Annotated in this window: 48 protein-coding genes, 7 pseudogenes and 1 riboswitch (1 of these 56 running past the window's edge); of the genes and pseudogenes, 33 read left to right on the forward strand and 22 right to left on the reverse strand. The window is 51.3% G+C overall.

What is annotated here, in order from left to right:
* Nucleotides 1–686, reverse strand: partial view of a tyrosine-type recombinase/integrase gene (locus IBT54_RS20725; RefSeq protein WP_201252875.1) — the 5' portion only. The gene continues 346 nt to the left of window position 1, outside the view; 686 of the gene's 1,032 nt are visible here — the first part of the coding sequence; its start codon is at nucleotides 684–686; the stop codon falls past the left edge of the window.
* A gap of 470 nt (nucleotides 687–1,156) precedes the next feature.
* On the opposite strand from IBT54_RS20725, the gene IBT54_RS20730 reads away from it, so the two are divergent.
* On the forward strand, nucleotides 1,157–1,942 hold the full coding sequence (locus IBT54_RS20730; RefSeq protein WP_201252876.1) for a hypothetical protein: 786 nt from the start codon (nucleotides 1,157–1,159) through the stop codon (nucleotides 1,940–1,942).
* Nucleotides 1,943–2,102: 160 nt separating this feature from the next.
* On the opposite strand, the gene IBT54_RS20735 is transcribed toward IBT54_RS20730, so the two are convergent.
* The 3 genes from IBT54_RS20735 to IBT54_RS20745 form a co-directional block, all read right to left on the reverse strand.
* Entirely contained in the window at nucleotides 2,103–2,267 is a 165-nt protein-coding gene (locus IBT54_RS20735) for an ammonium transporter (RefSeq protein WP_201252877.1), read from the reverse strand.
* A 571-nt stretch (nucleotides 2,268–2,838) separates the two neighbouring features.
* Nucleotides 2,839–3,126, reverse strand: coding sequence for a DUF1330 domain-containing protein (locus IBT54_RS20740; RefSeq protein WP_201252878.1), 288 nt, complete (start codon nucleotides 3,124–3,126; stop codon nucleotides 2,839–2,841).
* A gap of 2 nt (nucleotides 3,127–3,128) precedes the next feature.
* Nucleotides 3,129–3,806 (reverse strand): GntR family transcriptional regulator, encoded by a 678-nt coding sequence (locus IBT54_RS20745; protein WP_201252879.1) that lies wholly within the window; start codon nucleotides 3,804–3,806, stop codon nucleotides 3,129–3,131.
* 515 nt (nucleotides 3,807–4,321) lie between these two features.
* Here IBT54_RS20745 and IBT54_RS20750 point away from each other — a divergent pair.
* The 7 genes and pseudogenes from IBT54_RS20750 to IBT54_RS25515 all read left to right on the forward strand — a co-directional run.
* Nucleotides 4,322–4,924, forward strand: coding sequence for an amino acid synthesis family protein (locus tag IBT54_RS20750; protein ID WP_201252880.1), 603 nt, complete (start codon nucleotides 4,322–4,324; stop codon nucleotides 4,922–4,924).
* The gene (locus IBT54_RS20755) at nucleotides 4,896–5,723 is read left to right on the forward strand and encodes an alpha/beta fold hydrolase (protein WP_201252881.1); all 828 of its coding nucleotides are present in this window, start codon (nucleotides 4,896–4,898) and stop codon (nucleotides 5,721–5,723) included. Before IBT54_RS20750 ends, IBT54_RS20755 begins: the two co-directional genes overlap by 29 nt.
* Before the next feature lie 3 nt (nucleotides 5,724–5,726).
* Nucleotides 5,727–6,668: a flavin reductase family protein gene (locus IBT54_RS20760; RefSeq protein WP_201252882.1), complete on the forward strand. Its 942-nt coding sequence runs from the start codon at nucleotides 5,727–5,729 to the stop codon at nucleotides 6,666–6,668.
* Entirely contained in the window at nucleotides 6,665–7,702 is a 1,038-nt protein-coding gene (locus IBT54_RS20765; RefSeq protein WP_201252883.1) for an LLM class flavin-dependent oxidoreductase, read from the forward strand. Before IBT54_RS20760 ends, IBT54_RS20765 begins: the two co-directional genes overlap by 4 nt.
* 11 nt (nucleotides 7,703–7,713) lie before the next feature.
* On the forward strand, nucleotides 7,714–9,180 hold the full coding sequence (locus tag IBT54_RS20770) for an aldehyde dehydrogenase (RefSeq protein ID WP_201252884.1): 1,467 nt from the start codon (nucleotides 7,714–7,716) through the stop codon (nucleotides 9,178–9,180).
* A 267-nt stretch (nucleotides 9,181–9,447) separates the two neighbouring features.
* On the forward strand, nucleotides 9,448–10,800 hold the full coding sequence (locus IBT54_RS20775) for a cytosine permease (protein ID WP_370585177.1): 1,353 nt from the start codon (nucleotides 9,448–9,450) through the stop codon (nucleotides 10,798–10,800).
* Nucleotides 10,801–11,269: 469 nt separating this feature from the next.
* Nucleotides 11,270–11,544, forward strand: a pseudogene (locus IBT54_RS25515) (ISNCY family transposase); the annotation flags it as partial.
* A gap of 337 nt (nucleotides 11,545–11,881) precedes the next feature.
* Here IBT54_RS25515 and IBT54_RS20780 read toward each other — a convergent pair.
* On the reverse strand, nucleotides 11,882–12,445 hold the full coding sequence (locus tag IBT54_RS20780) for a hypothetical protein (protein ID WP_201252886.1): 564 nt from the start codon (nucleotides 12,443–12,445) through the stop codon (nucleotides 11,882–11,884).
* Nucleotides 12,446–12,563: 118 nt separating this feature from the next.
* Nucleotides 12,564–15,230, reverse strand: a complete 2,667-nt coding sequence (locus IBT54_RS20785) for a TrlF family AAA-like ATPase (protein WP_201252887.1) — start codon at nucleotides 15,228–15,230, stop codon at nucleotides 12,564–12,566.
* Between the two features lie 648 nt (nucleotides 15,231–15,878).
* Here IBT54_RS20785 and IBT54_RS20790 point away from each other — a divergent pair.
* Nucleotides 15,879–16,763, forward strand: a complete 885-nt coding sequence (locus tag IBT54_RS20790) for a RepB family plasmid replication initiator protein (RefSeq protein ID WP_201252888.1) — start codon at nucleotides 15,879–15,881, stop codon at nucleotides 16,761–16,763.
* 1,087 nt (nucleotides 16,764–17,850) lie between these two features.
* Here IBT54_RS20790 and IBT54_RS20795 read toward each other — a convergent pair.
* Nucleotides 17,851–18,171 (reverse strand): hypothetical protein, encoded by a 321-nt coding sequence (locus IBT54_RS20795; RefSeq protein WP_201252889.1) that lies wholly within the window; start codon nucleotides 18,169–18,171, stop codon nucleotides 17,851–17,853.
* A gap of 28 nt (nucleotides 18,172–18,199) precedes the next feature.
* On the reverse strand, nucleotides 18,200–18,937 hold the full coding sequence (locus IBT54_RS20800; RefSeq protein WP_201252890.1) for a tyrosine-type recombinase/integrase: 738 nt from the start codon (nucleotides 18,935–18,937) through the stop codon (nucleotides 18,200–18,202).
* Between the two features lie 556 nt (nucleotides 18,938–19,493).
* On the opposite strand from IBT54_RS20800, the gene IBT54_RS20805 reads away from it, so the two are divergent.
* From IBT54_RS20805 to IBT54_RS20820, 4 genes are all read left to right on the forward strand, one after another.
* The gene (locus IBT54_RS20805) at nucleotides 19,494–20,465 is read left to right on the forward strand and encodes a reverse transcriptase domain-containing protein (RefSeq protein WP_201252891.1); all 972 of its coding nucleotides are present in this window, start codon (nucleotides 19,494–19,496) and stop codon (nucleotides 20,463–20,465) included.
* The gene (locus tag IBT54_RS20810) at nucleotides 20,462–21,790 is read left to right on the forward strand and encodes an AAA family ATPase (protein ID WP_201252892.1); all 1,329 of its coding nucleotides are present in this window, start codon (nucleotides 20,462–20,464) and stop codon (nucleotides 21,788–21,790) included. Before IBT54_RS20805 ends, IBT54_RS20810 begins: the two co-directional genes overlap by 4 nt.
* A 446-nt stretch (nucleotides 21,791–22,236) precedes the next feature.
* The gene (gene parA, locus IBT54_RS20815; RefSeq protein WP_201252893.1) at nucleotides 22,237–22,857 is read left to right on the forward strand and encodes a ParA family partition ATPase; all 621 of its coding nucleotides are present in this window, start codon (nucleotides 22,237–22,239) and stop codon (nucleotides 22,855–22,857) included.
* 32 nt (nucleotides 22,858–22,889) lie between these two features.
* Nucleotides 22,890–23,126 carry a plasmid partition protein ParG gene (locus IBT54_RS20820; RefSeq protein ID WP_201252894.1) on the forward strand — a complete coding sequence of 79 codons (237 nt, stop codon included), beginning with the start codon at nucleotides 22,890–22,892 and terminating at the stop codon, nucleotides 23,124–23,126.
* Nucleotides 23,127–23,859: 733 nt separating this feature from the next.
* On the opposite strand, the pseudogene umuC reads toward IBT54_RS20820, so the two are convergent.
* Nucleotides 23,860–24,903 (reverse strand): annotated as a pseudogene (gene umuC / locus IBT54_RS20825) (translesion error-prone DNA polymerase V subunit UmuC); the annotation flags it as partial.
* Between the two features lie 147 nt (nucleotides 24,904–25,050).
* Between umuC and IBT54_RS20830 the strand changes: the two are divergent.
* The 8 genes from IBT54_RS20830 to crcB all read left to right on the forward strand — a co-directional run bounded on the left by IBT54_RS20830 (nucleotide 25,051) and on the right by crcB (nucleotide 31,884).
* Complete coding sequence (locus IBT54_RS20830) at nucleotides 25,051–26,049, forward strand: YncE family protein (protein ID WP_201252895.1); 999 nt, start codon at nucleotides 25,051–25,053, stop codon at nucleotides 26,047–26,049.
* Nucleotides 26,050–26,213: 164 nt separating this feature from the next.
* The gene (locus IBT54_RS20835; protein WP_201252896.1) at nucleotides 26,214–27,374 is read left to right on the forward strand and encodes a TDT family transporter; all 1,161 of its coding nucleotides are present in this window, start codon (nucleotides 26,214–26,216) and stop codon (nucleotides 27,372–27,374) included.
* Nucleotides 27,371–27,979, forward strand: a complete 609-nt coding sequence (locus IBT54_RS20840; RefSeq protein WP_201252897.1) for a uracil-DNA glycosylase family protein — start codon at nucleotides 27,371–27,373, stop codon at nucleotides 27,977–27,979. The genes IBT54_RS20835 and IBT54_RS20840 overlap by 4 nt, the downstream gene beginning before the upstream one ends.
* 26 nt (nucleotides 27,980–28,005) lie before the next feature.
* Nucleotides 28,006–28,074: riboswitch (Fluoride riboswitch) on the forward strand.
* 79 nt (nucleotides 28,075–28,153) lie between these two features.
* Complete coding sequence (locus IBT54_RS20845) at nucleotides 28,154–29,050, forward strand: DHHA2 domain-containing protein (protein WP_201252898.1); 897 nt, start codon at nucleotides 28,154–28,156, stop codon at nucleotides 29,048–29,050.
* Complete coding sequence (locus tag IBT54_RS20850; RefSeq protein WP_201252899.1) at nucleotides 29,047–29,472, forward strand: universal stress protein; 426 nt, start codon at nucleotides 29,047–29,049, stop codon at nucleotides 29,470–29,472. The genes IBT54_RS20845 and IBT54_RS20850 overlap by 4 nt, the downstream gene beginning before the upstream one ends.
* A 17-nt stretch (nucleotides 29,473–29,489) precedes the next feature.
* Nucleotides 29,490–30,779 (forward strand): phosphopyruvate hydratase, encoded by a 1,290-nt coding sequence (eno, locus tag IBT54_RS20855; protein ID WP_201252900.1) that lies wholly within the window; start codon nucleotides 29,490–29,492, stop codon nucleotides 30,777–30,779.
* Nucleotides 30,780–30,801: 22 nt separating this feature from the next.
* Nucleotides 30,802–31,500, forward strand: coding sequence for a 2,3-diphosphoglycerate-dependent phosphoglycerate mutase (gpmA, locus tag IBT54_RS20860; protein WP_201252901.1), 699 nt, complete (start codon nucleotides 30,802–30,804; stop codon nucleotides 31,498–31,500).
* 12 nt (nucleotides 31,501–31,512) lie between these two features.
* Nucleotides 31,513–31,884 (forward strand): fluoride efflux transporter CrcB, encoded by a 372-nt coding sequence (crcB, locus tag IBT54_RS20865; protein WP_201252902.1) that lies wholly within the window; start codon nucleotides 31,513–31,515, stop codon nucleotides 31,882–31,884.
* A gap of 252 nt (nucleotides 31,885–32,136) precedes the next feature.
* Here crcB and IBT54_RS20870 read toward each other — a convergent pair whose 3' ends face one another.
* From IBT54_RS20870 to IBT54_RS20880, 3 genes are all read right to left on the reverse strand, one after another.
* Complete coding sequence (locus IBT54_RS20870) at nucleotides 32,137–33,681, reverse strand: methyl-accepting chemotaxis protein (RefSeq protein ID WP_201252903.1); 1,545 nt, start codon at nucleotides 33,679–33,681, stop codon at nucleotides 32,137–32,139.
* A gap of 430 nt (nucleotides 33,682–34,111) precedes the next feature.
* Nucleotides 34,112–34,750, reverse strand: a complete 639-nt coding sequence (leuE, locus tag IBT54_RS20875) for a leucine efflux protein LeuE (protein ID WP_201252904.1) — start codon at nucleotides 34,748–34,750, stop codon at nucleotides 34,112–34,114.
* A 1,028-nt stretch (nucleotides 34,751–35,778) separates the two neighbouring features.
* Nucleotides 35,779–36,039: a hypothetical protein gene (locus IBT54_RS20880; RefSeq protein ID WP_201252905.1), complete on the reverse strand. Its 261-nt coding sequence runs from the start codon at nucleotides 36,037–36,039 to the stop codon at nucleotides 35,779–35,781.
* A 331-nt stretch (nucleotides 36,040–36,370) separates the two neighbouring features.
* On the opposite strand from IBT54_RS20880, the gene IBT54_RS20885 reads away from it, so the two are divergent.
* On the forward strand, nucleotides 36,371–36,607 hold the full coding sequence (locus tag IBT54_RS20885) for a hypothetical protein (protein ID WP_236263559.1): 237 nt from the start codon (nucleotides 36,371–36,373) through the stop codon (nucleotides 36,605–36,607).
* Between the two features lie 16 nt (nucleotides 36,608–36,623).
* On the opposite strand, the gene IBT54_RS20890 is transcribed toward IBT54_RS20885, so the two are convergent.
* The 8 genes and pseudogenes from IBT54_RS20890 to IBT54_RS20925 all read right to left on the reverse strand — a co-directional run bounded on the left by IBT54_RS20890 (nucleotide 36,624) and on the right by IBT54_RS20925 (nucleotide 41,999).
* Entirely contained in the window at nucleotides 36,624–36,884 is a 261-nt protein-coding gene (locus tag IBT54_RS20890; protein ID WP_201252906.1) for a biofilm development regulator YmgB/AriR family protein, read from the reverse strand.
* Between the two features lie 79 nt (nucleotides 36,885–36,963).
* A complete protein-coding gene (locus IBT54_RS20895; RefSeq protein WP_201252907.1) occupies nucleotides 36,964–37,242 on the reverse strand; it encodes a hypothetical protein in 279 nt (92 codons plus the stop codon).
* Nucleotides 37,243–37,401: 159 nt separating this feature from the next.
* A complete protein-coding gene (locus IBT54_RS25520; RefSeq protein ID WP_370585180.1) occupies nucleotides 37,402–37,551 on the reverse strand; it encodes a hypothetical protein in 150 nt (49 codons plus the stop codon).
* Nucleotides 37,552–37,694: 143 nt separating this feature from the next.
* Complete coding sequence (locus IBT54_RS20905; protein WP_201252908.1) at nucleotides 37,695–39,818, reverse strand: tyrosine-type recombinase/integrase; 2,124 nt, start codon at nucleotides 39,816–39,818, stop codon at nucleotides 37,695–37,697.
* A gap of 1 nt (nucleotide 39,819) precedes the next feature.
* Complete coding sequence (locus IBT54_RS20910) at nucleotides 39,820–40,803, reverse strand: tyrosine-type recombinase/integrase (RefSeq protein WP_201252909.1); 984 nt, start codon at nucleotides 40,801–40,803, stop codon at nucleotides 39,820–39,822.
* A gap of 73 nt (nucleotides 40,804–40,876) precedes the next feature.
* Nucleotides 40,877–41,104, reverse strand: a pseudogene (locus IBT54_RS20915) (DNA polymerase V subunit UmuC); the annotation flags it as partial.
* A 9-nt stretch (nucleotides 41,105–41,113) separates the two neighbouring features.
* Nucleotides 41,114–41,563 carry a translesion error-prone DNA polymerase V autoproteolytic subunit gene (umuD, locus tag IBT54_RS20920; protein ID WP_201252926.1) on the reverse strand — a complete coding sequence of 150 codons (450 nt, stop codon included), beginning with the start codon at nucleotides 41,561–41,563 and terminating at the stop codon, nucleotides 41,114–41,116.
* A 181-nt stretch (nucleotides 41,564–41,744) separates the two neighbouring features.
* Nucleotides 41,745–41,999: an XRE family transcriptional regulator gene (locus IBT54_RS20925; RefSeq protein WP_201252910.1), complete on the reverse strand. Its 255-nt coding sequence runs from the start codon at nucleotides 41,997–41,999 to the stop codon at nucleotides 41,745–41,747.
* Nucleotides 42,000–42,350: 351 nt separating this feature from the next.
* On the opposite strand from IBT54_RS20925, the pseudogene IBT54_RS20930 reads away from it, so the two are divergent.
* Nucleotides 42,351–42,590, forward strand: a pseudogene (locus IBT54_RS20930) (transposase); the annotation flags it as partial.
* A 35-nt stretch (nucleotides 42,591–42,625) separates the two neighbouring features.
* Here the strand turns inward: IBT54_RS20930 and IBT54_RS20935 are convergent.
* Nucleotides 42,626–43,744, reverse strand: coding sequence for a hypothetical protein (locus IBT54_RS20935; protein WP_201252911.1), 1,119 nt, complete (start codon nucleotides 43,742–43,744; stop codon nucleotides 42,626–42,628).
* Nucleotides 43,745–44,248: 504 nt separating this feature from the next.
* Between IBT54_RS20935 and IBT54_RS20940 the strand changes: the two genes are divergently transcribed.
* The 6 genes and pseudogenes from IBT54_RS20940 to IBT54_RS20960 all read left to right on the forward strand — a co-directional run bounded on the left by IBT54_RS20940 (nucleotide 44,249) and on the right by IBT54_RS20960 (nucleotide 49,038).
* The gene (locus IBT54_RS20940) at nucleotides 44,249–44,893 is read left to right on the forward strand and encodes a DNA methyltransferase (protein WP_201252912.1); all 645 of its coding nucleotides are present in this window, start codon (nucleotides 44,249–44,251) and stop codon (nucleotides 44,891–44,893) included.
* Between the two features lie 35 nt (nucleotides 44,894–44,928).
* Nucleotides 44,929–45,159, forward strand: coding sequence for a hypothetical protein (locus IBT54_RS20945; protein ID WP_201252913.1), 231 nt, complete (start codon nucleotides 44,929–44,931; stop codon nucleotides 45,157–45,159).
* 448 nt (nucleotides 45,160–45,607) lie between these two features.
* The gene (locus tag IBT54_RS20950) at nucleotides 45,608–46,543 is read left to right on the forward strand and encodes a transposase (RefSeq protein WP_201252914.1); all 936 of its coding nucleotides are present in this window, start codon (nucleotides 45,608–45,610) and stop codon (nucleotides 46,541–46,543) included.
* A gap of 91 nt (nucleotides 46,544–46,634) precedes the next feature.
* Nucleotides 46,635–47,053 (forward strand): annotated as a pseudogene (locus tag IBT54_RS25260) (transposase); the annotation flags it as partial.
* Between the two features lie 129 nt (nucleotides 47,054–47,182).
* The gene (dalD, locus tag IBT54_RS20955) at nucleotides 47,183–48,586 is read left to right on the forward strand and encodes a D-arabinitol 4-dehydrogenase (RefSeq protein ID WP_236263560.1); all 1,404 of its coding nucleotides are present in this window, start codon (nucleotides 47,183–47,185) and stop codon (nucleotides 48,584–48,586) included.
* On the forward strand, nucleotides 48,583–49,038 hold the full coding sequence (locus IBT54_RS20960; RefSeq protein ID WP_201252915.1) for a SemiSWEET family sugar transporter: 456 nt from the start codon (nucleotides 48,583–48,585) through the stop codon (nucleotides 49,036–49,038). The genes dalD and IBT54_RS20960 overlap by 4 nt, the downstream gene beginning before the upstream one ends.
* A 107-nt stretch (nucleotides 49,039–49,145) precedes the next feature.
* On the opposite strand, the pseudogene IBT54_RS25265 reads toward IBT54_RS20960, so the two are convergent.
* Nucleotides 49,146–49,529 (reverse strand): annotated as a pseudogene (locus tag IBT54_RS25265) (IS4 family transposase); the annotation flags it as partial.
* 429 nt (nucleotides 49,530–49,958) lie between these two features.
* Between IBT54_RS25265 and proV the strand changes: the two are divergent.
* The 4 genes and pseudogenes from proV to IBT54_RS25270 form a co-directional block, all read left to right on the forward strand.
* Complete coding sequence (gene proV / locus IBT54_RS20965; protein ID WP_201252916.1) at nucleotides 49,959–51,155, forward strand: glycine betaine/L-proline ABC transporter ATP-binding protein ProV; 1,197 nt, start codon at nucleotides 49,959–49,961, stop codon at nucleotides 51,153–51,155.
* Complete coding sequence (gene proW / locus IBT54_RS20970) at nucleotides 51,152–52,354, forward strand: glycine betaine/L-proline ABC transporter permease ProW (RefSeq protein ID WP_201252917.1); 1,203 nt, start codon at nucleotides 51,152–51,154, stop codon at nucleotides 52,352–52,354. Before proV ends, proW begins: the two co-directional genes overlap by 4 nt.
* Before the next feature lie 62 nt (nucleotides 52,355–52,416).
* Nucleotides 52,417–53,412, forward strand: coding sequence for a glycine betaine/L-proline ABC transporter substrate-binding protein ProX (gene proX, locus IBT54_RS20975; RefSeq protein WP_201252918.1), 996 nt, complete (start codon nucleotides 52,417–52,419; stop codon nucleotides 53,410–53,412).
* 103 nt (nucleotides 53,413–53,515) lie between these two features.
* Nucleotides 53,516–53,885, forward strand: a pseudogene (locus IBT54_RS25270) (transposase domain-containing protein); the annotation flags it as partial.
* Nucleotides 53,886–54,274: the final 389 nt, after the last annotated feature.

A 54,274-nucleotide genomic window follows, 5' to 3' on the forward strand; every position in this document is an offset into this window, starting at 1 on the left:
CCGGCGAGACCCGCCGCGGTGATCCATTCTCTCAGCCTGCCGGATGACTTCGCACTGAGGGCCTTAATGATGCCTCCTGACTGCAGGATGGTTTTGGTCCAGCCAACGTCCAGAATGATACGCCCGTCTGCTGCATGGGAGATATCCCTGATCCGCAGACGGGAAAGCTCGCTCATGCGCAGAAGTGTGCTGTAAGCAACGTGCATAAAAGCGAGATCGCGCAGCTGCTGCAGGCGGGGAGAATGACTCCATGCTGCATCAAGGCGGTTCAGGTCCGGCCGGCAGAACGGAGCTGCCTGCCCTGTGCGCTCACCTGACATGACTGCGGTACGGTTTATCTTCTTCCTGGCGCGCACCACATCAGTCGCAACCGTTGGCGGCACCAGTCCGGCGTTACGGTGTAACATCGAAATAAGTGCCGCGTGCACCGAAATGGTGGAGGTCGAACGCCCGATGGCCTGCAGGTGAAACAGGTAATCCTGCATGTCATCCGGTGTCATCGGCAGGAAGGACCGACGATTCTCCTGCGACCAGCGCCAGCAGATCCGCATCACGCTCAGCAGCTGACGCCACGTGTTGGCCGAAAAGGCCTCCCGGTGGCGGACGAACACGGCCAGTTTCGCGGTGAGATCATCACCGGCGCTGCCGCTGAGAGTCACACCGGTAAAACCGGAGATATCGTTCATATTTGCTCCATTTTCAACGGTTGACTTGAAGGCAGCGCTACGTGAATTCTGGAAAAGTAGCAGGGGAAATGCCCGTCAGATTTTACGTAGCGACGCCTGATTTTTAACCACCTTCGCGAAGGTGTCGTTCAGCCGCATGCCATCCAGAACGCCGCCGTTTCATATAAATGGCTGTAAAGTTCAGGATCCAGCCCGGATCTGCATGATACAGGGTTTGAGAGCGCCTGTCTGGACTTATATAAGTATAATTATATAAGGCCAGAAAAAATGACTTTATCAATGGCTGTGATGGGAGCGGGCATGACCCACTTATATATTATATAAAAATAATCCCGACGAGCCGATAGTGACTTTGTCGCCTAAGGATTTTTACTATAAAATGGCAATTTAGCTTTATTTTTTTCATCAATTAACTAGCGAATTATTGCGCCAGTCAATTGTTTTAACCTGAAAAATAGAAAGGATTTAGAATGTTTGATCAAATTCTCGCTGCAATAAAAATTCGTCAGGAGCTTCCAGATGCAATTGGTTATACATTCATTGAAAAAAAAGATATATTCAAAATTCCGCATGAAATATCCATGGATTTAAGCGAAGAAGCTTTAGAAAAAATTGAACAGTTAAGCTGTCTTTATTTTCGCATAGACAATTTCACTACCAGCGTTCAGAAAAACATACGAGTTTTAATGTCAGGTTCATATGAATACCTTCCTCGCTTAATTTATCACCGCCGTGATGTTGATGTCGGTTTTGAGGTAACTCCCGATTTAAAAGAGATTTTAATTAATGAACTTTTCCCAAATGACTCTGTCATTATACAATTCTACAATCCAGATAGAAAATTCAATATTGATCAGGTGCTTATTAAAGAAAAAACCATAACACCGACCATGCAAAAGCTGGCATATGCAAAGCGCCATCCAGATCTTGCCAAAATGAGATTTACAGCCTCATTATTAATTATTGTTTTATTATTTTTAACTATTTCTTCAATATTTCTTGGCGCACATGCTTATTTTACACGCTCAGAATATGAGGAAAAAATGAGCGAATTTACTGAGAACTCGAATATGTGCAAATATGAATTATTCGAGAACTCGGCGGACAAAGAGAAAGAACTTGAGCGTAGATTCCTTCAATTGGGAGAAGCCGGGAGTACTACACTGCTCATCAATAAAGTTCCTACACTTGCAGAACTCAAGCTTAAGGATACTGTTGTTCTGTGTGTGCCAACAAAACCCCGTGACAAATTCTAAGCCTCTGAATTTCAAAACATGCATGATTATAGTAATAAGCTGCAAGCAATTGCATCATTGATGTGCAGGTGACTGCATCGCGCAACATAGGGTGCGCGTTCGTGCACTTAATTTAACATAATAAGTATATGCTGAACTTTTTTAACCTCGCATCAGCCCGCTAACGGAGCAGGGCTGCGGTCAGGATGCCGACACAAAGGGCGCCCACCGGGCCGATATAGCCGCAGGCAGGTGTAACACCGACCATAACGTCTATCGCGTCGCTGACAATATTCAACAGGCCAGGGCGTTTTTGTAGCCGCCACTCGATAATTGTCCACGCCATTACCACACCGAAGGCACCAAAGCACCGCCTGCATGGCGTAACTGTTAATCGCCAGCGCGTAGCCACCACAGAAATCTAGCCATCCCAGCATCAGCATTGCATCGCTTGTCATTGTCATTGTCATTGTCATTGTCATTGTCATGTAGTACAGGGTGAGCGCCACGCTTTAAAGTTCTGGCGACGATCAATTATCAGCGCGGCCAATGAATACGCAATCCCGGAATAGATGTTTACCAAGTTACCATCGGCAAAGTCCTGTAAGGACAATACGGTTTACCAACCACTCCCAGGCCATATGTGCTAAGGGGGTGTAATTGATAATTTCCCAAATCGCCATAAACACCTAAGCCACACTGAGTTTTACTTTTTATGCGAACGAGTCGGTGATCAGTGCCGGTGTACTTAAAGGCGAATTAATTTATCAACATGCCAAGCGCCTTTACACCATATCATCGGGCGATAGCGTGTCATTTCACAGTAATGTGACGCCCAGATTCAGCCGCCAACTACTTAAGAACACCGATCAACTACGTTTTTTTAGAAAATAAGTAATATCCTCAATAAAAAATATTTACGCTAACCCATCCACAATCGTTATCATCGCTTTAGCAATATTTTCACGCTGTTTTTTAGCTAATTGATACTCTTCAGAGTGGTAGCAATCTAAAGCTGTTTGATAATCAGGGAATTCAATGACGACATGTTTAGTAAATTTCTCTCCTTCCAGTGAGGTGGCATTTTCACCTCGGGCGATAAATTTCGCCTGGTATTTATTAAACGCCAGGGGTGCTAAGTCAATATAATTCTGATACTGCTGTGCATCATTAATATTAACGTGTGCAATCCAGTAAGCAGACATCATTACTCCTCGTTGGTCAGAATAGATTTAGCGAGCATTGCGGCTTCAGTCAGATGCTGTTTCACTGCTTCTTTCGCTTGTTCCGTGTTGTTTTCTTCAATGGCTTCATAAATACGCGACATGCGTTCAAAACCAGCCACCTGGCGCTCAGGGCTACGCAGCGTAAGCGCACGCAGTCGGCTGATTCTGCTGTTAAGACGCTGCACGATCTCCCACGCAATATGATGTTTTGCAATGGAAAAAAGGGCTTCATAAAAAGCCTGAGAGGCTTCCACACGTTCAATGTCATCGTGATCGTATGAGGCTTTCGCGATGCGCAGCAGTCTGTTATGCAAATCTTTTTTATCTTTACTGGTGGCCGTCTTAGCGCAATCCTTCGCCGCCTCGGATTCCAGTAACATTCGGATATCATAAATCTGCTCGGCTACTTCCCAGGTTAATATCGCGACAATCGGTCCCTTTTTCGGCAGGTTTTCAATTAAGCCTTCCGCTTCCAGATAACGAATCACCTCGCGTACCACAGTACGGCTGACGCCTAATTCATCACACAAACTACGTTCAACTAAACGATCGCCTGCTTTAAAATAGCCAGAGATAATGGCCTGACGTACTTTTGCCAACGCCAGTTCGCGAAGTGTCACTGGTGTGTTTTCAATTTTTAAGGAGTGACTCGCAACCATAATTGTCTCTGCGTTGAAATAAAAATCAGCTGATCATTAATTTGAAATTCAGCAACCATTTTACTATTAGCACTTTTTACAGCCTGAAAGCAACGCTGCCTGGTTTAGCTGTGGAAGTTATGCCCACTTACATGATGAGAGCCATAACACTGAAATCAGCGTTGGCTCACAGATTCATCATCCACCACACCTAATATCTACCACCCCATTCTGAAGAAAGATTAACCCATTTAAAATCATATTGTTAACAAGACCCCCTCCTCTCAGTGTCAGTGAATTTTATGATCTCAGTCACAGCATGAGAGTGCGCTTACTTCTATTCAGAATTATGTCAGGTAATGGGCTAATTCCCCTGATACAGCGGGGCTTCCCACCTAAAAAGCATAGCAAAAAAGCCAGCGCACGAGAATATCGTATGATGGTATACCAGATTTTGACATACCAAAAATTCCCCTGTTATATCGCTTACCGACACACCTGATTAACAAAACGTTAACTTGAATGAGGCTCTAACCATGCATCCAGATATACGCAAGACGTTCGTTACCACCGAAACCATCTACTCCGACGGCGGCAAAGCGGCCACCATGCCGCTGGTGATGATTGCGGCGGCTGCCGTGGTTAAAAATCCGTGGGCAGGTGAAGGCTTTGTTGAAGACCTCGCCCCCAAGATTCGCGAACTGGCGCCGGTGCTAGGCGAATTGCTGACTGGCTTGATTGTGAAAGAAGCGGGCGGCGGTGACAAGGTAGTGGCTTACGGTAAAAGCGCAGTGGTGGGCTTGAACGGCGAACTGGAACACGCCTCAGCACTGATTCATACCCTGCATTTCGGCAACCATTATCGCTCTGCTGTGCAGGGTAAAACCTACCTGGCCTTCAACAACACCCGTGGTCCAGCCAATACCCCAATCCTGGTTCCGATGATGGGCACGGATGATGAAGGTACCCGTGAGCACTACCTCACCATGCAGTTCAACATTAACGATGCGCCCTTCAGCGATGAGATCGTGATCGCGCTAGGTGCGGCACTGGGCGGCCGTCCACATCATCGTATCGGCAACCGTTATCTTGACCTGAAAGAGTTAGGCCATGACCAGAAAAACCCAGCAGCTATCTGAGTTAGGCCTCCAGGTTAGTTACCTGGAAGCAGGACAGGGCGCGCCGCTGGTATTGATCCATGGCGTTGGAATGAATGCCAACGCCTGGTTCCCGCAAATGGACGTGCTAAGCCGCCACTTCCGCGTTATCGCGCTGGATATGCCTGGCCATGGTAAAAGCAGCGGTTTTCGCCATTCCGCCACTTTAAAGGATTACGTGCAGTGGCTGGCCCTGTTCTTGCAGACACAGCCCGAAAGCAGTTTTGCCGTGGCGGGACACTCGATGGGGGCACTGATCACCGCTGGTATCGCTATCGATTATCCTCAGCTGGTGAATCACGCGATTGTGATGAGCGGCGTGTTCAGACGTAACGACAGCGCGCGTAATGCGGTACTGAAACGCGCCAGAGAGTTGGCCAGCGGTCATGTGCGCCTCGATGCGCCACTGGATCGTTGGTTCAGTGACGACCACCACGAACAACCCCTGCGTCAAAAAGTGGGAACGTGGTTGCAGCAGGTGAATCTTGACGGCTATGCCCGCGCCTACCAGGCATTTGCGGAAGGAGATCGCTTCTATTCAGAACGCTGGAATGAAATGCAATGTCCGGTGTTAGTGATGACCGGTGAACTGGATGCTAATTCGAATCCAGACATGACACGCCAGATGGCCCAGGCTGCACGCCAGGGGCAGGCGGTGGTGGTCGCTAACGCTAAACACATGTTGAACCTGACGGATGCAGACCAGGTGAACGAGGAAATCTTATCTTTCCTCAAGCCGGTTGCTGCCGCCGTCACGCAAAAAGAGCCTGTAAAGGAGTAACTTATGGACGCAGATAAACGCAGACAGTTACGCGACGCCTTTGGCGCCTTCATGACCGGCGTCACCGTGGTCACCACTAACGATGCACAAGGGCAGCCGATTGGCTTCACCGCGAACTCGTTCTCGTCGGTGTCACTTGACCCCGCACTACTGCTGGTGAGCATTGATAAGCGCTCCGCTAATTTCGAGAACTTCACCCAATGCCCGCACTTCGCCATCAACATTCTGGCGGAGCAGCAGAAAGAGACATCGAATATATTCGCGCAGAAAATGGCTGATCGCTTCTCACTGGTGAAGTGGCGTAAAGGGGAATTCAACACGCCGCTGCTGGATGACAGCTCCGCCTGGTTTGAATGCGCGTTGCATCAGGTCATTGATGCGGGTGACCACGCGATTCTGATCGGTAAAGTCGAGCAGTTCGATTCCTGCGGTTCGCCGGGCCTTGGCTACTATCGTGGCGCCTACTTCACATCTTATCAGAATGCCGAATCCCTGATTGCCGGGCCTAACGTGGTGGTCAGCGCGTTAATCGAATCAGCCGGCCAGGCGTTGGTGGTGAAGAAAGAAAACGGTTATGGCTTGCCGTCGCAATCAGTAAATAACCGCAGCGTCAGTGAAACACTCAGTGTGTTGTTTAACGGACTGAATATTGAGGCCAGTCCAAGCTTTGTCTACTCCATCTGGGAAGACCGCCAAAAGAAACAGCAGCATATCGTGTTCCTGTGCGCACAGCCGACGGGCAACACTTTGCCAGCATTACAGCAGGGTGAATGGGTGGATGTACATACGTTAGCGCAACTGCCGGTGCCGGATAGCGCACTGAAATCGCTGGTTGATCGTTTTATTCACGAAAATGCGGTGGGCAATTACGGCCTCTATTACGGCGATGAAGCGGAAGGATCGGTTCGTAACTTCTTCGCCCCGTCTCATCAGGAGGTGGTATGAAACTTTCCCTGTTCCTGCATATGGAGCGCGTATCAGCGAATGACGCGCAGGACAAGTTGTACGATGAGATGATGGAACTGTGTGAAATCGCGGATAAAGGAGGCTTGCACGCTATCTGGACTGGCGAACACCACGGCATGAATTTCACCATCGCGCCGAACCCGTTTATCAACCTGGTGGATATCGCCAGCCGTACCAAAAACGTTCGTCTGGGCACCGGCACCATTATTGCGCCGTTTACCCATCCGATTCGTCTGGCGGGCGAAGCTGCAATGACTGACCTGATTACCAAAGGGCGTCTCGATTTGGGAATTGCCCGTGGCGCGTACTCTTATGAATATGAACGTCTGATGCCCGGTATGGATGCCTGGGAAGCTGGTCAGCGGATGCGTGAACTGGTTCCCGCGGTGAAAGAGTTGTGGAAAGGCGATTACGAACATAATGGCGAGTTCTGGAATTTCCCGTCCACCACTTCCTCGCCACAGCCAAAACAGCAGCCGCACCCGCCAATATGGGTGGCCGCACGCGACCCGAACAGTCATGAGTTTGCGGTGAAGAACGGTTGCAACGTGCAGTGCACGCCATTGCATCAGGGTGAAGAGGAGATCATACGCTTGATCACCACCTTCAAAGCAGCCTGTCAGGAATATTCACCTGAACAGCCACTAAAAATCATGCTGTTACAGCATGGTTTTGTGGCTGAAGACGAGGCCGATGCGCAGCAAGCGGCGGTAGAACTCAATCGCTTCTACAACTACTTCGGTGCCTGGTTCAAGAATGAACGCCCGGTACAGCAGGGTTTGATCAAGCCGCTGACAGAAGAAGAAATGACGGCAAATACCTATTACAGCGTTGAAGGGATGCGGAAAAATCTGGCGATTGGTAATCCTGATCAAGTTATCGCCCGCCTGAAAAATTATGAGGCGATGGGCTACGACGAGTATGCATTCTGGCTGGATAGCGGCATGACCTTCGAACGCAAGAAAGCCTCGCTGGAACGCTTTATTAAACACGTTGCACCTGCATTTCACTAAGCGGAGACGTTATGGAATCTTTCAAACTCTACATCGACGGCCAATTTGACGCCGGAGCCGCGACGTTCACCTCGTTAAATCCGGCCACCGCCGAGCCGTGGGCCACTATTGCCGAAGCGCGCAGCGAGCAAACCGATCGCGCAGTACAGGCGGCGGCACGGGCTTTTGAATCCGACGCGTGGCGTGGCTTGACTGCCGGTGCGCGCGGCAAATTGCTGCTGAAGCTGGCGGATTTGATTGAACGCGATGCAGCAAAACTTGCGCGTCTTGAGACGCTCGACACCGGCAAAATCATCCGTGAAACCCAGGCGCAGATCGCCTACGTAGCGGAATACTATCGCTTTTATGCCGGACTGGCCGACAAGATGGACGGTACCACGCTCAGTATCGATAAGGCCGACATGGAAACCTGGATTAAGCGTGAACCGGTGGGTGTGGTTGCCGCGATTATTCCCTGGAACAGCCAGCTTTTTCTCTCCGCGGTAAAAATTGGTCCGGCCATCGCAGCTGGCTGTACGGTGGTAGTGAAGGCGGCTGAAGTAGCACCGACGCCTCTTCTGGGGTTTGCTGAATTGGTACATGAAGCCGGTTTCCCTGCGGGCGTGATTAACGTCATTACCGGCTTCGCGGAAAGCTGTGGCACGGTCCTGACCCAGCATACGCAGGTCGATCACATTGCTTTTACCGGCGGGGCGGATACGGCACGTCACATTATTCGCAATAGTGCTGAAAACTTGGCCAGCACTTCACTGGAATTAGGCGGCAAGTCGCCGTTTATCGTATTCGCCGATGCTGATTTAGAAAGTGCAGCCAATGCGCAGGTGGCGGCAATATTCTCTGCATCAGGACAAAGTTGTGTCGCGGGTTCGCGCCTGCTGGTGGATGAGCAGATCAAAGATGCTTTTATTGAAAAGCTCACCAGTAAAGTGCGCGGTATTGTGATTGGTTGCCCGCAGCAGCAGGAGACGCAGTTTGGTCCACTTTGCACCGGGCGGCAGAAAAGTAACATTGAGCAGGTAGTGAGTCGCAGTATTGAGCAGGGTGCGCGTTTAGTAATCGGCAATCATCCCATTGATCGACCGGGATTCTACTATCCGCCAACTATTCTGGATTGCAGTGCGGTGCCAGATGCAGAAAGCGTAGTGCAGGAGCTGTTTGGTCCGGTTTTGTCGGTACTGACTTTTAAAGATGAAGCCGAAGCGATTCGCTTAGCGAATGGTACCGAGTATGGTCTGGCAGCTGGTGTATTCACCCAGAACCTGACGCGTGCCCATCGTGTCACGAGTAAGTTGCGCAGCGGCGTGGTGTGGCTGAACACTTACCGCGTGGTCTCTCCTTTGGCGCCGTTTGGCGGCTACGGTAAGTCTGGTTTCGGTCGTGAAGGCGGCATTGACGCCGCGTTGGAATACACCACTACCAAAACGGTGTGGCTGCGCACAAGCGATGAGCCGATTAGCGATCCCTTTATTATGCGTTGAATAAAATTCATTATTGTAGCGGCGCGATTCATCGCGCAATAAATGGCGCCATTACAGACTGGGTTTCTGATATTACCCATTCAGTTTTACACCGGGAGTCTTACCGCCAATTCTTTAATAAGAAGACGAAAATACATTCGTCGGGATGGCTGTGGATTTTTTTCGCGAGGAAGGTTTTACCCACATTATAAAATAATCCCACTTTGAGAATTGGAGGGCACAGTGAATACACAACCACGTCAGAGTCAAATTATAGAAAATAAGTCGGTGGATTATGTTCCAGAATCGGAACGCCACGGTAAGTCGCACAGTTTATTTACCTTGTGGTTCTGTACCAATATTGCGCCACTGGCTGTCGTCAGCGGTGCCATCGCCACCGAAACGTTTCATCTGAATGTTATTTCTGCTTTAACTGCGATTATTACCGGTCATCTGTTTGGTGGGATATTCCTTGCATTGACCTCTGCACAAGGGCCGAAAGTTGGCATTCCTCAAATGGTACAGAGCCGCGCGCAGTTTGGTCGTTACGGCTCATTGCTGGTGATTAGCTTTACAACGGTGATTTATCTTGGATTCTTTATATCGAATATTTCGCTTTCCGGTAAAGTCATCAACAACGTTTTTCCGTCAATGCCGGTAAGCAGTGCTACGGTGATTGGTGCCATTCTCGCTACCGCGATTGGTATCGTGGGCTACCATTTTATTCATCGCATCAATAAAGTCGGGGCATGGATTATGGGTGCGGCACTGATTTTAGGACTGACGTTAATGGTGTCACAGCCGTTACCGGCAGACTTTTGGTCTCGCGGCAGCATGAGTGGCGCAGGCTGGTTCGGCACCTTCTGTATCGGTGCTGTATGGCAAATCAGCTTCTCGCCCTATACCTCTGACTATTCGCGTTATCTGCCCGCGAATGTGGGCATTGCACGTCCGTTTATTGCCACCTACTTAGGTGCCTGTGGCGGTACCATCCTGGCTTTCATCTTTGGCATGATGGCAGTCAATATCGCGCCTGATAACGATGCGATGATGTCAGTGCGCCACGCCACCGGTTGGCTCGGCCCCATATTAATGCTGCTGTTCCTGATTAATATCATCTGCCATAACTCGATGAATCTGTATGGTGCAGTATTATCCCTGATAACCGCTGTGCAAACGTTCCGTCCGCACTGGACGCCGGGCGCAGCGGTGCGGTTAGCGGTTTCAGCGCTGGTTCTCGTGGGCAGCGTACTGGTGGCTCTGGCGGCATCGCAGAATTTCGTCTCCTTCTTTATTAATTTAATTCTGGCATTGATTGCGGTATTGATTCCGTGGATTGTGATTAACCTGTTAGATTTTTATTATGTTAATAAGCAGAAATATGACGTAGACGCCATTTTTCGTGCAGATGGCGGCTGTTATGGTTTGCTGAACACCCAGGCTCTGCTGGTATATTCTGCTGGCATAATGGTGCAGATTCCATTCGTAGAAAATGCCTTCTTCGCCGGACCGTACGCCAGGATGATTCCTGGCGTAGATATTTCCTGGATTATCAGCCTTGTGGTAACCAGCATTGCCTTCCCGCTGTTTCATCGCAAAAATAAAACCGTTTTCACGCCGGTCAGTGATAGCAAAGCTTAAATACGGAGTATTCCAGTAAATTGAAAGCAAAAGGATTTGACCGCGGTCATAAAGCTGCAAACTATTCACTATCTAACCAGGCGCGGAAGTGTCTGGTTCATTAACAAAAAACAGTACGTCCGGCTTTCAAGGAAATAACCGGGATGGCAACTCTGCATCACTGCAGCCGGATTGTTCCATTTTGCCGAAGCGAAGAAGCAGATAGGTAACAGCGAAATTTATTAAGCGAAACCCGCACGATTCACAGCGTCTTTGTAGAATGTGCTGGCTATTAATCATTATCAGTCATGAGGAAGGGAGGATATGAATACATCGCCGGACAGTTAATTTAACATAAATTACATTACCCGAACTTTATCATCCAATTGATTTTTATACTTTTTTAATGATTTAGCTAAGCTCACCTGACCGATTCAGGCTACCTGCTGAGTTACCAAGTATGGCAGTATAAGGTGCGGATCTTTTCACGATGAACAAAGTTAACCGGCTTGAAGTCATTCACAACTTTGTTGATCCGCGACTGACAACACATCTCGCTGCTAAACTTCTCGGCATTTCCGACAGGCATTGTCGTCGCCTGCTTTAGCGCTACCGTGCAGACGATCCGCAAGGCAAGGCATGGCTGACTGGCGGCGCGGCAAGCCCAGCATCTATCAGTTGCAAGCAGGGCTTACTCAACGTGCGATTCAGATTATCCGCGAGTGCTACTCAGACGTTGGTCCGACGCTTGCCTGCGAGAAGCTGACCTAGCTAATTCATATTTTAGGAATTCAATGATGATAATCATGGCTTGGGCCTCAGCGCAGTATTCAGCATGAAAAATAGCTGTCATCATTTAAAATGATGGCCTGTAAAATAACATAACCAATCGGACGCCTCAGTTTTTCTTAACCCGATCATCTCTGTTTAACTTAAAAAAATTAAAAATTAGAGCGAAAGAAAATTATTAGGATGTGGGGATTGATATAGTTAAATTAATTATAATTTACTTAGCCCATTACGTTTGGCCACTTAATCATACTTTAGAAAAAGTTTCTCGGTGGCCTTTAAATTTATTGGAAGTCAAACACTCATGCTTCCGTTATTCTTTATAAATAAAATTTATTGTTTCTGTATTCATGAATTCTTTTGTATTCGGGCATAGCGTAACAATACGTTTTACATTCTGAATACACTCATCTTTTCTTGGTGGAAGTGGTATGAAGAAGGATGCGACTGAAAAAGGAGTGTATACTGCCGCATAAAAGTCATATGCCAGTGAAGAAACATCATGATAGTTATTTTTAGAAGACAGGACTGCGCAAAGTGAAGGTAAAGCGGTCTTTAAGTTATTATATTCATCGCGCAGGACAGGCTTTAATTGCGGACATTCTGTTTCTGGCACCATGGCTGCGGCTATATCCCCATAAATTGCATAGCCATTTAAATTAACTCGGCTAACATGGCCTATGAATGGAATAAAACTTAAGCATAGTGATAAAAATACCGCCATACAATAAATCCAAATATCAACTTTGTTCCTATTAGAATACAAGAGGAAAATTGACACCAACAAACTGATAAATGCCAACCCACCGCAAAAAACACAGGCAATAAAAAACAATACGATAAGGGGATAGAGGGGCAATCGTAACTTGCGAGACATGTAATATCCTTATTAAAAAATGAAGTCGAAATTTTATTTATAGCTATACTTCCTTACGTTCCGGAAGCTTAGGACAATCGGGCACACCTTCCCGACTGTCCACTTGCATATTCTACCTTCAACGCATCCCGTATTTCTGTTCTCTTGATTCGAAGGCGAGCCGCCCCCCTTCAAGCACGTCACAAATGGCCTTACGCATGCTGTTATCGTGCCCTTCTTCCCCGTACTCCAATGCGCCACTACGGTAGCTGATTACTTCATCCTCATTGCTGGCCACGATCACTTGTTCTGCATCACAGTTAACCACCAGATTAGCATTATGGGTCACAATAATTACCTGCCGATACTGTTTGATTTTGCGAAAAAGTGGGACCAGCTGGCGCATGATAAAGTCGTTATCTAGGTCATCTTCAGGCTGGTCGAAAACAAAAGGCGAGCCGAACGCATCAGTGGCCAGTTTCAGGCAGACATAAAACGTACCGCGCTGACCCGCAGACAGTTTTTCAACCGTTTTCCCTTTGTATTCAAACCCTGCCCTCACCGTCAAGTAGCTGCTGATGTGTTCCGGGCTATAGATGAAACGCTGAAGCGCGTAGGATCCCTGACTGTTGAAAAACTCTGATTTCCAGAGAAAGTCCTCAAACGTAATTTTTTTGCCGGGTTCCTCGAGAGTTTCAATGATGGCATTCCCCCTGACGAGCGCAATAAAATCCTCAATGCCCCTTACCCCTAGAACTTGAGTGAGCTTTTCGATACCCGATTGCTCACCTGCAGTGCGGAATCTTCCGCGGTTAAGCCGTTCAAGTATACCGTTATAAAACGCTGAAATATTGAAATGTGGTTGACCGTAAATACTTACATCAGTGAGTATTTCACTTATTAACGCTTGCTGATCAGGTGTGAGATGGGGTTTTTCAGCCAGTGCGGCAAAGCTGGCGTCAATCGATGACTTCTGCTGAAGTACCCTGCGTACATAAGCCTCAGATAAAGTACATCGTTGCTGAAGATCGCTGGAATACTGTGTAATTCGCTGAAAAATCTCCCCATCCCTGAGCTGCGCGTGCTGAATCTCACGTTGATAGCCCTGTATTTTATCAAGCACACCCGTGATGTCTTGCTCGATTCCCTGAGCCCGGAATTCGACTGTAATTTTTCGGTTATCATCATCTGTCAGAGTCAATTGATTCAGCAGTGCTTCCATGTAGGCAGCTACCCGGTTCTTATGCTCTGACAGATCCAGTGGCGGTACAGGTACTATGCCGGATGGAACAGCGTTCATCTCGGTTAGCCGGAGATTCAGCGTGGCCTCTGCGGTTTCAGTTTCCCGCATAAAAGCTCTGCCGGCACCGAGAGCCTGTTGTAATGCGGTAGCGCGAAGGCTGTTAACCTTAAACCGTTCAATCAACGCCTTGTTCTTTTCGCTGGTAAGCGTGTTTATCTTCTCTTGGGCGATCCTGATTATCTCAGCCTGATGTTCGCGAGTATTAATAAGATTTTGGCGTTCATCTCTAGCGCCATAATATTCCCGAAACGCACGATAGGCATTCAGGTTTTCATCCAGCGCCGTGCGAAGCTCGTTAGCAACTTCGTTGTCAGAAAGCCGCAGCATTTTCTTTATTTCATTACTGATGAGGCCCGGTTGCTGGCAAAGAGTTTTGATTTCTCCCTGTGAAACGTGCAGATAGTCATAGCTGTCAGTTCGGACATCAAACAACACCTTTTCACCATTTGTCTTATCCAGCTCGATGCTCAAATTTTCAACACTGACTTGACGCTCATCACTGCCTAATGCTGCGGCACCGCCAAAGCGTGAGCGCAGTGCGTCAAGCAATAGACTCTTACCGGTGCCCCTGCCGCCAATAATAGCTACCATATCCTGATTCAACGGAATACTTCGCTTTCTAAAACGGATAGACTGCCCGTCGAAAATAGTGCCTTCTACATCAATACGGCTGAAGTGTGCTTTAGGTATCCTTTTGTTCAGCCAGTCTGCGTCCAGCTGCAAACGCCCTTCTGGCTCAAGAATTGCCTGACGTAGTCCTTCAAATGTAGGTTTTGCTTTAACCCAGGTAAAGGCGCTACCGATGGTTTCCACCTTGTGAGCGTCCGAACAATGAAAAACGGGCTTAACCAACGCTCCGTCGTAGCGCGTGTTGGTCAGGAAATAATCCCTGTCGCGTTGATTGCCAAAAATGATGTGACCCTTCCGGTCAATCCAGGTTGCCATAATCTGTGAACGGCCTGTTGCGTCTGGTCGATAGCCACCATAACCATTCGGGCAGACAGCAACGATGAACTCTCTGAAAGGACTCAGCGTTGAGCTGAGGTGTTCGAGCAGTTGGCTGAGGTCAACGACAATAGTGTCAACCCGCAGTCCACTTGCTTTCACGTCTTTTTCGCAGCAATAGACATTCCTTCCGCTGCCATCAGTAATCTTGAGCGGAAGCTTTGATAAAATTTCATTTATACGGGTGGTGCTGAGCCGCTCAGAAAAAAGGACGTGGATGTTGATGTATTGCCCTTCTTTATTCTGTTGATCGAGGCGAAACTCGACGTTGCCCAGCACGGTAGTCTTGAGGTCCTGCCGGGCAATTTCATCCCGTATTATTTCCAGCTCATTTTCACAGAAGTAAAAATAGTTGGTCAGTCCGATTAGGGACAGCCGTTGCTCTCCTAATTTTCTGACGAAGGCTTCGGTGTCGCAATTTCCTGTGTAGCCATTGGCAAGCCAGGTCATTGGACTATGAAGATGCATGTCCCACTTATTCCATTCAGAACCTTTCATTCTACTCAGCTCCTTCTGTATAGGATTAATCTTAACTGGATGATAATGAGAGGCTAAAGAGCGTGCCACATATTTCAAGGTTATATTTTGCACACATGTGATACGAGATCTGAATTTCCCCCTCCCTCCATTTTAATGACGCCCTGAAAAGCAGACAGGATGCAGAGATATTGAGATTTAAAATGCCACGATTCAACCCTCTAGTTATCCAAGGTCATTGGGCCTAAATCAAAAAGTTAGTGTTGGCACACCATAATCAGATGCTCTGTTTGAATTTATCGATAATGGTGAGCGGCCATACTGTTTACTGTTTGGTCGTAAGGCGTTGGGCAAGCCGTCAGGCGCGGCTGACTTATGCTTTTATCAACATATCCACCGGATAGATCAATTCTTTTAAGATCATAAGAAGATCATATTGAGATCATTAAAAGATCAAAAGAGATCACCAGCGCTCTATCTTAATGATCTAACTGGGAAAAATACTACTTTGGGTATCTACTTTCATGAAGAAGGTATTTACTTTCATGAAAAAGGTATTCACTTTCATGAAAAAGGTCTCTACTTTCATGGAAAAGGTATTTACTTTCATGCTATAAAGGTATCCACTTTCATGATAATGCGATCTTACTGACCTGTGGGCGTGGATAAGTGGGAAACGATAACAAAGTCATAGACATAAATAATCCTTTTGCGATCGTTAAAAAGGATTCAGAAACAGTTTATCTACTGGAGCCGAACAGCAACAAAACCGTTCAGCCGGTGGCATTGCTGCGTCTGAGCGTTTTCACACCCGTAGCACCCAAGGAAAAAGGAAAGCGTGACTTTCTGATCGACGCGTCCGACGAGCTATCAAGCCTTGAGGTGGCAAAACGCGAAGGTTATACGGATATCAAGATCCAGGGCGCCAAGCTGAGCATGTCTACGGATTTTAAAACGTGGCTCGGCATCATTATGGCCTTCTCCACTTATGGCTACAGCAGCGAAACCATTCGCCTGCCGTTTACCGAGTTCGCCAAGATGTGCGGCATCAAGTCTGCGGATCTCAACGCCCGCTCTCGCAAGCGCCTGCACGACTCGCTTTTCAGCATTTCCAGCGTGACGCTCGCCTTCAGCAGTAAGGATGGTAAGAAATCCATGTTCTCCCACCTGGTGCAGCGCGCGGTGCTGAACATGAATACGGATACGGTGGAGATCACGGCGGACAGCAACCTCTGGGAGCTGTACCGCTACGATCACAAAGTGCTGCTGGGCCTCAAGGCGCTGTCTGAGCTGTCCCGTAAGGAGGCAGCACAGTCCCTTTACATCTATTTTGAGAGTATGCCCGGCGGTACGCTCTACATCTCCATGAAGCGCCTCAGAGAGCGTCTGGCGATGGGGTCTCCCGTCAAGCTGCAGAACTCGATCATCAGGCGCGCGATGGCCGACCTGAAGAAGATTGGATACATCGATTATACCGAGCTGAAAAAAGGCCGTGAGATCCAGTTTGTTATCAGCAGCCGCTCTCCCAAGCTTCAGGCGTTACCCGGTCACTGATTTCCCGTAAAGGTATTCACTTTCATGTACAGGCAGAGAAGTCTCTAGTTTCATGAAGTGAACGCAGAAGGTATCTACTTTCATGAGCGCTTACCTGCGGGTATGTATATTCTCCGGATCCCCCCGGAAGGTATTTACTTTCATGTGTCCCGTCCTCCGGCAGGCCCCCTCCCTGATGGCACAGGTATCTGCTTTCATGCAGACGACTGCTGGGGTATAAGCTTCCATGATGAATTCGCGATGAAGGTATCTACTTTCATGAAAAACACGCACCCATCCGGAGGCATCTCATGAAAGTGGATACCTTTTGACGGCCAACAACCCATCTGCATGAAAGCAGATACCTTTCGGCTGGGCCCCTCCCGTTGCTGCATGAAAGTAGATACTCTTTCAGGATGCACGCTGTATCGGCTGCGTTTTTCATGCTGGCAATATACCACAGCATGAAAGTAGATACCTTTTAACCACGTTATAGCGGGGAATGAACACCAAAATGTGTGAGTACACACTTACCATGAAAGCATTGTGAAAAGAGGACATTGATTTCCCCGGCGTGTTTTGTCTTCTATAGGTGTGAAAAGTTGAACCTGTGATTAACGGGCGGGATCAGGTGCTGGGAAAAGGTATCTACTTTCATGTCTGCGGCAATCTGAGTTTAATGCCGTGCATCCCGTCTTAAGGTGCTGCATGAAAGTAGATTCCCCTCCCCATTCCGCTACACTGTCACTGTTTCCGCCGACGGCGGACACGGTTCCTCGCTACCTTCAGGCAATCCACACTTCAGGGCATTGAAGGCTTCCAGGCGGGCAAGCATTTCACGGGTCGCACCCTAGAACGGCACCATCGTGAACATCAGCCACGGAAAGCAGATGAAGACGACAAGCATGAACGTGATAACCATGGCCTTCCACGCAATCAACCCGTTGAATACCACTATCAGAACGTTAATCATGATTGCCGTGCTGATTATTGCGCTCACCCAGAACATCCACAGGGCTCTCCTATACCAGATATGGCTGAAGTGGATTTTACCGTCGCGCTCGCTGAGCCAGGTACGCCAGAGTGAGAGGTAGCTCGCGCGCACATTCTAGTGAACGGCAAACTCTACCGCCAGATTCTGCAGCCGGTAACTGAACAGGCGCGTCAGTTTCCAGAGGCTGCGCTGGCGGAGTTCGCGTTCAATAAGGGTATCGGGGCCGTCCTTCAGATAGTCCAGGGTGAGCATGTGCTCCAGTCTGCGCCTCTTACTGTATATTACGCTGCAGGCAATTCCCGCCGGATCAGCTTTGACGAGCAAGGCGTGCACAACATGAATGGCCATCACGACAAGCAAGCCGGGCAAAATCAGCCACAGGGATCCGCCTTCTTTTCCCATCAGCTCTAACGCCTTAGCGACAATAGCTTCCATTTTTATTTCTCCTTTTGATGAATGATTTTCAGGCGGGCGGCAGGCTTCTCAGCACCGCCGCCGCTTCCGCGCCCTGCCCGCTGAACGTGACGTTCAGCGAGGCGGCGACGTCCAGCGCAAACACCCGCGTATACACCTCTATCGATCGTGCATCCTTGTGCCCGGCCAGCGCCTGTATCACCTTGAGCGGCTGACGGTGGTACAGCAGGTGCATGATGTACGAGTGACGGAACGTGTGCGGCGTTACCGGCACCGAAAAGTGCACGCCGTCGTCCGCGGCGCGCGCCACCGCCGCCTTCAGCCAGTTGCGCATGGTCTCGTCCGTTACCTGCCAGAGCGGCTCGCGGCGCCTCGGTCTTTCGCTCGCGAGCCAGACCTCGACCTGACGGACGTAAGCCGGATCGGTGAGCGGCACCATGCGCACCGCGTCCTTCGGCGGACGGCCCCGCCGGCTCCTGACCTTCTCGGACAGAATTTTCACGAATGGCCGCGGCCCGTCGATCACAAACGACTCTGGCGTCAGGCTGCAGGCCTCGCCGATGCGCGCACCGGTGTTCCACAGCGTGCTGAACAGAAAGTGGTGGCGCCGGTCGGGCATGTAGTGCAGCAGCGCGGCGACTTCGGGCGCCAGTAAATAGAAAGGGGTGTCGCCGTTCGCGGTGGCCATGCGCCGCAGCGCCACCGCGGTCGCAAAATCGGCGCCGGGCGCGAAGGCGAGCGCGGTGACGCGCTCTGATGAATTCTGCAGGGGAATGATGCTGTTCATCCGTTAATTTTCACGTAGCGATGTCCGGGAGGTTTTGCGCTATTTTCCCGCACCGCGGGCGCGGGAGCCAGATCAATAAATCGCGGAAAAAGGATCTGGGTTTTGGTTTTACCCGCAGATTAGCGGGTTATCCAAACCCCGTAAAGGATCCTTTTTTCACAGAAAACCGCCCTTCCCCTTGCGCCACAGGGCCTGCGGGCCAGATCCCGCCGTTTGGTATAATTGGGGTAAAGCCAGGTATGACGTAAAAGGATAAAGTTGGAACCGTTGGCTCAAACGACAGCCCCGACGGTCTGTTAACCAGATACTTAGGAATCTTCTTCTGAAGATCGCAGACTTGATTAAGGAGGCGTACGGGGTCATAATGACAGCATGCTTCTGACTTGGAGTATCTCCGGTCAACCAGGAAGCCTCTATAGGCACTATAGTCAGGTTAATTACTAAGGCCCCCGTTAAGAAATTACCGGGGGCCTTAGTAATTTCCGGGCCCTGGAAAGGCGTTCTGTTTCCCTCTTTTATCAGAGGGCCACAAGGTTCCCATACAGGTAGAGGATCTATGAAGAATAACAGCTTGGAAAATGTGTTTAACGCTTACTTCAATAACAAAAAAGACTTTTCCGATTTTTATAAACTCCGCACGGATGAAGAAGCCCGTCTTATTCCTCTGAACAGAAATAATGCCGAAATTTATCAATGTTCTGACAGGATAAAGGCGATTCATAATTTTCTGTCTCGCTTTGTTTTTTCTGATATGCCCGTCAGGAAGGATATTGTTTTCTCTTACCGGAAAGAAGTCAATATCTCAGACGCAGTACGTCCGCATTGTGAAAGTGAATTTATTTTCAAAACGGACATTTCAAAATTCTTCCCGTCTATCACCTCCGCAGCTGTATCGGAAAAACTTGAAAAATACTGCGATCAGATAAGTTCAGTGGATGCTGAAGACGTTAGAAATAATATTGAAAGAATTGTTTATCTTTGTACATTAAATGACCGACTGCCTGTGGGTTTTGCCTCTTCTCCATCTGTCAGTAATTTCTGCTTCTACGATTATGACAATGTTATTGATTCATACTGCAGGCAAAAAGAGTATATTTACAGCCGCTATGCAGATGATTTGATTATTTCCTCACAGAGTGAAATAAATAAAGAAAGCATGGCTGCCGACCTCTCGGCCATCCTGGCATCCGACGCGGTACTCAGACTCTCTCTCAATTATAAAAAAACAAAAGTTATTACGAAAAAATACGAGAGAAAGATTCTGGGGATCAGCATTCTGGATAATGGGAAAATGACGGTCAGCAAAATCACAAAAAAGGATATTGAAGTGAAACTGCATCTGCTCAGAACGGATCGGGTAAAACTGGTGGACTACACCGGAATGGATGAGATGTCGTCGATCCTGTCAATCGCAGGGGTGCTGAGCCAGATTAACAATATTGATAAAGACTATCTGTATTATCTTCGCAGAAAGTACGGTAACGCCATTATCAGCAAGCTGCTTAGAGGAAAGGAGTTACTTAAGTGATTGTCAGTGTTAATATTAAGGCTCTGCAGCATCTTGCTGATATCAGCGTGTCATTCGATTTTTCACGCGATCCGCTTGTCTGCTTGACCAGCAAAAATGGCGTTGGAAAAACCTCTATCATTAAAGCTCTAGCCCTGCTCAGGGACACGGCTATCATCAGTAAAACCTCGTCGGTTTTCAGTATCAGCGAAGAGACTCAGATTGATGTCACGTTAAATGATGAAGTGTACGCCTTCCGCTACCGCGATGGGGATCTTGATACCAGAGATATTATGCGGGATGAGTCATTTATCAGCGTTGAGCTTCCCATTCCCTACGGAAAGCGATTTTCTGAATTTCCTGCGCTGGGCAACATTGATATGACGTTAAGGGAAATGTACCTGAAGGGCGATTATCAGGATGCGCAGGATCTTATTGCGTTTATGCAATTGGTTTATAAAGATGACAATAAATTTCAGAATCTGAAAGTCGTAAAAATTAAAGGGGAGAGCTATTATTTTCTCCCGCTGGATAACGACCGCTATATCCGAGAGGATTATTTCAGTTCCGGTGAGTTTTTTGTCATCAGTATCTTTAAGATGATAAATTCTCCGAGTCGTCTAATTATTATAGATGAAATAGACGTTTCTCTGGATTCATCAGCACAGGTTTCTCTAATGAACGCTGTTCGTAATATCTGCGTGGAAACGGATAAAAAAATACTTTTTACCACACATTCACTTGCCATTATGAAAATGATTTATGAAAATGGCACGCCAATTGTTTATCTGAAAAATGAATGCGGTGAAGTAGTTCATAACCTGGTTTCATACAGCTTTATACAGCTTGAGATGTTCGGATTTGAGGGGTATGACAAAATCATATTCACTGAAGACGTTACGCTTGAGCATTACATCAATTACAGGTTAAATGGGCAGCAGATACGCAACCGCTACAAAGTTATTTATATAGGCGGCTGTGATAACGTCGTAGATCTTCTCAGACGTAATGCGAATAGTAAGTTCATCTGCCAGCCAGAAAACGCGAAAGCCGTTCTGGACGGTGATGCCGCAGGAAAGTACGGTCACCGGCCGGATGTCATTCTCAGTCCATTTGATGACATCGAGGATGAACTATACAGAAAGTATAAAGCGGAAAATGGGGTGTACAATCTTCCCGATGTGGTCCCTGAAAACGCAGGGTCAAAAGCTTATTGGAAAAAATTGCATCAGAAGCGCGATCGTTACGGTATGACGCGGGAAGACATCTTCCGCATTGTCGAGTCGGGCTTTCAGCAGGAGACAGATGACTTCACTCAGGCACTGCTTAATTTTATTGAAGGCTAAGCTCTTCATGTATTGATGATCTTTCTATTCAGCTTATATCCTAGGGCCTAGGGCCAAAGTTCGCCTTCTTTCTCGCTATAGCGACCTTGGACCATATTGAACTTTCAAACTCTGTAACTTTCCACCGAATCAGTCCGTTCATTTTAGAGGTCTTACGACATACTGACTCAGTACCCCTGAGGATTCTTTTTGCACCTGGAATGTCCCCCTCGCCTTGTTAAACAGTTTAACGATACAGACACTGCCCCCCTCCCCTATCGTCTTAAAACGCTGCACATCAATTCCTCTCGAAATGCTTCAATAGTTCTATTATACAGAAATTTAGATTTATGAGTGTTTATTCATTTGAGTAAATGATTAATTGTGTATTTGAAGCTTTACGCTTTTACTCATGTGTGGTTTACTCATATGCACTTTCACTCATATGAGTAAATGAGGTTTTGAGCATGAAGATTATCTCGTTCCTGAATCCTAAAGGTGGCTCTGGTAAAACCACGGCGACTATAAATGTCAGCTCCTGCTTGGCCAGTGGCGGTAAAAAAGTTGCTGTAGTAGATACCGATCCGCAAATGAGTCTGACTAACTGGAATAGCGCTGGAAAAGCTGCATTTGATGTTTTCACTGCGTCATCTGAGAAAGATGTCTATCAGGTCCGCAAAGAACTCAGTGAGTACGATTACGTTATCATTGATGGAGCCGGCTCGCTTTCAGTTATCACTTCAGCTGCGGTCATGGTCAGCGATCTGATTCTGATCCCCGTAACGCCGAGTCCTCTCGATTTTTCTGCCGCAGGTTCTGTAGTCACGGTTCTTGAAGCCCAGGCGTACAATCGCCCTGTTGAGGCGCGATTCCTGATTACCCGCAAAATTGAGCAGGCAACCATGTTGGGTGTTCTTAAAGAGAGCATCAGCCAGACGGGCATCAAATCACTTAAAACCGCTATTACTCAGCGCCAGAGTTACGTCAGGTCTGTTCTTGAAGGCGGAAGCGTATTCGATACCTCTGATAAATCAGCTCAGGGCGAAATCCAGATTCTTACTAAAGAAATCGTATCTCTTTTTGAGTAATTACTCATATACTCAAATGTGAGGAGGCTACTATGGCACTTGAGAAAAAACATTCGTCACCAACGATGAAGTTTGGTACGCACAGAGACATTGATAAAATCGTTTCGTCCCAGTCAATGCCATCTGCTTCAGGTAAACAAAAGCGAGTGAACGTTAACTTCGATGAAGATAAACACACGCGTTTTAAGGCAGCTTGTGCCAAAAAAGGGATCAGCATCACCGATGTGCTCAGCAGTCTCGTTGACGATTGGTTAAAGGAGAATGAGTAAATACTCATTTTAGTGTTTTTGCTCCCCTCCCCTTTGATGTTCAGCGTGGCTGCATACTCGGGGGTTAGGCCCCTACTCAAACACTCATTTGAACTTATGAGTAATTACTCAAGTGGGTTTTTGAGTAAGTGAGTATGCCGGATATCTATTCAATTCTAATTCACTCGTCAACTGCCTGAAGACAGTTTAACTCCCTCGCAATTTCGACCCTGTTTTCTCAGCAAGATATCTCCCGAAAATTTCGCATAATCACTCAATCACTCAATCACTCAATCACTCAAATGAGTAAATGTGTGTTTGAGTTTAAGTAGATTTACTCATTTCTGTGCCGTTTCCATAAGCTCAGCGATAAATAAGTGATGTGTAAATACTCAAATGAGTAAATATTAGATTGAGTGAATACTCATTTGAGTAATTGGACTGAATAATGCTCGATTCTGTATTTTCTTGGTGACTCAATGATTCGCACAGCCGAGGCTGTCATCAGAACGGGCAAAAGGACTTCAACCTATCCAGAATACTTTATGTTCATAAATTACTGAAAAGTGAGTAAATACACATTTGAGTATTTGTGTGTTTTGAGTTCGAGTCAGTTAAATCATGCGCTTGAATTAATATGTATTTACTCATCTACTTCTCTACTCATATGCGTTTTTACTCAAAAACTCAAATGAGTTTGCCTTTTCATTACCGATTTAAACCGGGGCAGGGGATGCTGAGCTTTCTTTTCAGGTCAGCAAACCTTGGCAACCGGAATATCTTTCCAGTTGGTCGTCCAGGCTGGGCTCAACATCTGCCGTTTCATCTTCCAATCGGTATTAATTCCCTGACCTGCAAACCACAAATTTCCCAGCCCTGACTGGTTAATCCCGTCCAGGACTTTCATGAGCTTCGCGCTGTTGGGCCGGGGACCGTCCTCATCAAACAGATTCAATTGACTCACACCATTAGGTGTAAAGTCATCGAGCATAATACCTGCTTTCATGTAGCGCTGGCCTTCGCGCCAGATTCGATCCAGCGAACGCATGGCCACCTCGATAACATCTCGGGTATCCTGCGTCGGGATGCGGAGATTTTCGCCGGCGCTGTTACCGTAAAAGACTTCACCTGGCGCATGAGGGGAGGTTCGGATAAAAATACCAATGCGCCGGCAAAACTGACGTTCGCCCCGCAGCTTTTCGGATGCACGCGTCGCGTACTGGCAGAGAGCCTGCTGCATAGCGACTTTTGATGTAATACGTTCGCCAAACGATCGTGAACACATAATCTGTTGTTTAACGGGCGCAAACTCTTCCAGTGGAATGCAGGATTCTCCATTGAGCTCACGTACGGTTCGCTCCAGCACCACACTGAAGTTTTTGCGAATGAGGGCAGGGTGCGCGCGCGACAGTTGCAGGGCATTTTCGATACCCATAATGCTTAGCCTTTTAGCGATACGCCGCCCGACACCCCAGATTTCCTCAACCGGTTGGTTCAGCAGAAGCGTAGCGGTGCGTTTAGGGTTTCCGGGCGTCAGGGCCAGTACGCCCCTGAACTGCTTCCACTCTTTGCTGGCCCACTGTGCACTTTTGGCCAGCGTTTTTGTGGGGCCCATGCCTACACCTACCGTCAGCCCGGTCGTGGCCAGAACGTGCGCGCGGAGGCGCTTACCGAAGTGCTCAAAGTCTTCGCATCCGTCAATGCCGGTTAAATCAAGGAACATCTCATCAATGGAATACTGCTCGACTTTAGGCGTCAGCTCTTCAAGCGCCGTCATGACCCTCTGTGACATGCTGTGATTTATGTGGAATGGAATTTCCAGCAATGATGGTAAGGCTTAATCAGAAAATCGATTTCCCGAATGGGGTGTAACAGACCATGATTAATCAGATCCGGAAAGCAGGGCGACCGGCACTCTTTTTATCAACAGTAAGGAATACCCTTAATGCTCATAAAACACCCCATTCTGAGCCTGACTGCAGCAGCACTGCTTATGGTCAGCGCCGCCGCTGGCGCAGTGGGTTCACGCTGGACATTCGACGGTGACATTCATAACAACTCTCTTGCCATCAGTCCGGATGAAAAAACCGCAGTAGCCTCTTACAGCGAACGCTCCGAGGTCATTGTCTACGACCTGGCTACGGGGAAAGTCAGAAAAGTACTGAAAGGGTATGTTACTCCCCGGAATGTGCTTTTTTCACCCGACGGAAAAGCCATTTATCTTTCAGACAGCAGCCTGGGTGTGGTGAAAAAAATCAGCACCGACACGCTGAATACCGCGGTATCGCTGCCGCTGGGGCCGGGCGCGTTCGGCACGGCCATCAGTCGTGACGGCCAGCGTCTGTACGTTAATAATGAGGCGGCCAGCACGCTTTCAGTCTACGATCTGGCGCACGATCGCCCGGTTGCGGTTGTCACCGGTTTTGCACAGCCCCGCCAGGGCATCAGACTCAGCCCGGACGGTAAAACCGTTTACGTCACCAACTTCATGGGAGACAAAATCACCCTGGTGGACGCGGCTTCCGGCGCCGTTCAGGGAGAGATAACCGGCTTCAGTAAACTGCGGGCTATTTCAGTCAGCGCGGACGGCAAAACGCTGTATGCGGCCAACAGCGGCAGTAACACCATCGCGGTAGTGGACACGCAGAAGCGGGCTATCACCCGCACGATTCCCGTGGGTAAAGATCCGTACGGTGCCGCCCTCACGCCTGACAACCGGTACGTTTACAGCGGCAACCTCGGCGATAACAGCCTTTCAGTCATAGAGACCGCTACGGGAAAGGTGATCGCAACCGTCAGCGGATTAGATGCTCCCCGGCAGGCGATTGTCTTCAGCAAAGACGGTTCCCGGGCATGGGTGCTTAATAAGGACCTCAGCATCGCCGTGGTGGATCTGAAGCAGAACCGCGTAACCTCATCAGTAAAAAGCCCGGCGCAGCCCTGAGTCCGGTGCTGTTCAGATTGGCCGGCGCTGAACTGCGCCGGGATCCGTACCCACGCTGAACATCTGATTAACAAATAAAACAGATTGGTTATATACATATAACCTGTTTTAAAGATATGTCACATCATGCCTATACTGAGCCTGTTACCCAAGGAGATTCAGGCATGAACGACAAAATTTTTACGCTGCACAATGGCACCCGGCCGCTGAGCGCGCTGAGCAGCCCTAAAGAGGCCATACGGCAGTTCACGCCTAACTGGTTTGCCGCCACGATGGGAACCGGCATTCTGTCACTGGCGCTGGCGCAGTTTCCCTGGCCGGTCCCGGGGCTGCGGACGGTGGCGGAAGGATTATGGATGTTCAACATCCTGCTGTTCAGCGTCTTTGCACTGACCTACATCGCCCGCTGGGTAATGTATTTTGACGAAGCAAAGCGGATATTCGGCCATTCAACCGTGTCCATGTTCTTCGGGACCATCCCGATGGGCATGGCCACCATTATCAATGGCCTGCTGGCGTTCGGGCTGCCGCGCTGGGGGGCGGACGTCATCCCGGTTGCCCACGCCCTGTGGTGGCTTGACGTGGTGATGTCGCTGCTCTGCGGCGTCTGCATCCCGTACATGATGTTTACCCGCCAGCAGCACAGTATCGATCAGATGACCGCGGTGTGGCTGCTGCCGGTGGTCGCAGCCGAGGTGGCTGCCGTGAGCGGGGGACTGCTGGCTACGCACATCGCAGATACGCACGCGCAGCTGGGCATTATCATTACCAGCTACGTGCTCTGGGCATACTCCGTGCCGGTGGCGCTGAGCATCCTGGCGATTCTGTTACTGCGCATGGCGCTGCACAAGCTGCCGCATGAGAGCATGGCCGCATCCAGCTGGCTGGCCCTGGGGCCGATAGGCACGGGGGCGCTGGGCATGCTGGTCATTGGCGGCGACGCGCCGGCGATATTTGCCGCAGCAGGGATGCCGGAGATCGGACACATTGCGCAGGGTGTGGGATTCGTGGCCGGCATTCTGTTCTGGGGCTGCGGTCTGTGGTGGATGCTGCTGGCGATGCTCATTACCGTGCGCTATTTCCGCGACGGAATTCCCTTCAATCTGGGGTGGTGGGGCTTTACGTTCCCGCTGGGCGTTTACACCGTCACCACGCTGAAGCTTTCCACCCTTATCGATCTGCCTTTCTTTAAGGGGTTTGGTGCGATTCTGGTGGTGATGCTGGCTGCCATGTGGCTGCTGGTCACGGTAAAAACCGTGCGGGGTGCCTGGAGCGGCAGGCTGTTTGTGTCCCCCTGCCTGGCCGGGCTCAGTAAAAAACCATGAAAACGGCTGGCACGCTGCTGGACGAGGCGGTGATGACTCAGCGACTGGCCGGTACCGGTGCGGAACACGTGGCTCCTCTGAACGCGTGGGTCAGCGGCCTCAGGGCCGCCGGAACGGAGCTGCCCTGGTTTGACCCGGCGGACGGCGGCGTGCGTGCGGCGTTACTGGTGCTGCTGCAGTCGCCGGCGCTCAGCAGCCCCTCGCCGCGGTTTGTGTCACGCGATAATCCTGGCCCGGCCCAGCAGAATCTGGGACGTTTTCTGGCAGAAGCGGACATTGCGCGAGGGCAGAGTGTGCTGTGGAACGTGGTGCCCTGGGTAAGCGGCGGCGGCCGCAGTACACCCTCTGCTGCCGACGTTAAGGCGGGATGTGACCTGCTGGTACCGCTTCTGTCGTTGCTGCCCGCCCTGCAGGTGGTGGTGCTGGCCGGTGCCGTGGCGGCACGCGCTGAACCACTGGTGAGGCAGGCACGCCCCGGCGTACAGGTGCTTGTCATGCCGCACCCGAGCCCGCTGGCACTGTGTGCCGGACCGTCGGTCACGGAGAAAATCCGCACCGTCTTACGGCAGGCACAGATAATGCTGACAGGCAAAAGCGGGAGCTGACAGGTTTTTTATCCTGTTCTATACTGCAATGACAAGGTGATGGCGTTCCACCTTTCCCAACCGCCCCGTCCGGGGCTGATGACGCCTGATACCACTCTTGTTTTTTCAGGAGGTGTGTCAGGCCGTCCCTGCTTTTTGCGGTCTGCATGCTTCCCTCAACCCGGGGATGAACCTGTGATACACGTTTTCGGCCACAAAAATCCTGACAGCGATGCCATCTGTACTGCCGTGGTAACCGCGCACTGGCTGACAGAGCGTGGCCAGACGGCGCGGGCCTGGCGGCTCGGCGAGGCCAGCCGCGAGACGCGCTTTATCTTTGAGGCGGCGGGACTCACGCTGCCGCCGCTGCTCACGGTCTCTCTTCGGAATGAACCGGTCTGGCTGGTTGATTTCACCGAACCTGCACAGGGACCTGACGACCTTCTGCAGAGCAACATCATCGGCATCATTGACCACCACCGCCTGGGCGGGCTGGTGACGCGGCTCCCGCCGGAGGTGTACATCAGGCCCATCGGCAGCAGCGCCACGCTGCTCTGGCTGCTGATGAGCCCGGAGTCGCGCCGCACGCTGGCCCTGCTGCTGCTGGGCGCGCTCCTGAGCGACACCGTTAACCTGCGCTCGCCTGTCACGACGGAAGATGACGTCCGTACGGCGACTGAGCTGGGCGTCCTGTCCGGCGTCAACCGCAGAGCCTTCGCCCGCGAACTGCTCATCGCAAAAACTGATATCAGCGGCCTCAGCGCGCAGCAGCTGCTGGACAGGGACCTCAAGGCGTTCGTGATTGCCGGCACCGACGTGCGCATTGCGCAGATTGAGGTGAGCTCACCGGACCAGGTTTCCGCCCTGCTGGATGACCTGCTTACCGCCATGGCCTGGCTGGCAGACCAGTCGGGTGCCGGCCTGGTGGAGCTGATGCTGACCGACATCCGCGCCGGTTTTTCCACGCTCTATTTTGCCGGACGGGAGAGCGTTCACGCGGCCTCCTGTTCAATACCGGGCATGCTCAGCAGAAAAAAACAGCTTCTGCCGTGGCTCGACGCCCGCCTTAACCCAGCCGGGAGTTCATCATGACCTGTTATACCCACGCACTGATACTCGTGAACGATAAAGAAGACGGCACCCTGCTGCTGAACCGGGCGGTGTCGCTCGCCGGGCCGCTTGGTATGAAAATCACCCTGGCCCACATCAGCGATGACTACCGGGAAATGAACTACGTTTCCGACGGCCTGATGGACGATGCCGTATCGGAGGAGGTCGTGAAAGCCAAAGCGTTCATGAGCGAACTGGCGGCCTCCGTGCCGGACGACGTGGACACCCGCGAGCTCGTGACCATGCGCCGTTTTGAGGACGTGGAGAAGTGCATCGCAGACCTGGCTGTGGATCTCGTTATCGCAGGGCACCGCAACCGCTTTATGGGAACGCTGCTGTCCAAATCGGCTGAATACATCAACCACCTGACGGTGGACGTTCTCATCACACATCTTAACGACTGAGTCAGGAGAAAACAGACATGAACTTCACACTCGACAGCCTCAGCGCCCGTGAAATTCTGGACTCGCGCGGTAACCCCACCGTGGAAGTAGAGGCTTTTACCGCTGATGGACAGATGGCACGCGCCTCCGTGCCGTCAGGCGCCAGTACCGGCTCCCGCGAAGCCGCCGAACGCCGGGACGGTGATACCGGCCGATTTGGCGGTAAAGGCGTGCATGACGCCGTTAACGCGGTGAGAACGGAAATCTGTGAGGCCGTACGCGGCACGGACGTGCGGGAGCAGCGCCGGCTCGACAACATCATGATGGCGCTGGACGGAACGGAGAATAAAAGCCGGCTGGGCGCCAATGCCATTCTCGGCGTGTCGCTGGCGGTGGCCCGGCTTGCCGCGCAGGTTTCGCGCCAGCCGCTGTATCGCTACCTCGGTGGCCTGCAGGCAAACCTGCTGCCCGTGCCGTGCATGAATATTATCAACGGCGGCGTGCACGCCCGCGGTCAGGGGGCTGATTTTCAGGAGTTCATGATTGCGCCGCACGGTGCGCCCACCCTGACGGAGGCGGTGCGTCAGGGCAGCGAGGTATACCAGGCGCTGCGCCAGATCCTGCTGAATAAAAATCTGTCTGCGGCGGTCGGCGACGAGGGCGGCTTTGCGCCGGCGGTGGCTTCTAACCGGGAGCCGCTTCAGTTCATCGTGCAGGCGATTGAAAAGGCAGGTTACCGGCCGGGTGAAGACATCAGTATCTGCATGGACCCTGCATCCAGCGAGTTCTTTTCGGACGGCAGATACCACCTGCGCACCGAGGGCAGCACCCTGAGCGCGGCGGAAATGACGGACTACTATGGCGAGCTGATGGATCAGTTTCCCATCGTGCTGCTGGAAGACGGCCTGGCGGAGGACGACTGGGCGGGGTGGAGGCACCTGCATCAGCAACTGGGCGGGCGGGCCGAGCTGGTTGGTGACGATCTGTTTGTGACCAACGTGAAGTACATTCAGCGCGGTATTGAAGAAAACCTCGCCAGCGCCGCGCTGATTAAGCTCAATCAGATTGGCTCGCTGAGCGAAACCCTCGACGCCGTCGCGCTCTGCCAGCAGCACGGCTGGGGCACCTTCATCTCACACCGCAGCGGGGAAACCACCGATACCTTCATCGCTGATCTGACGGTGGCCCTGCGCGCCGGGCACCTGAAGACGGGCGCGCCGTGCCGCGGCGAGCGGGTGGAAAAATACAACCAGCTGATGCGCATTGAGCAGGCGCTGGGTGACGAAGCGCGCTATGCGGGCCTGCAGGCCTTTGTGCGCCGCGGATGAGGCAGCCTGTCCGGAGCAGACGATGACTGACTCAACGCTCATCCTGCTCCGCCACGGCGAAAGCCTGTGGAACAGGGAAAACCGCTTCACCGGCTGGACCGACGTCCCGCTGACGGAGAGAGGCTGCCGTGAAGCCGACCGGGCGGGCAGGCTGCTGCGGGACGCAGGGCTTCGCCCGGACTGGGTCAGCACCTCGGTGATGACCCGCTGTGTGCACACGGTGTGGCGGGTACTGGACCAGCTTGACCGCAGCTGGGTACCGGTGAACAAAACGTGGCGTCTGAATGAGCGCCACTACGGTGCCCTGCAGGGGCTTAACAAAGACGAAACCGCCCGCCAGATGGGGGAAGAGAGGGTCCGGCACTGGCGCAAAAGTTTCCGCGGTATTCCGCCTGCGGATGCTGAAGCGCCGGCCCGCCTTCACCGCGACCCGCGCTACCGGCGCGTCGCGCTGTCTGACCTGCCGGCAACAGAAAGTCTGGAGATGACGCTGCGCCGCGTGATGCCATACTGGCAGCACGCTGTGGTGCCGCAGCTTCGCCCCGGCCGTACCGTGTTGCTGGCAGCGCACGGCAACTCGCTGCGCGCCCTGATGTCGTTTCTGAACGGCATGGAGGAGGAGGCTGTCGCACAGCTCCACGTGCCGACCGGCGTCCCGGCCGTTTACCGGATGAGTGCTGACGCGCGGGTCGTGTCGCACGGTTTTATCAACGTGACTTAAAGAGGAAAGAGTGTGAATCAGCTTTTCGCCGTCATCACTGGCGGCTCACTGGGATGCGTCCTTCGCTGGCAGCTGGGTGCGCGCCTTAACGCCATGTTTCCGGACCTGCCGCCCGGCACGCTGCTGGTAAACCTGCTGGGCGGATTTATTATCGGCGCAGCGCTGGCGTATTTTCTGCGTCACCCCGGCCTCGATCCGGCCTGGCGGCTGCTCATCACCACCGGGCTGTGCGGCGGAATGACCACCTTCTCCACGTTTTCGGCGGAGGTTTTCGCCCTGCTGCAGGCCGGCAGCTACGGCTGGGCGGCCGCTTCGGTGCTGATACACGTGCTGGGCTCGCTGGCGATGACTGCAGCCGGGTTTTACGTGATGACGCTGCTTTAACCGCTAAGGTGCCTGCTGCCAGCCTTTTTGCCGGTACGCCTGCGTACCGGCCTTTCTGAACCAGAATAACTGAGTGCCTGTTTCTGCTGATTCCGGGCTCGACGGGTTACTGTGAACTTTTTCTGATTCACACGTCAGGGTGGCGGGGGCACGGTTTCGCTATGTGCTCAGCCATATTCAGATCAGGCCGGCGAACCGGGTACGCACACTGCCCCGCGGAACACCAGCCTGATACTTGTCTGACAGGTTGTTTCAGACCCGGAAAGTTTCTACCATTCCACGCAGCGCGTGCGCCTGCTCTGAAAGCGACTGAGATGCTGACGAAGACTCCTCAACCAGCGCGGCGTTGTTCTGCGTAACCCCATCCATCTGGCTGACGGCAACGCTGACCTGAGAGATGCCCTGCATCTGCTCGGATGAGGCCAGCGAAATGTTATCCATGGCCTCCGCCAGCTCACCCACCATACCGACGATTTTAAGGATGCTCTGCCCCGTGCCTGCTGCAACCTCCACGCCACTTTCCACCTGCTCCACGGCCTGTTCAATCAGCTGCTTGATATCCCGGGCCGCGGTAGCGCTGCGCTGGGCAAGCGTCCTGACCTCCCCGGCCACGACGGCAAACCCCCGCCCCTCCTCGCCAGCCCGTGCAGCCTCTACCGCCGCGTTAAGTGCAAGAATGTTGGTCTGAAAGGCGATGCTCTCGATAACCGCGGTGATATCCCGTACTTTTGCTGCGCTTAGCGAGATGGCATTCATGGTTTCCGACATACGCTGCACGTCTGCCTCACCTGTGCGGGCAAGTGACGCGGTTTCACGGGCTGAATCTGCGGTCTGCTGCGCGCCCGCCGTATTGCTTTTTACCGTGGCGGTAAGCTGCTCCATACTGGCGGCCGTTTCCTGCAGGGCTGCAGCCTGCTGCTCGGTACGGGAGGAGAGCTCGGTGTTGCCCTGAGAAATCTCATCCGCGGCCAGTGCCACGGAGGCGGATGAGTCTTTAATCTGCGAGACCAGCCCCCGGAGATTGGCCTGCATGCTGTCAAGTGAGGCGAGCAGGCTGCCCGTATCGTTACGACGAAGTGTGACCGGGGTTGTCAGGTCGCCGGAGGCGATAGTGGCCGCAAGCGCCTGCGCCTGCGCAGGCTCTCCGCCCAGCTGACGCATCAGCACACGGATAGTCAGCACGCAGGTTCCGGCCGCCACGAGTACGGATGCGGATGCAAGTAACACCAGTATAAGCGATGCGCGACTCGTCGACTTGCTGTTCTGCTCAACGGCGGACTGAGTGGCTTTCATCTGAATCTGTGTCATGTCGTTAAGCGCTTTGAGTAACGTGTTCTGCGCCGGGCGCGTGACTGTCATGAGGTAGTCGGTAGCCTCCCGGGCCTGATTAGCCAGACCGAGCCGGCCCGCCTTCTCCAGTGCCGCCAGCACCGGGCCTTCAGCTTCAGCTATCTGGCTGAATATCTCCCGGCCCCGGGGCGCAGAATCCGTTTTCATCATCTCACCCAGTGCGTGCCGGTTTTCAACATAGAGAAGCTTCTGTTTCTGCAGACGCTCCCACTCCGGTTTCATGGCCTGAGGGTCGGTCAGCAGAGCCATGTTACGGACCGCAACGCCCATATCTCTCAGACCGCCGCGCATGTCCAGTACCAGCTGGTACCTTTTCATTTTGTCGTTTACGACGTCATCCATACCGTTGCTGGCCATATTCAGTGCGTTAAGTGCGATGCCGGTACAGATGATAAAAAGCAGGATAAGCAGGCCGAAACCTGATGCAAGTCGCGTAGATATTTTCATGTGTGTTCTCGTTATCCGGAAAGAGGAGGCCTGGTGTTAACTGTGTTATCGGCATAAACGGAGAAAAATACAGCGATCGGGGTAACTCACAATCCCTTTGCCTGAGGTGATCAGCACATGAAGCAGATAAACATATGCTGGCTGTCAATACGGTCTGTATGTGATGCATACAACTGGTGTGCAAACAGGCTGCGTGTGACCGGCCTGGCGGAGAACGTGAGTCAGCTGCGGGCACTGATGCAGGGAGAGGTGCGTCCTGCATATGCGCGGGCGGATAGAGAGGGTACCCTCTTAGCTTGCAAGTGGAGTTCAGGATTTAGATAGCGATTCTCGAGGGATAGGGAAAGTGAAGGTCTGCTTTGAGCGAAAAGCAGACGTTTCATCATGCGAAAGTTTTAAAAAACCGCCTTATGGCGGTTTAGACATGTAATCAAGAAGTGGCGCTTGCGAGACGTGCCGCAAAGCCAATAAACAGAAGGCCAGTAAGAGTGTTGGCCAGCCTGACCAGACGTTTTCGAGTGCCGAGCCAGCGGGCGATGGCTGCACCGGCCAGCAGCAAAAATGTCATCCATGACAGGCTGATAAGCTGCAGCACAGTTCCCAAAATGCTGAAGGCTACTGAACTATGTGCCGTTGCCGGGTCGATAAACTGAATAAAAAACGAGACGTAAAAAAGAATCGATTTTGGATTAGTAATGCTCAACATAAACGCTTTAATAAAATAGTTTTCTTTCCTGACCACTGGCACGGGGCCGTTCTGACGGACCTGACACAGTGCAGAGCAGATAATTTTTATGCCAAGCCAGCTCAAAAAAAGTGCACCCATGTACTTCACCGCAGTAAATATATGCGGACTTGCCTGTATCACAGCTGCTATGCCAGCCCAGGCCAGAAAAATAAGAAATACGTCGCCAAGCACGACGCCCGCAACCCCCTGGTATGCGGCGCGCAATCCCCGGCTTATTCCCGTACGCAACACATACATACTGTTAGGACCTGGAATCATTACGATAACCAGCGCGCCAGCAAGAAATGTCAAGAAATTAACCACGCCAAAGTCAGCAAACATTTTCATCCCCGCAGGCTTTTTTTAGTAAGAATATTCTAACGCAAACAATTCTCATGAAAATACATGAAGGAGTTTTTTTACTTAACGTCCGCTTCTGGCACAAAGCGGACATCGGAATCACGCAATGTCCGCTATGAGCGAAAAGCGGACGTACTCAAAAGGGAAAAAAGGGCGAGCATCTTATGACTTGCTGTAAGGATACTTCCAGCTTTACCAGTCTGAAAAAGGCCCGTTGCTATTCCTGCATGCAAAACTATTTCTTAGAGCTATTTAGAAGACTGTGTCACCTCAGCAGAGAGTTCGGGCGGGCTGAAATTAGCTTTGATTATTAAAACACCCGATAGTTAAGAGTGCTATGATGCATAGGCGTACTTTTCTGAGTCGCGAATTTCACTGGCGCTTTTGCCATCCCGGTGTGCTCTACCGGATATCGGGATTTTTTTAACGCACTGAGGCGGCCCGGAAGCTGCTGCCAGAAAGCTATCTCTGAAAATGACTGCTAATCCGGTTCAGTCAGCATTTCAATATGGACGATAGACAGCTGCTCGCCGACCTCACCTGATGCGTAATAACGCTCTATGCTTCGGATAAAAGGACTTCGTGATTCCAGCATGTCTGCAATTTCTCGCAGGTGTGCGGCAAGGGAGGCCGGAGATGCGGGGATATAGGGCGGAGTGACTCTGGCCATGGCGTTGTTCTCTGTCTGAAAATAACATCATACCGCACCAGAGCTTTTGTGAAACTAAAGCGCTTAAAATTTCTGAAAAGTCTGTACGCGACAGGAAACAGAGGAAAACAGTTTAATGATCAGGCTGTATTCCGGGATACGGGCATATCAGCCGGAGCTTTCTGCCTTTAGAGCTTAGATTTTTATCCACAAATTCAGTACATAACTTCTGTACAAATTTTGAAGCGTTGCGGAGGTGTCGTCCCTGACAGTTTCTCCGGCCGGTATACGCTTTCACGCAACCGATGAGGTCATCTGGTGCTGTCGTCTTCCGGCCGGAGCCGGACTACGTCCTATGGCGTTAATGCTTTTCTTCGTTCAGACCTGCAAGTTTCTGCAGGAACGGCACGGGCTGCTCTGCGGTTCCGGGATTTGCGTACTTCTTCAGCCAGCTTCTTGCCTCTGATATATCGCCAAGCCTTTCATCACAGGATTCATTTGCAGCCATGTGACCCAGTTCTGCGATGAGAGAGATAACATTTATCTCCTTTTCAGCCAGCGCCAGGTGCAGTGCCGCTTCGCCAATAATGACGTGGCCTTTCTCGTCGTCTTGAATTAACACGGTATATCCTCCATTAGCACGATTGTTGATAACCTCATTACTGACTGTAGTCGCCCTGAAGCATTTCGCACGCGTAAAAAATCCTGAACTGCCGTAACAGACCATTCGCAGCCATGGCCGGACGGGTTACGGGCATTTCAGGTGTGCTGTATCTTTTGTATGCGTGCTGGTTCATACTGGCCCGGTTGTTTATGTCCGGCCCTGATACTCATCGGAGCCGCTGACTTTCCCGCACCGGTGCGTGTCTGCACCTACAAAAATTCTCTTCCAATGCCCGCAATAAAAATCTATGACAGCAGTCGCTGTTCAGCTGGCCGGAGTGAAGGATGATATGCTGGATGTTTATACACTATGCGGAGACGGGTTGAAAAATAATACGCACGACATTTCAGATGAGGTCTGTGCCCTGGCCGGGCGCATTGTGACGGGACTGCTTTCAGCAGGTAATGCTATTACGCCGGAAAGGCTTATTCAGGCTCTGTACCAGTTCAGTGAAACCACGGGTGACGCTGAGAGCCGTCTTGACTGTCTGGAACTGATTCAGAGATTAATGAAGAAGATGCACTGAATGAAAGTGCGCTGAATCACACTTCCCGCGCCGGATTTTTCAGGCCCATCAGAATTTCAAGACACGTACGCAGAACGTCAAGCCTGGCGATATCAGTGGTGGCTTCCATCTGAGCGATAAGATAGAAAAGCACCTCCCTGCTGGTCACACTTCCTGTTCCGGTCAGAAGTGTCCTGACGGCAGCAGAAAAAACCTTTTTCTCTTCTTCGTAAATATCGTCGATATTCTCAAGAGCGTATATCAGGTCGGGTCCGTCTGAGTTCAGTGTCTGTTGCATCTGATGTTTTATAACCTTATTGCTGTAGGTTGGATGTAATTTCCGGCTCTTGCCGGCTTACAGAAAAGAGCTTCAGATATCAGTGACGGGTCAGTCTGTCATGGTCTTCAGGTGAAGCCGTGTCCTGACCTTCTTTATGTTCGTTCCGGCCTGAGCTGCGCCGCTGCATCTCTGCCCTGACGTCATCGATGGCCGCTTTAAACACCTTTGCTCTGGACTCATCCTGCTCATCCGCAAGCCGGGCTTCAAGTTTGCTCAGGATGCCTGTCCATGACACGGGCGTTTTCTCATCAAGAAGTGTCAGTGCGGCCTCGCCAATAAGTATCTCACCAAGCGTTTTATTTCTGACGTTTTTCATTACTTCCAGTGCTCTCTAATCAGTTATGCCTGTCCGGCTAAACGGGTTCTCAGCCCTGCTGACGGACAGTTTACTTAGAAAATAAAAGGCTTACCAGTTCCTGCAGGTGCTGCTCTTCTTCAGGCGAAGAGGCTTTATCCAGGCGGGCCAGCAGACGAGTCAGATTGCTTTACGGCTGAGGGTGCGGCCGGAACGCAGTACCTCGACCACAATGGCACCGAGAGTTTCATGCTGTGACGGCATAACCGCACGGCTCAAATAAGCGGTAACTTCTTTGTTAAGGCTGTGGGCTGGCAGGGTCTGTAGCATAACGAACTCCGGTTGTAGGAGTGCTGTGCAGCACATGCCACCAAAGTTATACAAAAATAATCTCGCTGTACAGCTTTACTTAGATGATGACCTTCTATCAGCTAATGTCGGCAATGTCCGCTTCTGGCACAATGCGGCCCGTTTTACCGTTCTGGTTTAAGGGGCAATCTTTTAAGTGCCTGTTCAATTTTATCTGCGTCCTGTTCCACGATGGCTCTCTCATCGGGTGTGAGCGGAACCTCCCCAAGGTAACGCCGAACAGAGGCTTTGCTTTCCAGTATCAGTCCGCGTGCACTCTGTTTTAGCAGATTAAAGTCGCAGCCAATGCAGGCCATCCGGTGCTGACAACTGCTCCAGAAGGGATTCGTGCAGTATGAATCGCCCAAATCATAGTAAGTCGCAGGCCCGGTCAGGCTGGCGGCTTCCGGATCATGGTCAATCAGGACGCTTATCATGTGAGCGACACGGTCTGCTTTAACGAATGAGGCGGCCAGCTGAGTGGGGCGAATACGCAGATAATGCATGGTGGACTGAGGCGTTGAGTGCCCCGTCCACTGCATCAGTTCATACAGCGACATGCCCTGCGGCACGCTGGCCAGCGCGGTCACTGCTGAGGCCCGCCCCCTGTGGCTGGTTATCGTTCCGCCGCTGTCTTCTAAAGGCACGCCTGCTCGTGCGCACAGCATCGGTATCACCGTGCGGTTGAGGATGGTGCCGCCGGCAGGCTTACCACGGTACTGGAACAGAAGCCTGACTTTCTCACCGGTTCGTTCGTCGGCGAGCATCGCCTGTTCTGCCGGGCGTTCATCCAGCCAGATGTCGACGTATTTTTTCACCACGGCCGCCACCGGTTTCACAAAGGCTTTTGAGGTTTTCCCTGCAGGGATATGCAGGTAGCACAGGGTACCGGCCGGGATGATACTGCCGTCGTCCTTCACGATATCGTCCGCCTGCGCCGCAATGCACCCGGTGGTGAGGCGGAGCAGCTCACTCTTCCTCACCCCCGCATGGGTCCAGATGACAGCCATCGCCTGCAGCATGGCAAGCGGGTAATGTATTTCAGTGAGGAAATCTTCCTGACGCAGATTCAGGCTGGCCCAGATGAGCTTCAGCCAGACCGGATCGTCGATTACCCGGGGATTGACGCCGCGACGGAAAAGGGGCGTATCCGGCGTGGAAAGATGGCGGGCAGGGCTGAAGCGCAGGCGCCCCCAGCCCCAGTTTTCGTAATCAGTCATAAACCGGCGCAGTGAATAGATAAAATGCGCCCGGGAATGCGGCATCATGGGCTCGCCAGAGCGCACCGATTTTCGCGTGCCCCTTTCCGTGCCCAGCTGAAGTTCATCCACGTTCAGCCGGCCTACCGCAGCGATAAAGCTGGCGCAGGTTTCCATGGTCCAGTCAGCCGGTTCCCGCACCTCCGGATGCTCCTTTGTCAGCCAGAGGCCGCAGCGCAGAATAAAGCTGTACTGGTTTTCACGGGTGCGCGGCCTGAGCACCGACGTTTCCCGCCAGCGCCGGCACCAGTGCACCCAGGCCGGAGCGATTCCTTCCACTGGCTTCTCATACCACTTCGTGTAGTTGCGCATCCTCATCGGGGCACTGATGATACCCAGCGCAGCGAGTGCGTGCGAAACCCGCCCGACATAACGGGAAGTCCCTGCCTCCATGCCGGACTGAACCTGCCACAGCAGTTCCGGCGTAAACGTCTCCAGCCGGGGAGCCCGGTTTATAATCATCAGCGTGGCCAGTATGCCGGATATGTGATTTTTCTGACTGGCAGGGGCATAACCCAGCGACGTCAGCGTATCCGTCAGCCGGTGCAGCTCCTGATGATAAATAGCCTGGCCGAAGATGGCAGAGGCATAGATGGCGGGTTTGCGTATATCGGGGAGACTGAGCGGTTCGTGAAATCCTGCCAGATGCCAGGCAAAGGCGGCCATTAGCGGACGGCCGTCTCTGGCTTCCCGGCAGAGCGTCCGCCAGCGCTCCTGTGTCCATCCCCAGCACGGCATGCCTGAGGAATGAATCTCGCGCAGCAGTCCGGCTATCACCAGCCCGGCGATTTTTTTGCTGCATCCGCTTGCGGCGGCAATATCTTTCAGCGGCCTGATGAGGTCTGGCGCAGGCTTCATCCGCAGCATACCGGAGCGGCTGTGAGCGCTTTCCAGCGCCGCGCACTCAGCAGGCGTCAGCGACGTCTCAAGCCGGTATTCAGTGATATCGAAGGGACGCCAGCTGCTGTCAGTCGGTTTGTGCGGGCTCATGTTATTTCTCCGGGCTGAAAATAAGGTTTGCCATTCTGATATCTGCCGTTTCAATCGCTCCGGCCATCCTGGCGGCAAGGTCCCGGCCCGACAGGTGGATATAAATCTGTGTTGTGCTCAGGTCGCGGTGTCCCGCATAGGTGGCAAGCTCATGCAGCTTCCAGCCCGCGCGGGCCAGATGCGTCAGCCGCAGGTGCCGGAAGGTATGGGTTGAGATGTCCGGCATCCCGGACTCCAGCGCCCATTTCCGGACCGTTTTGCTCCAGGTCCAGAATGAAAGCGGCGCGCCCTGATTGCGATCGGACGCGGAACGGAACAGGGCCCCCCGGGCAATTCCGGTCCGCTTCATCTGCATAAGGTGTGCCGCCAGCACGGGCACGACTGCCGGGCTGTAACAGACAATACGCTCACGCCGGCTCTTGGTAGTTTCTGCCCGGATGCGTATAAGACGGTGCGCGAAATCGAAGTCTTCGATACTCAGCGAAGTGATTTCAGACCGCCGCAGTGCGCCGTAATAGGTTAATGCCAGCATCAGGCGGTCACGGATCGGGGAAGGGGCGGCATGAAAGAGAAAAGACTGCCACTGCGCATCGTCAGGAATACGCGGCAGCTTGATGACGCGGGGAACCAGTCCACGACCGGAACTGAGCATTCCTGGTGTGTCGGATCGGGGCAGCGGATTGACCGGACAGAGGTCCAGATACATGAGAAAGTCATACCAGAGGCGGATTGCAGACAGGCGAAGCTGGAGCGTGGCGCTGGCTGCAGGAAAAGGCATGCCGGGCAGCTGAGGGCTGATGTATGCGGCCAGGTCTTCAAACCGGGCCTTTTCAGGTTCAATTCTGTGCTGGTTACAGAACGAAAGATAATGGCGGAGGGCACTGCGGTAAGCGGTGAGCGTAGACTTCGCCCGGCCCAGATCGGATAACAGTTTCAGCCAGCGCTCTGCCAGTAACAGGACGTGTTCATTCGGTGGGATCAGCATTGCGTTCACCTCTGGCAGCAATATCGCTGCTTAAAGTTTACTCACTCAATGTTGCATTCCACTTAACTTACTACAGAGCGTAATTTGAACTGAAGACATGGACCCGCTCTGCATAATCCTGCGCCTTAATCTGAAACCAGGGATCGCCCATTTTTATGCCAAGTCTTTTGGCGCCGGCGCTGCGGGCAATGACACAGCCGTCGTTGTTGCTGAGCACGATGACGGGCTTGCCACGCAGATCGGGCCGGAATAGTGCCTCGCAGCTCGCATAAAACGAGTTGACGTCGGCCAGTCCGAACATGTGCAAGGGTTACCTCCCGCGTGCACGCGTACTGCTGAAAAACCAGGTGACGACGCCGAGCAGCTGCAGTTCCTCCGGATAGATAACGGTGTAAGCCGGATTCATGGGCAACAGCGCAAGGCGCGGGCGAAGCTGCAGCCGCTTAACTGTGAATTCACCGTTAACCTCAGCTATAACAATATCACCGTGAGAGGCCTGTTCGGCTCGGTCAACTACCATGACATCGCCATCACAGAGGCCAAGATCCTGCATACTGTTACCACTGGCACGGACGAAGAAGGTCGACGCCCTTCTGCGAATACAGAGCTCATTGAGATCGAGTTCTTTTTCAACGTAATCCTGGGCAGGAGAAGGGAAGCCGGCAGGGCAGTATTCGCCATATAAAGGGATTTTCACAGGCGGCGTGAAAAGGGCTGGCCACAAAACCGTCAGGCCCTCAGCATAAATTGCCGGTTTCATAGTCCCGTATTCCTGACGCAACGAGACGCTGTAGTAACCTGTTTGCATAGATAATGCATAAAATTTCCTCCTTCTCTTTTACTGTTTATTTGTACAGTATTATGGAGGCAAATTTGTGTGACAAGCTAAGCGAAACAAGTATCCCTTTTTAAACCTGCATGTGGCTGAAAATATTGATATTTTATTTTTCGGCTACGGTGCTGGCCATCTGTTTAAGCAAGTGCACCACGCTCTCTTTACTGATCTCATGACTTTGCAATGATGGCAGCGTGTGAATTAGTGACAGGGTAACGGTCGCCAGTGCTATCGAATGCTTTACCGTATCCGCGTTTTCATAATCTTTGTAAGTACGCAGGCTGACGCCAAGTTCAGCTGCTGCACGTTCCCTCTTCCAGAGCAAACTCCTGCGCCAGAGTTTAAGCTGCCAGCCTGTCATTAAATTCCCTCCATTTATTGAGAATAATATTATTCACAAAAAAGTGCAGAAATTGCACTTTTTCTAATTTATTTCTCATTTTCCTGCTCACCTTTTGCCGCCGAATTTCTTTCTTGGCTCTACAGTTAATTAATCAGCGTTGTCTGACAGCTATTATTGCCTTCAAATTCCGGAGTATCATCCTCCTTGCCGTCGGGCAGCGCCGTGCAATCCATTGACTGAAGAGGAAATCATGCAGAAATGGTGTGCAAACGGGCTTCATATGACCGGCCTGGCGGATTACGTGGTTCAGGTGCAGGCACTACTGCAGGCAGAGGTGCGTCCTGCATATATGCGGGCGAAAGGAGAGAGTATCCACCTGACATCCGAACCCCTATTCACACCACGAATACCATTAAATCGCTGAACAGCGTGATCCGAGCCGTCATTTAAAAACGTTAGGTGTTCCCGACAGATGACTCAGTGAGAAATGTTATTTATCTGACAATCCAGTCGACATCCAAAAAATGGAGTATGCCGATCCAGAACTGGCGACTGGCGATGAGCCGCTTTATTATCGAGTTAGGTGATCGCCTGAGCGATCACCTTTGACGTGGTGGCAGTTACACAAAATCATTTACAAGTCTTTAAATATTAGTTTCATACTCACTAACTATACCATTTTTAACTCGATAAATTACGTTTGAAGAAATTGATTCAAAATAAACATATTCAATTATTTGTATAACATTGACTATTATGCAAAACATTGTGATTAAGAATAAGGCGATAGACGATGAGTTGTAATTTATTAAGTAAACGAACTCGCCGTAATACAACGGGCCACACATTGCAAAAGCTAGCGCCAAAAAAATAAACCCTTTTATTATTTTTACCAAGAATATAGAAGAATTTATCTTCCCTTTTACCTTTTCATCACCCAAAAGATAAAGATTTAAATCTTGTGATTTTGTTGTGTCCACTGTGAATAAATTGAATATATGTGGATATACCATTGATATATCCTTTGTTTTATTCAGATTCATGATCTCGATTCTTCGTGTAACGAATAGCGAGCCTAACCAAATGATCATGAATATAGGCATGGCATAACTCGCTATTGTAGCTATACCTATCAACGATACACTAGATGCCATGTCACCTATTTTAAATGGGATGGTTAGTGTTGATTCTATGTTGACTATCTCTATTTTTGAATTGCTCTCATCCTTTATTTTTTTGTCTAGCCAGTCTATTGCTTCATGATAATTTGAGATTTTGTTCTTTTCAGGAAGTTCCGACTCTATTTCACTCCGTGCAGCATACCCTGCACTTGATTTTATAATTTCTTTTTTTAGAAATCTGTACATAAAATCATTTAGTTCACTAGTTGATTTTACTTCATCAAGATCCAGTTTAGCTAAACTCTCATTTATTAAATTTTTACTGATGGAGAAATAATCATTCTCTATCGTTGGTTTACTCTTGCTTGGTTTGACCCCTACTTTTTCCATTTTTTCCTGCAAGCCTAGTATGAACGAAACGTGTTCATTGATAGATGATATTTGTTTTTCTATGAATTCTATTTCGCCTTTGTTCATCTCAATTTGATGCTTTATATCTTTGTATGAATTTATTAATGCAAACAGGTTTTGGCTGCTTAATGTGATTAATAAGGAGCAAGTAAGAAAGCTAGAAACAACCACAATGATGCTCATGTATAATAATCGATCAAATCTTTTCCCCAGCTCGTACAGCCTATCCATTTTTTTTCCTTTGATGTTGTTTTGGTTGATGATATCACGGGCTTTTTTTTTGTACTAAACAACCTATATCAGATAGCCGGCCTGCGGTTCCTTGATGAGTGGCAGGTGAGCGGTTCGCCGGATGTGCCCGTCATCTGCGACCGTAGCGACTGCCGGTGGGGAGATTACCGGCCCTGATATCGTCACCCGATGCCGCCCCGACCGGCGGCATCTCATCTTTAAGGGATAAGGAAGTCGCTTCGCTCCGCCTCTTTTGCCTGTTCCCGTCCTGCGGCCGGAAACAGGCAGGGATGAAGTGCCGTGCCCTCACGGTAGCCGGGCCGCTTTGCAGTCAAGGGAAGCTTCGCCGTTCTGCTCACCCGTTCCCCGCCGTGCGCGGGACATTCAGTCCGCTCCGGCGGCGCGTGCGGCTTGCGCGTCCGCCCCTGCCTGCTCCGCTTTACGCCCGTCTTTGTGGTGGTCACGGCACCACAGGGGTGCCCCCTGACACTTAGGAGCATAACTATGTCCCGATTCATGCGTGGCGACAGCGTAGAGATCATGGCCGGCTTTCCGGATAACAGCATCGACTTCATTCTGACCGACCCCCCGTACCTCGTCGGCTTTAAGGACCGTTCCGGCCGTTCAATCGCCAACGACGTGAGCGACGAATGGGTACTGCCGGCCAGCCGTGAAATGTTCCGCGTGCTCAAAAACAACAGCCTGGCGGTGAGTTTCTACGGCTGGAACCGCGTAGACATTTTTATGCAGGCATGGAAAGCGGCGGGCTTCCGCGTCGTCGGGCACCTTGTGTTTACCAAAACCTACGCATCGAAATCGGCATTTGTCGGGTATCAGCATGAAAGCGCCTACCTGCTGGCCAAAGGACGCCCGCCACTGCCGGCAAAGCCCTTACCTGACGTGATGCCCTGGCAGTACACGGGCAACCGGCACCACCCGACCGAAAAGCCGGTGAGCGTATTACAGCCGCTTATTGAAACCTTCACGAAGCCCGGTGATCTGGTTTTAGACCCGTTTGCAGGCTCCGGCTCGACCTGCGTCGCCGCGGACCAGTGCGGCCGGCGCTGGATCGGTATCGAACTGCTGGAGCAGTACCACTCCGCCGGCCTGCGCCGCCTGGGAGAATTGCGCGCCGCCCGTGCCGCATAACGTATTTTCCGTGACCAGACCATAAGGACAGCACCATGACAGACCAGACACTGACGACCCAGAACACGCAGCTTACTGACGACATAAACGATCTGGAGGAATCGCTTTACGAGTTTCACCTTCGGTTACGGGATATGACAAAGCGCCATCTTTTCCGCGGCGCGGCGCCGGCACAGAAAATGGCCGGGATGCTGATCGAGCAGATAGATACAGAACTGGTGGCGCTGTACCGGCGCGCAGCCGAAATGCGAGGGCACCTGAAGTAACAGACGGGGCGGTCATTTTATGACCGCCTGCTGTCTGTGTGCGGATACTGCCGCCGCAGGGCTTTTGTCCACAGGGTTACTGACCGGATATGCACCCGGGCTGTGGACAGAATGAAATAAGGATGTTGCTGCGCGCCGCTATTTTCCGCCATGCGGCGGGACAGGGCAGAAAACCCGGTCCGTGCGTGCTGCGGCCGGTGCCGTGACTTCACTTTAGCCCGGCCGCTGCGTGTTCAAGAGATCGCTTCGCTCGCCATCCTTGTATGTTTAAAGCAGACCTGGGTGAGTCTAAACTTATCCTGTGTTTTGACTGATGCTGCAGCGCGATCACCATCCAGGGACTGATAAGCCCGGGGGCGAGCACTAAGCGCAGCATCATTTTCAGCTATAGCCCGAACAATTGCCTGGCGCATTTAAAGCCCGTATCTGCAAGGCAGGGAGAACTGAAATGAGCGATAAAACAACCGTTGGTATTGACGTTTCAAAATACGCTTTGGATGTCTTTATTGATTCCAGTGAGCGACTGATACATCTGGATAACTCCGCCTCCGGCATTCTGCAACTGTTTAAGGAACTCGAAGGACTCCACATATCAGGCGTTATTATGGAGGCCACAAGCCGGTATCACTCTCTGGCTGAATCAATGCTGATTTCAGCGGGTCTGCCTGTTGCTGTCATTAATCCGCGACAGATAAAGAATTTTGCACGGGCAATGGGAAAGGTGGCAAAAAGCGATTCAATCGATGCCAGGATAATCTGCGAATATGGTCGTCGTATGAAACCAGAATTCAGACCTGCCAGGGATAAAGAACTTCAGGAACTGACAATGCTCCTTACGCGGCGGCGTCAGCTGGTACAGAATCGCGTAATGGAAACTATCAGGCTGCAGGAAAAAAACGGAGTCTGGATTGAGATGGGTATTGCGGAGCACATTGGCTGGCTGAACGTGCAGATTGATGCCCTTGATAAGGAAATAAAATACCAGCTGAATCATAATGCTGCGTTAACTTCAAAACGAAAAATGCTTGAAAAGGTTAAAGGGATCGGGCCGGTCACTCAGGCTGCTATCCTCAGCCAGTTACCGGAGCTGGGCCATCTGAATCGCCGGCAGATTTCGGCACTGGTTGGTGTATGCCCGTATGACAGAGACAGCGGGCAGCTTCGGGGTAAAAGGGCTATCTGGGGCGGCAGGTCTGGCCTGCGGGCAACATTGTATATGGCGATGCTTTCAGCGGTACGGTACAACCCCCAGATAAAAGACTTTTACACGTCGCTTACTGCGCGTGGTAAGCCGAAAAAAGTCGCGATAACAGCCTGCATCAGAAAATTCATAACGATACTTAATGCGATGTTCAGGGATCAAAAGGACTGGATATATAGCTGAATGTTTAATTTACGACTCCGGATGAGTAACAAGAGAAGCGTGCGGATAAATCCTGAACGAGGTAACGGTCCGCTTTATGCCGAGAAGTCAAAGCGTTGATGTAGCGCTATCCATCAGCGAAAGACCACCTGATGTTGCAGACAGAGCCATACCGCTCCATGGCTGAGGTGACCTGATCCAGTGCCCGGAAAACTCCTATATCGTCACTCTGATAAAACGCCATTCCCACTTTATCAGGCTGGCTAGAGCCAGGAGCAATGAGAGCATAAATTTTTTTTCTGCATTCATCAGACAAGTCAGGGAGTTACCTGTTGAGCTTCATAAAGCTTTAGCATGGCGCGGCAAAAATGACCAGTCACACCCGGTCTACTGTAGGCACAGACATTCAGGTTTTTCTCTGCTTTCCTCTGTCTGCAGGGCAATGAGGCTGGAACGAAAATACGAACAGATTGCCCAGACTGAATTTTCTAAAAGAAACTGACCTTATCGGCTCACAGCCAGCAAAGGCTACCTGAAACATTTTCTCTTATCATAGATAATTATACCCGGCAGGAATGGTTACCCTGGTCGCGTAGTTTAAAAAGTATGCTAATGTTACTGGTAACAAAATAGTCATCTTTCGCGGATTAAGGATAAGATTTGCATAAAACCGAGCATAAAACATTTACCTGGCTGCATCTTGGTGCTGGTGCTTTTCATCGTGCACATCAGGCATGGTACCTGAACAAACTGCATCTTAAAGATGACATGCGGTGGACACTTGCATTAGCCAATATTCGAAACAGCCAGACGCAGAAGACACTGCAGCGCCTCCGTGAGCAAGATGGACGCTACACGCTGGAGCTCATTTCGCCGGCCGGAGAACGACGCTACCAGGCAATCGGCGCCATCAGTAAAATTATTCTGTGGGAACCTGGTATACGGTCATTGATTGAAGAAGGAGCACATTCTGATACGCGGATAATTTCTTTTACGGTAACTGAAGGGGGTTACTTTCTCAACGATGATGGTCATCTGGACCTTCAGCATCCTTCAGTTCTCGCTGATTTATCCGGAAAGAATGATCCCATTACGCTTTACGGCGCATTAATCAGGATTCTCCGTCAGCGTATTGAGTGCGGCGCCGGACCCGTGACGCTGCTCAGCTGCGATAATCTGCGTAACAATGGCGACAGCGTTCTGTCAGGCCTCACCGCATTTATTCAGGCTTCAGACGATGCCTCTCTGCTGGCGTGGGTCAGGAGCAATGTATCTGCACCGAACAGCATGGTTGACCGTATCACCCCGAAATTTGATGAAAAAATATTTGGCCGACTGGCTGAACATGGGATCCATGGCGATCGGGTGCCGCTTTCCTGTGAGTCGTTCGGACAGTGGGTCGTTCAGGACCACTTCATTGCCGGTCGTCCAGCACTTGAGGAGGCCGGTGTCGACTTTAAAGACAATGTAACGCCTTATGAAGAAAAAAAAATCCGCGTACTTAACGCCAGCCATAGCGGTGTAGCCTGGGCTGGTGCACTGATGAATAAGGAGTTTATCGACGAAAGCCTTACCCCGCAGGTTTTGCAGTGGATACGTGATTACGTGATGCAAGACGTCAGGATGGTTCTTGAGTTAACTGACTCTGATTTGCCGGAATACTGTGATACTACGCTGAGCCGGTTCAGTAATCGCTGGGTCAGGGATACCACGCAGCGCGTATCATCCGACAGTATAGCTAAGCTGCAGCAGTACATTCTGCCGGTGATCAGAAAGGTGTATGCTCAGGGCGCAAGACCCCATGCCACAATGATACTGCCTGCTCTCTGGATGCGTTTTATGCAACGCCAGCAGGAAGGTGCCTTATTATTTGAATACGAGGATCGTGCCCTGGATGAAGTGAACTTCAGGACTATCTTCAGCGCTGACGACCCGCTTCGCGCATTTACAGAAAATAAAAAGCTTTGGGGTGGACTGGCTGGCCATCCTGAACTCTATGAGGATATGCTGCTGGCGCTTGGCTGCGTCGACAGGGGACTTGAAGAGGCAGGAGCCATCTCATGAAAAATATTCTGCTGGTAATGTTAACCATTATTGCCGCGCTGCTCTCGGCATTTTTACTCTCTCCGTGGCCGGTATGGCTGGGCACGCTTGCCGCCTGGGTTACCACCGGGTCTTTCTGTCTGCAGGTGATTCACATTATAAAAAACAGAGATACCAGCGGTTTATCACTGGGCATGTGGGGCGCGCTTTTTTTTGGCGTCAGTTGCTGGACATGGTATGGCTTTCGCATGAATGATGTTCCGGTGATGGTGGCAAACGGCATCACCGCCCTCCTGGCACTGACGGTGATCGTGCTTAAACTCTGGCACGAACGCCCTGTCTTTAATAAAAATAACCGCAGGCTCGTAAGAATGCCTCGCGTCATCCTGAAGCCACGCATCAGGCGACTGCGACCCTTGAAAACTCCCGCTGAGCCGGATACCAAAGAGAAAGTCACACGTCGTCACGGATAACCCGTCTCAGCCTCAGAACATGTGAACTCAACGGCAGTCAGTGTGTGCGTCGTTCATGTTGTGAGGTCAGTGCCCGTCATACAGACGGGCATTGACCCTAATGCCGGTCACTTAAGGTTTCCGGCATTAATTTTTCTGGGATATTTCGACAATTTCTGCCTCACTATCCGGGGATATTTTCTCTCTCTCCGCCGGAGAGGCAGCTTAAGCATTTCGGCATTGCTGTACAAAGTTTTTCAGGTGACCCGGGACTGCTCCCGGCGACGACCATGAAAGCCCTATCAGCCGCCGCAGAATCTTCGTAACTGTACAACTGAAGTTCAGCTGATACGGCAGGTAATTATCTTTCACGCTGTACACCTTTTTTATCATCTGATAACGCACAAGATTGTACATCAGCAGCACGCCCCACAGCCCCGGCTTACCCTCTCTGGCAGCTTACTTCGCAGTATCCGGCGGCCTCCCGGTAAGCTCTGTTTGACCTCGCGATAACGCGATAACCTTGCTCGATTTCCCACTAAGGCTTATAAGGCTCAGTCACACATCCACAGAGACCTCGATGTTGCCCCTCAATAAAGGCCAATATTTGCACGTTATCTCCTTTTTAACCTTCATTATTTTGTCACTTTAGCGTCATCTATTTTTCTAATGTATCGCCCACTCAACCCCAATTTATCCTCATTTCACCCAGCAATTGACATCAAACCGGGTAAAGTTCAATAAAAATTCAGAAAAATTTGATTTGCGCTTATCCCTTGTGAACACTGTAATTATCGTTCCTTCACACAGCACTCAATGCGTCAATATTCCCCATTCAGGGTTGTCAGATATTCTCACTATGCTAGGTTATAGGGCGCTTAAATTTAATCGAGACCACAACAAGAAATAGTGAAACATTTAACCGGGAAATTAATGACGGCATGGCAATTAAACTTGAAGTAAAGAATTTATATAAGGTGTTTGGGGATAACCCCGAAAAGGTATTTAAGCTGATTGATAAAGGTGAAAGCAAAGAGACTATTCTGTCGAAAACCGGTCTTTCGCTCGGCGTCAAAAATGCCAGTCTGGCCATTGAAGAAGGCGAGATCTTCGTCATCATGGGGCTCTCTGGCTCGGGAAAATCCACCATGGTTCGCCTTCTCAATCGTCTGATAGCGCCCACCCGTGGCCAGGTTATGATTGACGGTGTCGACATTGCCAAAATGTCGGACGCTGAACTGCGTGAAGTGCGCAGAAATAAGATCAGCATGGTATTCCAGTCCTTCGCATTAATGCCGCATATGACGGTACTGAATAATGCAGCCTTTGGCATGGAATTAGCGGGTATGCCGGTACAGGAACGTCAGGATAAAGCATTGGAAGCATTGCGTCAGGTGGGGTTAGAAAATTATGCAGACTCTTATCCTGATGAACTCTCCGGTGGTATGCGTCAGCGTGTTGGATTAGCCCGTGCGCTGGCGATTAATCCGGATATTTTATTGATGGATGAAGCCTTCTCCGCACTCGATCCACTGATTCGAACTGAAATGCAGGATGAGTTGGTAAAATTACAGGCGAAACACCAACGTACCATTGTCTTTATTTCCCATGATCTCGATGAAGCTATGCGTATTGGCGACCGTATTGCCATTATGCAGGGCGGTGAAGTGGTGCAGGTCGGCACACCCGATGAAATTCTCAATAATCCTGCTAATGATTACGTGCGCACCTTCTTCCGTGGCGTAGATATCAGCCACGTGTTTAGCGCCAGCGATATTGCACGCCGCAGTGCTGGCGCGCTGATTCGCAAGGCTGCCGGTTTTGGCCCTCGTTCGGCGATTAAACTGCTGCAGGATGAAGATCGTGAATTTGGCTACGTGCTGGAGAAACAGAAATTTGTTGGCGTAGTGTCTACTGATTCATTGAAAGCGGCACTGGCTGCCGGCGAAGGTCTGGATAATGCGTTACTCAAGACGCCGTTAGCGGTTCCTGCGGATACCTCCCTGAACGATCTGCTGTCCCATGTGGCACAAGCGCCCTGCGCTGTGCCCGTGGTCGGTGAAGACAATCAGTACGTCGGTATTATTTCCAAAAGCATGCTATTGCGCGCTTTAGATCGTGAAGGAGCCCAGCCATGAGTGAACAAACAGCCAGTCCGTGGGATAGCGCCAGCCAGACCACACCGCAACCTGCCACAACAGATTCCAGTGCAGCCGCCAGCAGCAGCGCTCCCTGGTCGGGCAGCGGTAGTGCCGCTCCGGCAGACTCCGGTTCAGGTGCCGGTTCTGCTGATGCTTGGGGCAATGCCTCCAGCAGCGGCTCAGATGCAGCCAGCAGTAGCGGTCACGACGCAGCCACTTCCGCTGCCGGTAACAGTGACTGGCTCAGCAGTGCGCCTGCGCCAGAGCCAGAGCATTTCAACATCATGGATCCCTTCCATAACACGGTGATTCCGCTGGATCATTGGGTGACGGAAGGTATCGATTGGGTGGTGAACCATTTCCGTCCGGTATTCCAGGGCATTCGTGTGCCGGTGGATTACATCCTCAGTGGATTCCAGAACTTATTGATGGGCTTACCCGCTCCGGTTGCCATTGTATTGTTTGCCCTGATTGCCTGGCAAATCGCTACGCCAGCAATGGGTATTGCTACGCTGATTTCACTTGTGCTGATCGGCATGATTGGTGCCTGGTCGCAGGCGATGGTCACGCTGGCGCTGGTCCTTACCGCCTTGCTGTTTTGCATCATCATCGGGCTGCCTCTGGGGATTTGGCTGGCACGCAGTGAACGCGCCGCGCGTATTGTGCGCCCGCTGTTGGATGCCATGCAGACCACACCAGCCTTCGTGTATCTGGTACCGATAGTGATGCTGTTCGGTATCGGTAACGTGCCGGGTGTGGTGGTAACCATTATCTTTGCCCTGCCGCCAATTGTGCGCCTGACCATTCTGGGCATTAAGCAGGTGCCCGCCGATCTGATTGAGGCGAGTGAATCCTTTGGTGCCAGCCCGAGTCAGATGCTTTTCAAAGTGCAGTTGCCGCTGGCTATGCCGACCATCATGGCCGGTGTAAACCAGACGCTGATGCTGGCGCTGTCGATGGTGGTGATTGCCTCGATGATCGCGGTTGGCGGTCTCGGCCAGATGGTACTGCGCGGCATTGGCCGCCTGGACATGGGCCTCGCCAGCGTGGGCGGTGTCGGTATCGTGATCCTCGCCATCATTCTCGACCGCCTGACGCAGTCGGTCGGTCAGGACAGCCGCAGCCGTGGGAGCCGCCACTGGTACAACACCGGCCCGATTGGCTTGCTGCTGCGCCCCTTCAGTAAAAAAGCCTGATTTTTTTGGAGGCCCAACGGGGCCATCCATCTCCGACGCCACACGTAAAATAAGGAATGACTATGCGCAAGACAGCTCTATTCGCCGCCGTCCTGACGACGTTTGCCGCGACGCACGTGTCCGCCGCCGACCTTCCGGGTAAAGGCATTACCGTTAAACCCGCTCAGAGCACTATTTCCGAAGAGACGTTCCAGACGCTGCTGGTGAGCCGCGCCCTGGAAAAACTGGGTTATACCGTCGATAAGCCCAGTGAAGTGGATTACAACGTGGCGTACACCACCATCGCCGCCGGTGACGCCACCTTTACAGCGACTAACTGGAAACCACTGCACGATGATATGTACGCCGCAGCGGGTGGCGATCAAAAGTTTTACCGCGAGGGCACCTATGTGACCGGTGCGGCCCAAGGTTATCTGATCGATAAAAAAACTGCTGATCAATATCACATCACCAACATCGAACAGCTGAAAGATCCTAAAATCGCCAGGCTGTTTGATACCAACGGTGACGGTAAAGCCGATCTCACCGGCTGTACGCCAGGCTGGGGCTGCGAGGCGGTGATTAATCACCAGCTAGATGCTTTTAAACTGAGCAATACCGTTGAGCACAATCAGGGTAACTACTCGGCGATGATCGCCGACACCATCACGCGCTTCAAACAGGGTAAACCGATTCTGTATTACACCTGGACCCCGTATTGGGTGAGTGACGTGCTGAAGCCGGGCAAAGATGTGGTATGGCTGCAGGTGCCGTTCTCCTCTATGCCAGGCGCGCAGAGCAAGGTGGATACCAAACTGCCTAACGGCATGAACTATGGTTTCCCGGTAAACACCATGCATATCGTCGCGAATAAGGCATGGGCGGAGAAGAATCCGGCTGCTGCGAAGCTGTTTGCTGAGATGAAGCTGCCACTGGCTGACATCAACACCGAGAATGCCGCGATGCATGCAGGCCATGCTTCTGAAGCCGATATCAACAGCCATGTTAATGGCTGGATCAAAGGCCATCAGGCCCAGTTTGATAAGTGGATTAAAGACGCGCAGGCTGCTGCGAAATAATGTCGTGGGTGGCCTGAAGGCCTGATGCCGAACGTTTGAAAATCGGTTGACCGATCCAGTGGGTGCTGTAAAAAGGGTTCAAACTCAACATGAACCCTTTTTTATGCAACTTTCTCTGGCTCCTGGCATAATCAATATCACCGTGCCGGATGAGGATAAAGTCTGGCCGACCTGCTCTCTCCTGAACGGATTCAGGAGGCCTTCACCCTCACTGATACCGTCACCTTACGCAAGCGTAAACTTCCTTTCGGATCCATAGTCTGGCTGGTTATCGCGTGCAGGAAAACTCTCGGGGAAGACCCCGTTCGCCAGCTGTTCGCCCCACCCAGCATTACTGGAATCAGGAGGCCAGCCACCCGACGTGCAACGAATTAACGCTCAATGCTATGGACAGCGTTGTCTGGCGCACGCCCGATACGCCCCAGAATGCGAACGCTTTTGGTAAAGCGGTCAACGGGATCGGAGAACATGGCTAACTGGCCCTCAAACTGTGGCGCTACACTATAACGGCTTCCATAGCAGGTAGTCGTTTTTTTATGCCATTTTAGTTCTAGAGAGTTCTGGGTAATCTGACTCTGTTTGGCTACTGCAGCAAACACTGCAAACATTCGCTTCTCGCTCACAGTGGCTGTTCATCATTTTACACTTTGACCTGTATCTCTCCCTCCCCAACCTGATTGACATCAAACACAACTGCTCGCCCGTTCGCACTCGCTCCGCCGCGCTTACTTCCGTCGCGCCGCCGCTCAGAAATTCGCGCCAGCGCCGTGCGTAATCCCGTCTCCCGCTCGCTTGCGCTGCGGCCTGCGGTGTCGCTCCTGAACACTTCGCTTTCCGCCGGGCTGTCATTCAGTCACGGCAC

Source organism: Pantoea sp. S62, assembly GCF_016658625.1.
In the GTDB taxonomy this organism is placed as follows: Bacteria; Pseudomonadota; Gammaproteobacteria; order Enterobacterales; family Enterobacteriaceae; genus Pantoea; species Pantoea vagans.

Excerpts from the sequence above, each read along its gene's own strand:
- IBT54_RS20730 (WP_201252876.1), top strand. The coding sequence starts at position 1,157 with ATGTTTGATCAAATTCTCGCTGCAATAAAAATTCGTCAGGAGCTTCCA.
- IBT54_RS20735 (WP_201252877.1), bottom strand. The coding sequence starts at position 2,267 with ATGGCGTGGACAATTATCGAGTGGCGGCTACAAAAACGCCCTGGCCTG.
- IBT54_RS20740 (WP_201252878.1), bottom strand. The coding sequence starts at position 3,126 with ATGTCTGCTTACTGGATTGCACACGTTAATATTAATGATGCACAGCAG.
- IBT54_RS20745 (WP_201252879.1), bottom strand. The coding sequence starts at position 3,806 with ATGGTTGCGAGTCACTCCTTAAAAATTGAAAACACACCAGTGACACTT.
- IBT54_RS20750 (WP_201252880.1), top strand. The coding sequence starts at position 4,322 with ATGCATCCAGATATACGCAAGACGTTCGTTACCACCGAAACCATCTAC.
- IBT54_RS20755 (WP_201252881.1), top strand. The coding sequence starts at position 4,896 with ATGACCAGAAAAACCCAGCAGCTATCTGAGTTAGGCCTCCAGGTTAGT.
- IBT54_RS20760 (WP_201252882.1), top strand. The coding sequence starts at position 5,727 with ATGGACGCAGATAAACGCAGACAGTTACGCGACGCCTTTGGCGCCTTC.
- IBT54_RS20765 (WP_201252883.1), top strand. The coding sequence starts at position 6,665 with ATGAAACTTTCCCTGTTCCTGCATATGGAGCGCGTATCAGCGAATGAC.
- IBT54_RS20770 (WP_201252884.1), top strand. The coding sequence starts at position 7,714 with ATGGAATCTTTCAAACTCTACATCGACGGCCAATTTGACGCCGGAGCC.
- IBT54_RS20780 (WP_201252886.1), bottom strand. The coding sequence starts at position 12,445 with ATGTCTCGCAAGTTACGATTGCCCCTCTATCCCCTTATCGTATTGTTT.
- IBT54_RS20785 (WP_201252887.1), bottom strand. The coding sequence starts at position 15,230 with ATGAAAGGTTCTGAATGGAATAAGTGGGACATGCATCTTCATAGTCCA.
- IBT54_RS20795 (WP_201252889.1), bottom strand. The coding sequence starts at position 18,171 with ATGGAAGCTATTGTCGCTAAGGCGTTAGAGCTGATGGGAAAAGAAGGC.
- IBT54_RS20800 (WP_201252890.1), bottom strand. The coding sequence starts at position 18,937 with ATGAACAGCATCATTCCCCTGCAGAATTCATCAGAGCGCGTCACCGCG.
- IBT54_RS20805 (WP_201252891.1), top strand. The coding sequence starts at position 19,494 with ATGAAGAATAACAGCTTGGAAAATGTGTTTAACGCTTACTTCAATAAC.
- parA (WP_201252893.1), top strand. The coding sequence starts at position 22,237 with ATGAAGATTATCTCGTTCCTGAATCCTAAAGGTGGCTCTGGTAAAACC.
- IBT54_RS20820 (WP_201252894.1), top strand. The coding sequence starts at position 22,890 with ATGGCACTTGAGAAAAAACATTCGTCACCAACGATGAAGTTTGGTACG.
- IBT54_RS20830 (WP_201252895.1), top strand. The coding sequence starts at position 25,051 with ATGCTCATAAAACACCCCATTCTGAGCCTGACTGCAGCAGCACTGCTT.
- IBT54_RS20835 (WP_201252896.1), top strand. The coding sequence starts at position 26,214 with ATGAACGACAAAATTTTTACGCTGCACAATGGCACCCGGCCGCTGAGC.
- IBT54_RS20840 (WP_201252897.1), top strand. The coding sequence starts at position 27,371 with ATGAAAACGGCTGGCACGCTGCTGGACGAGGCGGTGATGACTCAGCGA.
- IBT54_RS20850 (WP_201252899.1), top strand. The coding sequence starts at position 29,047 with ATGACCTGTTATACCCACGCACTGATACTCGTGAACGATAAAGAAGAC.
- eno (WP_201252900.1), top strand. The coding sequence starts at position 29,490 with ATGAACTTCACACTCGACAGCCTCAGCGCCCGTGAAATTCTGGACTCG.
- gpmA (WP_201252901.1), top strand. The coding sequence starts at position 30,802 with ATGACTGACTCAACGCTCATCCTGCTCCGCCACGGCGAAAGCCTGTGG.
- IBT54_RS20870 (WP_201252903.1), bottom strand. The coding sequence starts at position 33,681 with ATGAAAATATCTACGCGACTTGCATCAGGTTTCGGCCTGCTTATCCTG.
- leuE (WP_201252904.1), bottom strand. The coding sequence starts at position 34,750 with ATGTTTGCTGACTTTGGCGTGGTTAATTTCTTGACATTTCTTGCTGGC.
- IBT54_RS20885 (WP_236263559.1), top strand. The coding sequence starts at position 36,371 with ATGCTGGATGTTTATACACTATGCGGAGACGGGTTGAAAAATAATACG.
- IBT54_RS20890 (WP_201252906.1), bottom strand. The coding sequence starts at position 36,884 with ATGCAACAGACACTGAACTCAGACGGACCCGACCTGATATACGCTCTT.
- IBT54_RS20895 (WP_201252907.1), bottom strand. The coding sequence starts at position 37,242 with ATGAAAAACGTCAGAAATAAAACGCTTGGTGAGATACTTATTGGCGAG.
- IBT54_RS25520 (WP_370585180.1), bottom strand. The coding sequence starts at position 37,551 with ATGCTACAGACCCTGCCAGCCCACAGCCTTAACAAAGAAGTTACCGCT.
- IBT54_RS20905 (WP_201252908.1), bottom strand. The coding sequence starts at position 39,818 with ATGAGCCCGCACAAACCGACTGACAGCAGCTGGCGTCCCTTCGATATC.
- IBT54_RS20910 (WP_201252909.1), bottom strand. The coding sequence starts at position 40,803 with ATGCTGATCCCACCGAATGAACACGTCCTGTTACTGGCAGAGCGCTGG.
- umuD (WP_201252926.1), bottom strand. The coding sequence starts at position 41,563 with ATGAAACCGGCAATTTATGCTGAGGGCCTGACGGTTTTGTGGCCAGCC.
- IBT54_RS20925 (WP_201252910.1), bottom strand. The coding sequence starts at position 41,999 with ATGACAGGCTGGCAGCTTAAACTCTGGCGCAGGAGTTTGCTCTGGAAG.
- IBT54_RS20935 (WP_201252911.1), bottom strand. The coding sequence starts at position 43,744 with ATGGATAGGCTGTACGAGCTGGGGAAAAGATTTGATCGATTATTATAC.
- IBT54_RS20940 (WP_201252912.1), top strand. The coding sequence starts at position 44,249 with ATGTCCCGATTCATGCGTGGCGACAGCGTAGAGATCATGGCCGGCTTT.
- IBT54_RS20945 (WP_201252913.1), top strand. The coding sequence starts at position 44,929 with ATGACAGACCAGACACTGACGACCCAGAACACGCAGCTTACTGACGAC.
- IBT54_RS20950 (WP_201252914.1), top strand. The coding sequence starts at position 45,608 with ATGAGCGATAAAACAACCGTTGGTATTGACGTTTCAAAATACGCTTTG.
- IBT54_RS20960 (WP_201252915.1), top strand. The coding sequence starts at position 48,583 with ATGAAAAATATTCTGCTGGTAATGTTAACCATTATTGCCGCGCTGCTC.
- proV (WP_201252916.1), top strand. The coding sequence starts at position 49,959 with ATGGCAATTAAACTTGAAGTAAAGAATTTATATAAGGTGTTTGGGGAT.
- proW (WP_201252917.1), top strand. The coding sequence starts at position 51,152 with ATGAGTGAACAAACAGCCAGTCCGTGGGATAGCGCCAGCCAGACCACA.
- proX (WP_201252918.1), top strand. The coding sequence starts at position 52,417 with ATGCGCAAGACAGCTCTATTCGCCGCCGTCCTGACGACGTTTGCCGCG.